At 41.7% G+C, this 57,671-nt stretch carries 55 protein-coding genes (1 of these 55 running past the window's edge); 30 read left to right on the plus strand and 25 right to left on the minus strand.

Annotated features, from left to right (window positions below; genetic code table 11):
* Window positions 1-754: 754 nt before the first annotated feature.
* Window positions 755-1,006: a YkgJ family cysteine cluster protein gene (locus tag IEY03_RS11105; protein WP_188841606.1), complete on the plus strand. Its 252-nt coding sequence runs from the start codon at window positions 755-757 to the stop codon at window positions 1,004-1,006.
* Between the two features lie 34 nt (window positions 1,007-1,040).
* Window positions 1,041-1,496 (plus strand): Rrf2 family transcriptional regulator, encoded by a 456-nt coding sequence (locus tag IEY03_RS11110; protein ID WP_188841608.1) that lies wholly within the window; start codon window positions 1,041-1,043, stop codon window positions 1,494-1,496.
* Here the strand turns inward: IEY03_RS11110 and IEY03_RS11115 are convergent.
* The 4 genes from IEY03_RS11115 to gpmM are packed head-to-tail and all read right to left on the minus strand — an operon-like array spanning window position 1,471 to window position 6,187.
* Window positions 1,471-2,223: a divergent polysaccharide deacetylase family protein gene (locus IEY03_RS11115; RefSeq protein WP_373290862.1), complete on the minus strand. Its 753-nt coding sequence runs from the start codon at window positions 2,221-2,223 to the stop codon at window positions 1,471-1,473. The genes IEY03_RS11110 and IEY03_RS11115 overlap by 26 nt on opposite strands.
* Window positions 2,224-2,257: 34 nt before the next feature.
* Window positions 2,258-3,463, minus strand: a complete 1,206-nt coding sequence (locus tag IEY03_RS11120; protein WP_188841612.1) for a S41 family peptidase — start codon at window positions 3,461-3,463, stop codon at window positions 2,258-2,260.
* A gap of 35 nt (window positions 3,464-3,498) precedes the next feature.
* On the minus strand, window positions 3,499-4,632 hold the full coding sequence (locus tag IEY03_RS11125; RefSeq protein WP_188841614.1) for a murein hydrolase activator EnvC family protein: 1,134 nt from the start codon (window positions 4,630-4,632) through the stop codon (window positions 3,499-3,501).
* Window positions 4,633-4,642: 10 nt separating this feature from the next.
* A complete protein-coding gene (gene gpmM, locus IEY03_RS11130; RefSeq protein WP_188841616.1) occupies window positions 4,643-6,187 on the minus strand; it encodes a 2,3-bisphosphoglycerate-independent phosphoglycerate mutase in 1,545 nt (514 codons plus the stop codon).
* Window positions 6,188-6,420: 233 nt separating this feature from the next.
* On the opposite strand from gpmM, the gene IEY03_RS11135 reads away from it, so the two are divergent.
* The 9 genes from IEY03_RS11135 (at window position 6,421) to IEY03_RS11175 (ending at window position 15,082) form a co-directional block, all read left to right on the plus strand.
* Window positions 6,421-6,855, plus strand: a complete 435-nt coding sequence (locus IEY03_RS11135) for a rhodanese-like domain-containing protein (RefSeq protein ID WP_188841618.1) — start codon at window positions 6,421-6,423, stop codon at window positions 6,853-6,855.
* A gap of 199 nt (window positions 6,856-7,054) precedes the next feature.
* Window positions 7,055-7,537 (plus strand): protein-export chaperone SecB, encoded by a 483-nt coding sequence (gene secB, locus IEY03_RS11140; protein ID WP_188841620.1) that lies wholly within the window; start codon window positions 7,055-7,057, stop codon window positions 7,535-7,537.
* Between the two features lie 3 nt (window positions 7,538-7,540).
* Window positions 7,541-8,557 (plus strand): NAD(P)H-dependent glycerol-3-phosphate dehydrogenase, encoded by a 1,017-nt coding sequence (gpsA, locus tag IEY03_RS11145; protein ID WP_188841622.1) that lies wholly within the window; start codon window positions 7,541-7,543, stop codon window positions 8,555-8,557.
* A gap of 128 nt (window positions 8,558-8,685) precedes the next feature.
* Complete coding sequence (locus IEY03_RS11150) at window positions 8,686-9,870, plus strand: BaiN/RdsA family NAD(P)/FAD-dependent oxidoreductase (protein ID WP_188841623.1); 1,185 nt, start codon at window positions 8,686-8,688, stop codon at window positions 9,868-9,870.
* Between the two features lie 177 nt (window positions 9,871-10,047).
* Complete coding sequence (locus IEY03_RS11155; RefSeq protein WP_188841626.1) at window positions 10,048-10,305, plus strand: hypothetical protein; 258 nt, start codon at window positions 10,048-10,050, stop codon at window positions 10,303-10,305.
* 130 nt (window positions 10,306-10,435) lie between these two features.
* Complete coding sequence (locus IEY03_RS11160) at window positions 10,436-11,752, plus strand: anaerobic C4-dicarboxylate transporter (protein WP_188841628.1); 1,317 nt, start codon at window positions 10,436-10,438, stop codon at window positions 11,750-11,752.
* Window positions 11,753-11,953: 201 nt separating this feature from the next.
* Window positions 11,954-12,529, plus strand: coding sequence for a C40 family peptidase (locus tag IEY03_RS11165; RefSeq protein WP_188842040.1), 576 nt, complete (start codon window positions 11,954-11,956; stop codon window positions 12,527-12,529).
* Window positions 12,530-12,821: 292 nt separating this feature from the next.
* Complete coding sequence (gene mog, locus IEY03_RS11170; RefSeq protein WP_188841630.1) at window positions 12,822-13,355, plus strand: molybdopterin adenylyltransferase; 534 nt, start codon at window positions 12,822-12,824, stop codon at window positions 13,353-13,355.
* Between the two features lie 155 nt (window positions 13,356-13,510).
* Window positions 13,511-15,082 (plus strand): sensor domain-containing diguanylate cyclase, encoded by a 1,572-nt coding sequence (locus IEY03_RS11175; RefSeq protein ID WP_188841632.1) that lies wholly within the window; start codon window positions 13,511-13,513, stop codon window positions 15,080-15,082.
* Between the two features lie 92 nt (window positions 15,083-15,174).
* Here IEY03_RS11175 and IEY03_RS11180 read toward each other — a convergent pair whose 3' ends face one another.
* From IEY03_RS11180 to IEY03_RS11195, 4 genes are all read right to left on the minus strand, one after another.
* The gene (locus tag IEY03_RS11180; protein ID WP_188841634.1) at window positions 15,175-15,399 is read right to left on the minus strand and encodes a hypothetical protein; all 225 of its coding nucleotides are present in this window, start codon (window positions 15,397-15,399) and stop codon (window positions 15,175-15,177) included.
* A gap of 100 nt (window positions 15,400-15,499) precedes the next feature.
* The gene (locus tag IEY03_RS11185; protein ID WP_188841635.1) at window positions 15,500-16,648 is read right to left on the minus strand and encodes an ABC transporter permease; all 1,149 of its coding nucleotides are present in this window, start codon (window positions 16,646-16,648) and stop codon (window positions 15,500-15,502) included.
* The gene (locus tag IEY03_RS11190) at window positions 16,648-17,382 is read right to left on the minus strand and encodes an ABC transporter ATP-binding protein (protein WP_188841637.1); all 735 of its coding nucleotides are present in this window, start codon (window positions 17,380-17,382) and stop codon (window positions 16,648-16,650) included. The genes IEY03_RS11185 and IEY03_RS11190 overlap by 1 nt, the downstream gene beginning before the upstream one ends.
* A 2-nt stretch (window positions 17,383-17,384) precedes the next feature.
* A complete protein-coding gene (locus IEY03_RS11195; RefSeq protein ID WP_188841639.1) occupies window positions 17,385-19,007 on the minus strand; it encodes an alpha/beta hydrolase in 1,623 nt (540 codons plus the stop codon).
* A 93-nt stretch (window positions 19,008-19,100) separates the two neighbouring features.
* Between IEY03_RS11195 and IEY03_RS11200 the strand changes: the two genes are divergently transcribed.
* The 5 genes from IEY03_RS11200 to IEY03_RS11220 all read left to right on the plus strand — a co-directional run bounded on the left by IEY03_RS11200 (window position 19,101) and on the right by IEY03_RS11220 (window position 24,857).
* Window positions 19,101-19,478, plus strand: coding sequence for a GntR family transcriptional regulator (locus IEY03_RS11200; RefSeq protein WP_188841641.1), 378 nt, complete (start codon window positions 19,101-19,103; stop codon window positions 19,476-19,478).
* Window positions 19,479-19,554: 76 nt separating this feature from the next.
* Window positions 19,555-20,433 (plus strand): ABC transporter ATP-binding protein, encoded by an 879-nt coding sequence (locus IEY03_RS11205; RefSeq protein ID WP_188841643.1) that lies wholly within the window; start codon window positions 19,555-19,557, stop codon window positions 20,431-20,433.
* A complete protein-coding gene (locus IEY03_RS11210) occupies window positions 20,430-21,761 on the plus strand; it encodes a hypothetical protein (protein ID WP_188841644.1) in 1,332 nt (443 codons plus the stop codon). Before IEY03_RS11205 ends, IEY03_RS11210 begins: the two co-directional genes overlap by 4 nt.
* A gap of 125 nt (window positions 21,762-21,886) precedes the next feature.
* Window positions 21,887-23,674: an AMP-dependent synthetase/ligase gene (locus tag IEY03_RS11215; RefSeq protein ID WP_188841646.1), complete on the plus strand. Its 1,788-nt coding sequence runs from the start codon at window positions 21,887-21,889 to the stop codon at window positions 23,672-23,674.
* A 781-nt stretch (window positions 23,675-24,455) separates the two neighbouring features.
* On the plus strand, window positions 24,456-24,857 hold the full coding sequence (locus IEY03_RS11220; RefSeq protein WP_188841649.1) for an acyl-CoA thioesterase: 402 nt from the start codon (window positions 24,456-24,458) through the stop codon (window positions 24,855-24,857).
* An 18-nt stretch (window positions 24,858-24,875) separates the two neighbouring features.
* Here IEY03_RS11220 and IEY03_RS11225 read toward each other — a convergent pair whose 3' ends face one another.
* On the minus strand, window positions 24,876-25,124 hold the full coding sequence (locus tag IEY03_RS11225) for a GNAT family N-acetyltransferase (RefSeq protein ID WP_188841650.1): 249 nt from the start codon (window positions 25,122-25,124) through the stop codon (window positions 24,876-24,878).
* A gap of 9 nt (window positions 25,125-25,133) precedes the next feature.
* Window positions 25,134-25,568 carry an acyl-CoA thioesterase gene (locus IEY03_RS11230; RefSeq protein ID WP_188841652.1) on the minus strand — a complete coding sequence of 145 codons (435 nt, stop codon included), beginning with the start codon at window positions 25,566-25,568 and terminating at the stop codon, window positions 25,134-25,136.
* Between the two features lie 283 nt (window positions 25,569-25,851).
* On the opposite strand from IEY03_RS11230, the gene IEY03_RS11235 reads away from it, so the two are divergent.
* A complete protein-coding gene (locus tag IEY03_RS11235) occupies window positions 25,852-26,763 on the plus strand; it encodes a hypothetical protein (RefSeq protein ID WP_188841654.1) in 912 nt (303 codons plus the stop codon).
* 170 nt (window positions 26,764-26,933) lie between these two features.
* Here the strand turns inward: IEY03_RS11235 and mtnC are convergent, their stop codons facing one another.
* Complete coding sequence (gene mtnC / locus IEY03_RS11240; RefSeq protein ID WP_188841656.1) at window positions 26,934-27,611, minus strand: acireductone synthase; 678 nt, start codon at window positions 27,609-27,611, stop codon at window positions 26,934-26,936.
* A gap of 178 nt (window positions 27,612-27,789) precedes the next feature.
* Here mtnC and IEY03_RS11245 point away from each other — a divergent pair, with 178 nt between their 5' ends.
* From IEY03_RS11245 to IEY03_RS11265, 5 genes are all read left to right on the plus strand, one after another.
* Window positions 27,790-28,950: an alpha/beta hydrolase-fold protein gene (locus tag IEY03_RS11245; protein WP_229778289.1), complete on the plus strand. Its 1,161-nt coding sequence runs from the start codon at window positions 27,790-27,792 to the stop codon at window positions 28,948-28,950.
* A gap of 84 nt (window positions 28,951-29,034) precedes the next feature.
* Window positions 29,035-29,484: a dCMP deaminase family protein gene (locus tag IEY03_RS11250; protein WP_188841658.1), complete on the plus strand. Its 450-nt coding sequence runs from the start codon at window positions 29,035-29,037 to the stop codon at window positions 29,482-29,484.
* Between the two features lie 352 nt (window positions 29,485-29,836).
* Entirely contained in the window at window positions 29,837-30,166 is a 330-nt protein-coding gene (locus IEY03_RS11255) for a c-type cytochrome (RefSeq protein ID WP_188841660.1), read from the plus strand.
* Window positions 30,167-30,328: 162 nt separating this feature from the next.
* Window positions 30,329-32,056 (plus strand): DUF3373 domain-containing protein, encoded by a 1,728-nt coding sequence (locus IEY03_RS11260; protein WP_188841662.1) that lies wholly within the window; start codon window positions 30,329-30,331, stop codon window positions 32,054-32,056.
* Window positions 32,057-32,102: 46 nt separating this feature from the next.
* Entirely contained in the window at window positions 32,103-33,485 is a 1,383-nt protein-coding gene (locus IEY03_RS11265) for a tetrathionate reductase family octaheme c-type cytochrome (RefSeq protein ID WP_373290863.1), read from the plus strand.
* Between the two features lie 138 nt (window positions 33,486-33,623).
* Here the strand turns inward: IEY03_RS11265 and hutI are convergent, their stop codons facing one another.
* Window positions 33,624-34,850, minus strand: coding sequence for an imidazolonepropionase (gene hutI, locus IEY03_RS11270; protein WP_188842044.1), 1,227 nt, complete (start codon window positions 34,848-34,850; stop codon window positions 33,624-33,626).
* A gap of 117 nt (window positions 34,851-34,967) precedes the next feature.
* Here hutI and hutC point away from each other — a divergent pair, with 117 nt between their 5' ends.
* From hutC to hutH, 3 genes are all read left to right on the plus strand, one after another.
* Entirely contained in the window at window positions 34,968-35,675 is a 708-nt protein-coding gene (hutC, locus tag IEY03_RS11275) for a histidine utilization transcriptional repressor HutC (protein ID WP_188841665.1), read from the plus strand.
* Between the two features lie 66 nt (window positions 35,676-35,741).
* Window positions 35,742-37,430 (plus strand): urocanate hydratase, encoded by a 1,689-nt coding sequence (gene hutU, locus IEY03_RS11280; RefSeq protein WP_188841667.1) that lies wholly within the window; start codon window positions 35,742-35,744, stop codon window positions 37,428-37,430.
* Window positions 37,430-38,968 carry a histidine ammonia-lyase gene (gene hutH, locus IEY03_RS11285; RefSeq protein ID WP_188841669.1) on the plus strand — a complete coding sequence of 513 codons (1,539 nt, stop codon included), beginning with the start codon at window positions 37,430-37,432 and terminating at the stop codon, window positions 38,966-38,968. The genes hutU and hutH overlap by 1 nt, the downstream gene beginning before the upstream one ends.
* Window positions 38,969-39,025: 57 nt before the next feature.
* Here hutH and IEY03_RS11290 read toward each other — a convergent pair whose 3' ends face one another.
* Complete coding sequence (locus IEY03_RS11290; protein ID WP_229778290.1) at window positions 39,026-39,559, minus strand: TonB-dependent receptor; 534 nt, start codon at window positions 39,557-39,559, stop codon at window positions 39,026-39,028.
* Window positions 39,560-39,765: 206 nt separating this feature from the next.
* Here IEY03_RS11290 and IEY03_RS11295 point away from each other — a divergent pair, with 206 nt between their 5' ends.
* Entirely contained in the window at window positions 39,766-41,031 is a 1,266-nt protein-coding gene (locus IEY03_RS11295; RefSeq protein WP_188841670.1) for a mechanosensitive ion channel family protein, read from the plus strand.
* A gap of 52 nt (window positions 41,032-41,083) precedes the next feature.
* Here IEY03_RS11295 and IEY03_RS11300 read toward each other — a convergent pair whose 3' ends face one another.
* The 5 genes from IEY03_RS11300 to IEY03_RS11320 form a co-directional block, all read right to left on the minus strand.
* Window positions 41,084-41,641, minus strand: coding sequence for a lysophospholipid acyltransferase family protein (locus tag IEY03_RS11300; RefSeq protein ID WP_188841672.1), 558 nt, complete (start codon window positions 41,639-41,641; stop codon window positions 41,084-41,086).
* Window positions 41,642-41,905: 264 nt separating this feature from the next.
* Window positions 41,906-42,373 (minus strand): DUF2489 domain-containing protein, encoded by a 468-nt coding sequence (locus tag IEY03_RS11305; RefSeq protein WP_188841674.1) that lies wholly within the window; start codon window positions 42,371-42,373, stop codon window positions 41,906-41,908.
* A gap of 67 nt (window positions 42,374-42,440) precedes the next feature.
* Window positions 42,441-42,995: a Der GTPase-activating protein YihI gene (gene yihI / locus IEY03_RS11310; RefSeq protein ID WP_188841676.1), complete on the minus strand. Its 555-nt coding sequence runs from the start codon at window positions 42,993-42,995 to the stop codon at window positions 42,441-42,443.
* Between the two features lie 54 nt (window positions 42,996-43,049).
* Window positions 43,050-43,712, minus strand: a complete 663-nt coding sequence (locus IEY03_RS11315) for a methyltransferase domain-containing protein (RefSeq protein WP_188841678.1) — start codon at window positions 43,710-43,712, stop codon at window positions 43,050-43,052.
* Window positions 43,713-44,546: 834 nt separating this feature from the next.
* Window positions 44,547-45,167: a c-type cytochrome gene (locus IEY03_RS11320; protein ID WP_188841680.1), complete on the minus strand. Its 621-nt coding sequence runs from the start codon at window positions 45,165-45,167 to the stop codon at window positions 44,547-44,549.
* A gap of 252 nt (window positions 45,168-45,419) precedes the next feature.
* On the opposite strand from IEY03_RS11320, the gene yihA reads away from it, so the two are divergent.
* Complete coding sequence (yihA, locus tag IEY03_RS11325) at window positions 45,420-46,076, plus strand: ribosome biogenesis GTP-binding protein YihA/YsxC (RefSeq protein ID WP_188841682.1); 657 nt, start codon at window positions 45,420-45,422, stop codon at window positions 46,074-46,076.
* A 729-nt stretch (window positions 46,077-46,805) separates the two neighbouring features.
* Window positions 46,806-46,949 carry a hypothetical protein gene (locus IEY03_RS11330; protein ID WP_188841684.1) on the plus strand — a complete coding sequence of 48 codons (144 nt, stop codon included), beginning with the start codon at window positions 46,806-46,808 and terminating at the stop codon, window positions 46,947-46,949.
* Between the two features lie 256 nt (window positions 46,950-47,205).
* Here IEY03_RS11330 and polA read toward each other — a convergent pair whose 3' ends face one another.
* Complete coding sequence (gene polA / locus IEY03_RS11335; RefSeq protein WP_188841686.1) at window positions 47,206-49,971, minus strand: DNA polymerase I; 2,766 nt, start codon at window positions 49,969-49,971, stop codon at window positions 47,206-47,208.
* 523 nt (window positions 49,972-50,494) lie between these two features.
* Here polA and elbB point away from each other — a divergent pair.
* Window positions 50,495-51,148 (plus strand): isoprenoid biosynthesis glyoxalase ElbB, encoded by a 654-nt coding sequence (elbB, locus tag IEY03_RS11340; RefSeq protein WP_188841688.1) that lies wholly within the window; start codon window positions 50,495-50,497, stop codon window positions 51,146-51,148.
* 74 nt (window positions 51,149-51,222) lie between these two features.
* On the opposite strand, the gene glpG is transcribed toward elbB, so the two are convergent.
* The 5 genes from glpG to IEY03_RS11365 form a co-directional block, all read right to left on the minus strand.
* Window positions 51,223-52,065: a rhomboid family intramembrane serine protease GlpG gene (gene glpG / locus IEY03_RS11345; protein WP_188841690.1), complete on the minus strand. Its 843-nt coding sequence runs from the start codon at window positions 52,063-52,065 to the stop codon at window positions 51,223-51,225.
* Window positions 52,062-52,370 carry a thiosulfate sulfurtransferase GlpE gene (glpE, locus tag IEY03_RS11350; protein WP_188841692.1) on the minus strand — a complete coding sequence of 103 codons (309 nt, stop codon included), beginning with the start codon at window positions 52,368-52,370 and terminating at the stop codon, window positions 52,062-52,064. Before glpE ends, glpG begins: the two co-directional genes overlap by 4 nt.
* Window positions 52,371-52,478: 108 nt before the next feature.
* Window positions 52,479-53,504, minus strand: coding sequence for an L-threonine 3-dehydrogenase (tdh, locus tag IEY03_RS11355; RefSeq protein WP_188841694.1), 1,026 nt, complete (start codon window positions 53,502-53,504; stop codon window positions 52,479-52,481).
* 45 nt (window positions 53,505-53,549) lie between these two features.
* Window positions 53,550-54,743 (minus strand): glycine C-acetyltransferase, encoded by a 1,194-nt coding sequence (locus tag IEY03_RS11360; protein WP_188841696.1) that lies wholly within the window; start codon window positions 54,741-54,743, stop codon window positions 53,550-53,552.
* Between the two features lie 280 nt (window positions 54,744-55,023).
* Complete coding sequence (locus IEY03_RS11365; RefSeq protein WP_188841698.1) at window positions 55,024-55,680, minus strand: TetR/AcrR family transcriptional regulator; 657 nt, start codon at window positions 55,678-55,680, stop codon at window positions 55,024-55,026.
* A gap of 133 nt (window positions 55,681-55,813) precedes the next feature.
* On the opposite strand from IEY03_RS11365, the gene waaA reads away from it, so the two are divergent.
* Window positions 55,814-57,079, plus strand: coding sequence for a lipid IV(A) 3-deoxy-D-manno-octulosonic acid transferase (gene waaA / locus IEY03_RS11370; RefSeq protein WP_188841700.1), 1,266 nt, complete (start codon window positions 55,814-55,816; stop codon window positions 57,077-57,079).
* A 5-nt stretch (window positions 57,080-57,084) separates the two neighbouring features.
* Here waaA and IEY03_RS11375 read toward each other — a convergent pair whose 3' ends face one another.
* Window positions 57,085-57,671, minus strand: partial view of a 3-deoxy-D-manno-octulosonic acid kinase gene (locus IEY03_RS11375; protein ID WP_188841702.1) — the 3' portion only. The gene runs 148 nt beyond the window's last position; the window shows 587 of its 735 coding nt (coding positions 149-735); its start codon lies beyond the right edge, outside the window; it ends in the stop codon at window positions 57,085-57,087.

Consider the following 57,671-nt stretch of genomic DNA (forward strand, 5'->3'; position numbering starts at 1 on the left):
GGAGCACGACTTAGTATTAGAATGAAGCGCTTAAATAGTGTAGAGCAACTCAAAGCAATCAGCTTTCCGAATTAATATTTAATGTCGAATGACGTTAGATAAACCAAATTTGTCTGGAAACCATAGAGCTTCATTTCCAGGCGCCTAATACGCTTTAAATAGCAACAGCAAGGCCACTCTTATCGAGTGGCCTTTTTGTTTTTGCGAAATAATCTCTCGCGGCTAATCTGAAATCGTGTGGATGATATGCCGCTGTGAGAGTCGGTATTTCAAATATTCAATCAAATACCAAAGCCACTCTTACTGAGCGACCTTAGTATTTTTGCGAAACCTATCTTCTCGTGTCTAATCTGAAACCGTGTGGACGATATGCTCAGTGAAAGGTGGTTATTTCAAAAGCCCAAGAACACACCAAGGCCACTCTTATCGAGTGGTCTTTTTTTGTGAAACAAATCATCTCGTTTCTAACCTATAATCGTGTGACTGATATACCCATGTTAAAGGTGGTTTTTTCCTTATCCCAAGTAAAGCACCTAAGTCACTCTGTTTGAGAACCCTTTTTATTTTGTGTAAACGTATAAGGCTACATAATATGAATTAATGTCGGGTGCTTTTAGATTGATTACCTAGTCAGTTTTTCATTCATTATCTCGTAAGCAGTTTTTATGTGCAGATAATTCCTGTGAATTAAAAAAGTGATTACCTATTCGATTTGATTGATATAATCTGCTGTGGCTTTTTCACGAGGTTTTTTATGGATTGTCGTCTTGGATGTGGTGCCTGTTGTATCGCACCATCAATAACTACTCCGATACCAGGGATGCCTCAGGGGAAGCCCGCTGGTGTGCGTTGCATACAACTCAGCGAAGATAACTTATGTTTGATATTTGGATCTTCACAAAGACCAGCTGTTTGTAGCGGTTTTTCCGCTAGTGTTGATGTTTGTGGTAACACAAATGAACAAGCTTTATGGTTGATCACTGAATTAGAGCATGTGACATGCTAAAGTCTTCTTTTCTTTTATTGATTCTGGTTTATTAATGCAATTAACTCGTTATACAGATTATGGTATCCGAATACTTATGTACCTAGCCGTGCAACCAGAACGCGAATCCTTGTTCCGAATTGCAGAGGTAACTAAGGTTTTCGATTTATCCTCAAATCACGTCGCTAAAATTATTCACCAACTTGGTAAGTTAGGCTATTTGCAGACAATTCGAGGGAAAAGTGGTGGTTTTAAGTTAGCTATGAGCGCTAAAGAGATAAATATCGGTGCTTTAGTTAGACAATTAGAACACTCTTTAATCCCGGTGAATTGTGAAGAGCCTTTATGCCGATTTACGCCTGTTTGCAATTTGAAAGGTGTACTAGGGAAAGCGGTCACGGCGTATTTAGCCGTTTTGGATGGTTATACTTTAGCCGATATCGTGAGTAACAAGTTAGATTTGGTTGCTACTTTTGCTGATTTATCTATCTCAGTGTTTGATGTGAGCTAGTTGGGTAAGTCTTGGCAATGTCCACCGCCAGTAATTCTGATGTGTTGACTAAATTAATGCCATTAGCTCGAAGCCTAGGTAAGTTAGCGTTTAAGTAAGCTATGGTCTCAGGATAAGGGTGTGCGATAGCAACTAAACTTCCTTGTTGTTTCGCTTGAGTGATTATTTGTTTAAATTGTTTTTCCAGTGCGTATAGTCGTACATCGTTGTCTAAAAAAACTTGTCGTTGTAACAATGGCACCCCAACATCTTTTGCTTGCATACTCGCTTTGCTAAATCGCGTTGTCATGCTGTCAACAAAGTAAGCTTGTTTGTTCTTTAAGCTTTGCATAACCCATAGCATAGGGTTTTCGAGTTGGGTGAGTAAACTGCCCATATGGTTGTTTGCGCCTCGAGCAAATGGAATGTTGTTGAAAGCGGCGCATATCTCAGATTTTATTTGTTGTTCATTCATATCGCTGGTTAATGCACCAGGGCCTAATCGATTACCACTTAATGCCTGCATTGGTATGTGGATCATAATTTCATGACCTTTTTTATGGCCTTCTAATGCTAATCGCTTTCCTAGAGGTGTGTGTGGTAGTACGGATAAAGTAATGTTAGCAGGCAAGGACAAAACCGCCTCATCACTTTGACGATATCCAATATCGTCAATGATGATAGCTAAGTTGGCCGCATAAAGCGGTGGTAAACAGGTAAGTAATAATAAAACTATTAAAAAGCGCACAATGAATAAATTTTCTTTTTTGTTTTTATTTGATTTATCTGCCATCTATCCAAGCTATTGCAGAAGCGACTTGTTGATCGTAGTTGGGTTCTATTAGGTTTTGTGGAACGATTATAGGCATATTAGTATGATCAGTGACAGCAGAAATTTTTATTTCTATGTCTGGGGTAATTCCTTTATGGTGAATATTATTGCCATTTGGGGTGCTGTAATTTGCTATGGTTAATTTAACCGCATTGCTATGCCCTAACATGGGAATAATACTTTGTACCGTGCCTTTGCCAAAACTGGTTTCACCAAATATGAGTGCGCGGTTATTCTCTTGTAGTGCTGCGGCTAAAACTTCTGATGCAGATGCCGACCCTTTATTGATTAATACGGCCATTGGTATGTTATTGAAAATACTTTGCCCAGATGCATAATAATCTTCATTAGCATCAAAGAAGCGGCCATTGGTTGATACAATTTTTCCTTGTTCGAGAAATAAATCCGCAATGCTAATTGCCTGTTCAAGTAACCCGCCTGGATTGTTTCTGACATCTAAAATGATGCCTTTAAGATCATTGTCTTGCCATTTTTTTGCTTGTTCAACTATGGCTTGAGTGGCATCTTCTTGGAAACTGGTCAAGTGGATATAACCTATATCATCTTCGAGTATGTAGCTCTCAAGCGATTGAATATATACAAAATCAGGTAGAAGGGTTAAAGCGTATTCCTGATGGCTGCTTGCTTTTTTAAGGGTTAACTTGATGGCATAGTTATGGGTGCTGTGAAACCTGATTTCAGTTAATACGGATTGATAGTTTGTCTCATCCACCGGCGTATCGTTGAATTTTATGATTTTGTCACCCGCCTCAATACCCGCGCGTTCGGCGGGAGAGTGTTTAAATGGGGTGACAATCGTAATTTGTCCATCATCTGTGGCAACTTCGAAACCAAAGCCAAAATATTCACCACGATTAGCATCATTCAGGGCTTGATAGCCTTCTTTATTCAAAAATCCTGAATAGGGATCTAATTTATCAAAAATACCTTTGATAGCTGCATTAATTAGGGTTTCACGATCAACTTTATCAACATAGTAAGTTTCAATGGTGTCAATAATATCGACCAAAAGTGGAAAGTTAGCGTCATGGTAGATTGATTTTTGATAGGCTTGCTCTGAGCTTGAAATACTCAGAGATAACGCCACACAAGCGCCAAGTACAAAACAACAGAGATAACGGGTAAATTGCTGCATAGCTGCCCCTCGCTAACGGGCAGCTTAAGTTGATATTAGCGACAGTACCTTGCCGGATCGACCGCTTGCCCTTTATGTCTTATTTCAAAGTATAGGCTAGGTTCGGTCTGTCCACCTGAACGTCCGACTAAAGCAATAGATTCGCCGCTGTTAACATTGTCACCAGCACTTTTGAATAGGGTTTGTGCATGGCCATATAAGCTCATATAGCCCTTACCATGATCCACGACCATCACCATACCAAATCCACGTAACCAATCAGCATAAATTACTTTACCCGCAGCTATCGCTTTGATGTTCTGGCCTTCTGGTGCAGTTAGCACAGCCCCTTTCCATTTGATTTGCCCTGAACGACTGCTACCAAAACGTTCACTTACTCGGCCTTTTGTTGGCCATTTCAGTTTGCCTTTTTGATTGTCTAAGCCATTCATTGATGGGTTAGATTTGGCCGTGGCTACCGCTTGTTCAACAATACGCTTTAAACTCGCTTCTTCTATCTGCAACTGTTCGAGTTGTGCGCCCTTATCTGACAATGTACGTTGTATTTGGGTTAGGGTTAGTTGGCGCTGATTTTGCTCATTCGCTAATTGTTTCGCTTGTTGCCTTTGGTCAACAATCACGGAGTTGAGTTGTTGTTGTTTCTTTATCTGTTCATTTTGTACTTTAACCAGCTGCTCACTAGTTGCTTTAAGTTCATTAATTGCTTTAATACGAGCGTTATTTAAATACTGGTAATACACCAACATACGCTCAACAGTAGAGGGGTTTTGCTGATTCAACATCATTTTGCTGTAATCATGATTGCCCGCCAGATAGGCACTGGATAATTGTTTCGATAAAGTTTTTTGTTGGCCTATTTTGCTTTTATGTAAACTTGTTTGTTGTTTTTCAAGTTCGGTTAACTGGGTTGTAATGCTTTTTAGTGATAGCTGGGTTTCATTAACCCGCTGTGCTGCACGAGCAATAGCTTGCTCATCCTTTTTAAGTAAGGTGATCAGTTTTTCTCGTTGTTTTGACGTATTTTTTAAATCATTTTGCTGCGCACTAATCTGCGTTTGAATAGACTTTAGCTCAGATTGACGTTTACTGAGGTCGGCGCCAGTGGCGTTTGCTGAAAGTATTATAAAGCCAGCAACAATGCTGGCTTTAACAAATAAACGAGTTATCACAGGTAATTAATTACTCTTTTAGGTCAATGATACAGCGGCCAGTCATTTCGCTTGGCACACTTTGCCCCATTAACGTTAACATCGTAGGTGCGATGTCACATAAGCGGCCGTTATCTTTGATAGTAGCATCACGACCGACATAGATGAAAGGAACTAATTCACTAGTGTGTGCAGTATGTGCTTGGCCCGTAGTGGGATCTGTCATTTGCTCTGCATTACCGTGGTCTGCAGTGATAATGCATTCGCCACCGACTTTAGCAAGTGCTTCAACCACTCTACCAACGCAGGCATCAACCGCTTCACAAGCTTTTACTGCAGCATCAAACTTACCAGTATGGCCAACCATATCACCATTTGGATAGTTACAAATTATGACATCATATTTAGCTGATTCTATTGCACCTACTAGCTTGTCGGTTAATTCTGCTGAATTCATTTCAGGCTGCAAGTCATAGGTTGCGACTTTTGGTGATTCAATCAAAATACGATCTTCACCATCAAAAGGCGTTTCTTTACCGCCATTGAAGAAGAAAGTGACGTGGGCATATTTTTCAGTTTCTGAGATACGCAGCTGAGTTTTACCTTGCTTTTGAAGCGTCTCACCCAATGTATTGACTAAATTGTCAGAAGGGAAGGCTACAGGTACTTTAATGTCTGCAGCATATTCTGTCAGCATCACAAAGTTAATTACAGGGGTTTTATGACGAACAAAGCCATCAAAATCAGCATTTACAAAGCTGCGAGTGATCTGACGTGCACGGTCGGCACGGAAGTTCATGAATATTAATGCGTCATTATCATTTAATGCCGCCGTTTGCCCCGCTGCATCTGTAATGGCCGATGCCGAAACAAACTCATCATTTTCATCGCGTTCATAAGCGGATGTTAGCGCAGTGACCGCATCGGTATATTCAAACTTGCCTTTGCCTTCAGTGATTAACTCATAAGCTTGAGATACTCGATCCCAACGGTTATCACGGTCTAATGCGAAATAACGGCCAATTAATGATGCAACTCTACCAGTGCCAAGTTCACTAAATAATGTATTGAAATGCTCGATACTGCCTTTTGCACTGCGCGGTGGGGTATCACGTCCATCTAAAAAGGCATGCAAGTACACAGCTTTCGCACCGCGAGCAACTGCCATTCGGCACATTGCTTCAATATGTTCTTCATGGCTATGTACACCACCGGGTGACAATAACCCCATAATGTGAACCGCGCCATCAGCAGCTATAGCGTTATCAACTGCCGCAACTAGAGCGGGGTTTTGCTCAAACTCGTGGTCAGCAATTGCTTTACTGATGCGAGTTAGCTCTTGATAAACGATACGGCCAGATCCTATGTTGATATGACCAACTTCAGAATTGCCCATTTGGCCGTCAGGTAAACCGACATCTAAACCTGAACCCGAAATTAAACTATTTGCATATGTTGCTGTTAACTTATCTAAAACGGGGGTGTTAGCATGAAAAATCGCATTATCCTGCGGATTTTCACGATAGCCCCAGCCATCTAAAATAAGTAATGCCAGCGGACGTTTTGTCGTCGTCATGGGTATACCCTCAAAGTGAAAAAATAGAAATTAAAAATGAAATTGGACAAATATTACTACTTATCAGCAGTGGGAAACAGACTTAGGTTAGATATCGGGGCTGCTGATGATTAAATTTCATTGATGTGTGCGTTTATCTGCAGTTAAGCACGTTAGACAGGTGAAAACTGTTGCTTAAATCGATATACTCTTGGCCAAATTAATCTTAGCTCAATCCTTTATAGGCAGTGATCATGCAAGAATATATCGAATTTTTAAGAGCAAACCCAATGTTGTCATTAGCTTGGGCAGGCTTATTTGTTGCTTTGATTGTAACAACATTCAAATCCAGCACATCAAAAGTAAAAAATGTAAATAATCACGAACTGACTTTGATGATGAATAAGCAAGATGCAAAAGTCATTGATGTGCGTGGCAAAGAAGAGTTTAAAAAGGGTCATATCGTTGACGCGATTAATGTGCCATTGTCTGAAATTAAAAATAATCAAGCTACTAGTCTTGAAAAGTTTAAAAGCAGCCCCATTATATTAGTATGTAACGCTGGTATGACATCATCTCAAGCAGCTCAACTTCTTGTTAAGCAAGGCTTTGAAAACGTTCATAACCTTAAAGGTGGTATGGGCGACTGGCAATCTGCAAATATGCCAGTAGTGAAAAGTAAGAGATAGTCGTAAGGTTTATCATATTGAAGTAAAACAAAGTGCTGGTAACATCATCAGCACTTTTGATCCTACTTGCCAAAAGAGCTTTGTCAGTTTTTAGCAGTGCGATCGACTTGAGGTAAAAGCGAAATTATTTTCGTTGCAAACCCAACATCATATTCGCTCCATAGAGAAAGCGAAAAATAACATAGATAGGTAGGAAATCATGGCTGAAGCAGTAGCAAACAACGAAGCAAGTGCACCACAATTTAACATTCAGCGCGTATATACAAAGGATTTGTCTTTTGAAACGCCAAATAGCCCAGCTGTTTTCCAAAAAGAATGGAACCCAGAAGTGAAGTTAGACTTAGACACGCGTAGTGCAAAGTTATCTGACGACACATATGAAGTGGTACTTTCTTTAACCGTAACTGCTAAGAATGGCGACGAAACGGCATTTTTATGTGAAGTACAACAAGCTGGTATCTTCTCAATTGTAGGCTTAACAGAGCCACAACTTGCTCATTCTTTAGGTGCGTACTGCCCGAATGTACTTTTCCCATATGCGCGTGAAACCGTATCAGGTCTAGTTGCTCGTGGCACTTTCCCACAACTTAACCTAGCGCCAGTGAATTTTGATGCATTATTTGCTCAATACGTTCAACAGCGTCAAGCCGCTGCAGCAGCACCAGCTGAAGCAAACGCATAAGTGATGAGTAACGCTGCCGAAATAACGGTATTAGGGGCGGGGTCTTATGGCACCGCCCTTGCTATTTCTTTAGCAAGCAACGGTCATAAAACCTTGTTATGGGGTCATGACCCTAAGCGTATGCAAGCGTTAGCTGACTCTCGTAGCAATGAAGCTTATTTGCCAGGCATTCAATTTCCTGATTGTTTACAAATTGAGCCAGATTTAGCCAAAGCATTAGCCGCCAGTCAGAATATTTTGGTCGTGGTACCAAGTCATGTCTTTGGTGATGTTCTTAAGCAAGCTAAACCGTTATTGCGCAATGATGCACGTATTGTATGGGCAACCAAGGGCCTAGAGCCTGAAACTGGTCGTTTACTACAAGATGTCGCAAGAGAGCAACTTGGTGAGCAATATCCACTTGCAGTGTTATCAGGCCCTACATTTGCTAAAGAACTGGCGGCAGGATTACCTACCGCGATATCAGTAGCAGGTACTTGCCCGCAATTTACCCATGAACTTGTTGAGTTACTCCATAGCCCTAAGCGTTTAAGGGTGTATGCCAATGATGACTTTACCGGCATTCAACTGGGTGGCGCGGTTAAAAACGTCATTGCAATTGGCGCAGGTATGTCTGATGGTATCGGATTCGGTGCCAATGCTCGCACCGCGTTAATCACTCGAGGTTTAGTTGAGTTATCGCGTTTAGGTGAAGCCCTAGGTGCAGATGCCTCAACCTTTATCGGTATGGCAGGTTTAGGTGATTTAGTACTGACATGTACCGATAACCAATCGCGAAATCGTCGTTTTGGTTTAGCGCTGGGTCAAGGTAAAGATGTGCACAGCGCACAGGCTGATATAGGTCAGGTGGTTGAAGGTTATCGCAATACCAAAGAGGTCTACACTCTGGCTAAGCGTTTGGGAGTAGAAATGCCTATCACTGAGCAAATTTATCAGGTGTTATATCAAGGTAAAGCCCCCGTTGATGCGGCAAAAGAGTTATTAAGCCGAGACAAAAAATCGGAAACGATAAAGAAGTAGTCTACGCGAAACTCTCACTCTTCAAATCATACTAAGGATGCTAAAATAGCATCCTTTTTTGTGTCTGAATGTTTTTTCTCAGTAAAACCAGAATGCAAAACAACTAACAGCTTATGTGAGGCAATTAAGTGAAACATCATGATGTAATTATTATCGGCGCGGGTGCTGCAGGGTTAATGTGTGCGGCAACGGCAGGTTATCGTGGTCGTGATGTGCTTGTGCTCGATAATGCTAAGCAAGCTGGGCGTAAAATTCTGATTAGTGGTGGTGGCCGATGTAACTTCACAAACCAAAAGGTTGAACCCGCTAACTTTATCTGTGGTAACCCTCATTTTGTTAAGTCTGCATTGGCCCGTTATCGCTCAAGTGACTTTATCGAATTGGTTGAGCGTCATGGTATTGAATATCATGAACGCGAACATGGGCAATTATTCTGTAATGACTCCGCAAAAGACATCGTCACTATGTTGATGACCGAATGTGAATGGGCTGGTAATAAGATCCAACTGCGCACTGAAATTACTGCAGTGGCTCAGCAAGAAAATGGCCATTTTACACTCATCACCTCAAATGGTGATTTTAGCTGCGAGTCTCTGGTTATCGCCACAGGTGGTTTATCTATGCCCAAACTAGGTGCATCGCCTTATGGCTATAAAATAGCACAACAATTTGGTTTAAAAGTACTGCCCACTCAGGCTGGGCTAGTTCCATTTACCTGGCATGCAGAGCAAAAAATAAGATTTGAGCCTTTGTCTGGCATTGCTGTGCCATCAACCATCACCGCAGCTGATGGTACCCAATTTACTGAAGCTTTATTATTTACACACCGTGGATTATCAGGCCCTGCCGTGTTGCAAATTTCTAATTATTGGCAACCGGGAGAAGCGATTTCAATCAATTTATTACCGGGCGAAAACGCTTTAGAAAAAATTGAACTAGCACTAAAAAATCACCCTAAACAGAGTTTACGTAATACCCTTAGCCATTGGTTGCCTAAACGGCTAGTAGAAGCATTATTTGAAGAAGTTCAATTAGATAAAGCCTTAAATCAGCTTGGTCATGGTGAGCGCGAAACTCTGGCTGATGCGTTAAATAACTGGTCAATCATGATGAATGGTACCGAAGGTTATCGCACAGCTGAAGTCACGTTGGGCGGGGTTGATACTAATGAGTTGTCATCCAAAACCATGCAGGCAAATAACGTAACCGGCTTATTCTTTATTGGTGAAGTGATGGATGTCAGTGGTTGGCTAGGAGGGTTCAATTTTCAATGGGCATGGGCCTCTGGTGTGGCAGCAGGTTTAGCGGTTTAATTGAAATGATGAAATTAAAACGAAGACTATTTGAACTCAACGAAGACAATCTTTTTGTGCAAATTGCTTAATTTGATACCTATTTGGTTAATTTTCTTAGTAAAAAATATGTCTTAAGTTTTCTCACTTAGCCTACGGTTCTCGTGAGTTAAGGTGAGTTGTTAAAAAGGACTGTGTATGGAAAATATAGCAAAGTCGTTAATGATTGTAGCAATCTTGGCTGCTGTAAGTGGTTGTTCTACAGTTGTTTGTGATGCCAGAACAGATACCTACACCAATGATTTAGATAAAAACCTCAGTAAACAAGAGTGCGTGAAACAAGTTGATGACAGTATTAACGCGCATTTTGATAAACAGGAAAAAGCTGAGCGAGAAGCTTCAGATAAATTATTGCGAGATTCTCTGAATAAGGCTTTAGCCCCAAAAACTCAATAACACACTAGTCATCTGCTTCACAGTTTTAACAATTGGCTCTAATATCATTCGATTGCTTGAGTTGGGTCACTAACGACAAAATACATTGTGATATATCTTCCCTAAGCATGATAAATGGGGGAAGAAAGCCATGTTTTATATACATATGCTGCTGTTACTGGCAGTGATTTTTGTTGGAATTCGCCACGGCGGAATAGCCTTTGGCTTGCTAGGTGGTTTAGGTGTATCTGTGTTGGCGTTTGTATTTGGCATTGCGCCTGGCACGCCACCTGTAAGCGTTATGCTGATTATTTTGGCTGTTGTGGCGGCATCTGCAACGTTAGAGGCCACTGGTGGTTTAAAGCTATTGGTTAAATTTGCCGAAAAACTGCTACGTAAACACCCTGAACATATTGTCTTTCTTGGCCCTCTTTGTACTTACTCACTGACTGTGTTGGTGGGTACTGGTCACTCGGTTTACCCTTTATTACCTGTTATTTATGATGTGTCTTATAAGAAAGGCATTCGACCTGAGCGCCCATTAGCTATTGCTACTGTGGCATCACAAATGGGTATTACAGCTAGTCCAATTGCTGCAGCGGCGGCAGTTGTGCTGGCTACCACCGTTGATAATAATCTTGATATTAGCTTAGTCGATGTGTTGATGGTGACCATTCCGTCTACATTGATGGGTTTGCTGGTGGCATGTGTCTGGAGCTTAACTCGAGGCAAAGATTTGGATAAAGACGAGGAGTTTCAAGCTCGTTTACAAGATCCAGAGTTTCGTGACAGCTTAGTTGATCCTCAAGCTGAAGAAACACAAACGTTAGCCTCAGAATCAACGGCGAAAAAAGGCTTAACGGTTTTCTTGCTGGGCATTTTTGCGGTGATCATGATTGCAATGTTCAGCAAGCAAGTGTTACCTGCTGGGGTTAATATGTCGGTGGCGATTCAGTTTATGATGCTGTCAGTTGGTGGCGTGATATTGCTGGCGACACATGTTTCTCCTAAAAAGATTGTCACCAGTAATGTATTTACAGCGGGCATGACGGCGGTGATTATTATTTTTGGTATCGCTTGGATGAGTGACACAATTATTGGCCACCACAAAGCGTATTTGGTCAGTGCTGTCAGTGATATTGTGAGTGTCTACCCTTGGACGTTTGCCATTGCGATGTTTGTGGTCTCAGTTTTCTTGAAAAGTCAGGCGGCAGTATTAACGATTATGTTGCCCTTAGGGTTTTCATTGGGGATCCCAGCTCCTGTGCTTATTGGGGTATTGCCGGCCTGTTATGCATATTTCTTCTTTCCATTTTATCCTAGTGATTTAGCGGCAATTAGTTTTGATAGAACAGGTACAACTCATATTGGTAAATATGTTTTGAACCATAGTTTTATTGTGCCAGGATTTATCGGTGTCGTGACTGCCACTATTTTGGGATATTTTATCTCAATGGCGATAAATTAGGCGTAAGTACAAGTTATTTGAATATTTGGCAGCCACTAGGCTGCCATTTTCTTTTACGGATAAAGTTTTCTTTTGAGATTTTTTTTAACTGGTGTAAATTATCTTGTTTATTACTTGAACAACATAATTGTAAGTTAGTCTTTTTAAACAATGTTTCTCATACTAACTTGAAGTATTTCGGCTTAGAGGTAAGTCAAATTGATAAAAAAGTTGTCTGTTATTAGCTTAGCAATTTTATTAAGTGCCTGTGCATCACAAGCACCTAAAGTAGTGGTTCAACCTCCTAAACCTGTGATTGTGGTTAAGGAAGAGCCAAAATTACCTAAGTGGAGCGAGCCTAACTTATTGGCGTACCATGATGATTGGTCAGGTACGCCATATCGTTTAGGCGGTATGAGTAAAAATGGCGTAGATTGTTCAGGGTTTGTGTATTTAGCTTACTTGGATATTGTTGGTCAAAAGCTGCCTCGCACCGTCAATGCTCAACGTATTTTAGGGAAAGAAGTGCCGCGTAATGAGCTAGAAATTGGCGATTTAGTGTTTTTCAAAACCACTAAAACGGCTCGTCATGTCGGTATTTATATGGGCGATTCAAAATTCTTACATGCTTCCACTAAAAAAGGCGTCAAAATTTCTAGTCTGGACAATGTTTATTGGAAACCACGCTATTGGTTCGCTAAACGACTTAAGTCCCCACAACAATCGGTTGAGTCGTCTATTGCGGCGTTGATTGAGTATGCAGAAGTTGAACAGCAAGGAATGCTTGCTGCTAACTAGTTTAATGTATTTTTATCTCAGGCTTAAGTTAACCACTTAAGCCTTTTTTTATGGTTTTTCAACACTCTGACATAGCATTTGTCGCACTTTATAGTTTGAGGTTTTGGTGTTCTGGCTTGGCTTGTGTGCGAGTTTCATCCTTGTATTTGTTTTAAATCAGTGCACAAATACCTAGTCTGACTCGAAATATTTCTATTATTGATTGAAATTAACGAGAGATGAATCAATTCATCATGTTTCGCTTTATGCTACTTTATCGATATTGAATGTAAGGCAACGGAATAAAAAATATATGACTAAAGCAAAAATAGGTATTGTGACCGTAAGTGATCGCGCAAGTGCAGGCATTTATGAAGATTTGTCTGGCAAAGCCATTATTGATGTACTGAACCAATACCTTACTTCACCATGGGAAGCTGTGTATCAAGTTATTCCAGATGAGCAGGATGTGATTGAAGCGACGCTTATTGATATGGCTGACAATCAAGGCTGTAGTTTAATTGTAACCACGGGTGGAACAGGCCCTGCAAAGCGTGACGTTACCCCTGAAGCAACAGAGGCTGTTTGTGACCGTATGATGCCTGGCTTTGGTGAGCTTATGCGCGCTGAGTCGCTAAAGTTTGTACCAACAGCAATTCTGTCTCGTCAAACCGCAGGGTTACGTGCTGACTCATTAATTGTAAATTTACCCGGTAAACCTAAGTCGATTCGTGAGTGTTTAGATGCGGTATTCCCGGCCATTCCGTATTGTATTGATTTAATGGACGGACCATTTCTAGAGTGCAATGAAGATGTGATTAAGCCTTTTAGACCGAAAGCCAAATAGGTTTTAATGGTTACCCTGATTAAGCCCTGCATTGTTTGGGCTTTTTTGGGTTTTAAAAACATGAAATGTATCGGTTATTTTTAAACATATAAATTAACTGAACGAGCAAATTCCAGCTACACTCAATAGTATTATTTGAATTTGAGCTGATGTGCATGACGTTAAAACGCTTTTCATTATTGCTGTTGTCATCGCTATTGATCAGCGTTGCCTGTTTAGTGATGGCTATTTATTACTTTTTTTATCTTCCAGGTATTAACGCTGAAGTTGTAGACCAACAGCAACAAGAATATATTTTACTTAAAGCGGCATTTTCAGCATCGGCTAAAAATTTAACCACCTTAAGTTTTGATTATGCCGTTTGGGATAGTTTGGTTGAGTTTGTTGCTCAGCCTTCAGATGAATTTATTGAAAATAATTTATTACCTAATGCGTTTGAAGTCGCTAATGTTGATGCGGTGTTTATCCATAAAGCGGATCAGCAATTGGTTTGGCAATATCTAGATAGCTCGATTACTGAAAGTGCCTCAGTGTTAAGAGGATTTGTGGAGGGAAAAACCAAAACAAATACAGACACATTGTTGCCTTCATTAGCCGAAATTTCGGCACAAATCGCCTCTACTCGACATGGCTATTATGTCATTGCCGGGCAGTTATTTTATGTGACTAACACAACTATTTTACCGTCAGAGGGCAAAGGGGAAATTGCTGGCAGTATTACTATGGCCAGATTGGTGGATAAGGAAATGATAGACGAAATTACCGGCTATTCTATGGTGAAGTTTGCTATTGATAACATGAGTAATTCCACTGCAGATCCCCTGCCTAGCAATGATTTTTTTAGCCAGGATCAATTAAAAGTGGTAAACGCATCGCACAGTTGGCTGATCCGCAATAAGTTTGATGATCAAGCCGTTGTTATTACAGTTCATCATCGAAAAACATCCAGCCCCAAATTAGATGCGGTTTCAGTCGTTTTGTTATTGCTAATTATCACCATGATTGTGACATTTTCAATGATGATGTTGTCGCGATTTTTAATTTCACCTTTGATTCATTTCAACAATAATATTAATGACTCTTCAAATGATAATCTGATGACTAAAGTTCCTAGTCAGCACTTTATCGATGAAATAGATAATGTGTCTAATTCATTTAACCAGTTGCTCATTCGTTTTGCGGAGCAACAAAACTATTTAGAAACCTTAACCGTACAAGACGCGTTAACCGAAATCACTAACCGCCGAGGATTAGAGGCTTTTGCTGATAATGCGATAACAGCATGGCACCAGCAAGAGTCTGGGTTTAGTGTCATGATGATAGATATTGATCACTTCAAGCTTTATAACGACCGACATGATCATCTGGCAGGTGACAAGGCCTTAGTCGATGTTGCCTGTTGTTTAATGGAAACCATGGCTTGTTATAATGCGCTTGTTGCCCGATATGGCGGCGAGGAATTTTGTGTCATTGTGCAAGATGATAAAATGGAATCAATCACTCATGTCGCGGAGCGATTAAGAAATGCTGTGGAAAGTTTGCATATTAAGCATGATGTAGATGGCACGCTTTGGCTGACCGTCAGTATTGGTGGTGTGGTGGTGCCCAAGCTGTTTGAACATGCTGAGCAGTACCTTTTTCATGATGTATTAAAACAAGCGGATAAGCAGCTCTATATAGCGAAAAAAACCGGACGGAATAAAGTGGTGTTGAATGTGTTTAAGTAAGTTTTTGTTGTCAGTCAGTGCTAATGCCAGTTACTTTACAACCCCACTTAGGTGGGGTTGTTGTATTAAAGATACGATTAATAAAGACTAAATTATAATTGATTAAATTTGCGCTTCAAATCATAACCGTCATCGGTTACCAGTTGCTCTAATACTTGGATTCTTTCTATTAACGCCTTATTTTGTGCCAATAAATCATCTACACAATGGCTATTATGTTTCTGCTTGGTTTTGCTGTAATACTTAAACATTTCAACGGCGCTGGTGCCAATAACGATAATGGCCACTAAGGTTATTATTGCTAAATCGCTTTCCATCGTGTCACTCCTTAAGTCATTTACTTCTAACTAGATAAACTGCGGCGAGAGAGGGTGAGTTACCACATAGGCTCACACCGCGGCTATAAGTTGAGGTTATCTATAGTCCAAATACCACTTTTTCACTTTTAAGCATTTTTTCCATGCCCAGCATTAAGCCAATTGAGATCGCTATGGTCATAGTTGATGACACAGCTAGCTGCAACATAGGGATGTCTTTACCTTTAATAAAGTCCATTAAGGCTTGTTGTTGACCCGATACAGGGATCCACTGCAGCATATCTGGGGCTATGTTGTAGCTCGCCGCCATAGATAAGGCGATGGGGACAAATAACACCATGGTTAGATAGGATTGTGCTTCTTTAAATGATTTTGCCATAAAAGACACAAATAGCTGTAAGGTTGATGCGAGTAGAGCTACAGGAATGCCAATGACAAACATCAGTTTCATAAAGTCGGTTGAAATGTTGATGCTAAAGCCCAGTTCCTGCCAAGGCACAAAGGTGTAAGCAATTTTAGAGATGAGCAATATCAGCACCAAACCCAATAATGCAAACAGGGTTACGGCAATGACTTTGCCAAGCACCAGTTGGCGAGTGCTAATGGGATGGCTTAGCATTAATGCCAGCGAATTACGTTCGCGCTCACCGGCACTGGTATCAATGGCGAGGTTCATCGCTGAAATAAACACTGAGTAAATCATGGTGAAAATCGCAATGCCTAAGATCATACCGCCTTTTGAATCAGGGGTTGATTGGTCTTGCATGTCCACTTTTAATGATTGCATCACCTGTGGGTTAATGCCGCGAGCAATTAAGCGTAAACTGCCCATTTCTGAACTGTAAGTTTGTAGTTCTTGCTGAAGACGTCGAATGGATTTTTGTAATTTCTCATCAGAGTTATCCGCTAGAATAATCACTTCAGCAGGTTTAGCGTTGGCCATGTTGGCGGCATAGTCTTCTGTAATAGTCAGAGTGATAGCTTTTACATCAGCATCAGGTTTAGCCGTTAAATCGGCCTGATTAATCCCTTTTCGACTTAAATAACGGACTAAATCTGGAGCATTTTCGGCTTTGTTAATCGTGATGTTTAAGTCTTCAGGACTGGTTAATTGATTAATGAGCACCATAAACATGCCACACATAATCAAAGGTGTACCTATGGCGTAGTATAAACCAGCCATCACCGAGCGTTTGTCGCGTGCGGCATCAATGAGTTCTTTGCGCACCATTGCGATGAGTTTATTCATTATGCTGCAATCCCTTCGTCAGTTCCGATAAGTTTAATGAAAGCTTCTTCCAGTGAAGACTCTCCCGTTTGTTGGCAAAGCTCATCAGGGCTGCCAGTGGCGACAACTGAGCCATTGGCCATCACAATCACATGATCACAGAGCGCTGCGACTTCTTGCATCACATGACTAGAAAATAATACGCAATGACCACGCGCTTTTAGATCGATTAAGATATCGCGTAATAAACGTGTGCTCATTACATCTAAGCCGCGAGTGGGCTCATCTAAAATGATGTTGGTTGGCTGGTGGACAATGGCTTGCGCCAGTGCAGTTTTCATTCGTTGTCCCTGCGAAAACCCTTTACAACGACGATTGCTGATATCGCTTAAATTTAGCTGTTCAATCACCTTCTCAGTGGCCGCTTTTGCTTCTTTGCGCGACATTCCACTCAGCTCGGCAAAGTAGGTAATGTATTCACGTGGCGTGAGGCGTTCATATAAACCAAATGGATCAGGGAATAAGCCTAACTGCTGTTTGGCTTGGATCGGTTTTTCTGCCACATTGATGCCATCAACTTCGGCATAACCTTCATCGGGTGTTAATAGGCCGAATAGGGTACGTAAACAGGTGGTTTTACCTGCGCCGTTAGGGCCAAGTAAACCTGTGATATGGCCATCTTGGGCGCTAAAGCTAAGTTTGTTTAACGCCTGCACATCACCGATTTTTTTCGATAAATTTGTCACTGAAATCATGATTATTCCTTATCTGCGCCAGTGGCATTGTCTGTTGAAGTTGCCTCATCGGCGATAGCCGGAGTGTCTGCATCCGTTGAGATAACCGGTTCTACCGAGTTAGCATTGAGGTAAAAGCTACGGCGTATATCTTTTTCAAGACAGCTGGCATCAATTTTTTTAACGCTGGCGCTATCGACTAAATCAGCAATCAAATCGTTAGCACAGGTTTGCGCTGCTACACCATGGGTCGCAAAAGGTGAAATTAAGTGCTTGGCGTTGGTTAATTGCTTTGTCGCTAACGCGCCCCAATGGGGAGGCGTAGCAGGATCTAATTCGCCAGATAGCAGTAAAGTGGGTAAATCACTGCTAATCGGCTCACTAAAGCTATCTGCAACGGCTGGCACTTTCCAAATTTCACAGGTTTTCTCTAACCCCTCCATCATGGTCGAGCTAATGTAAGACTCTTTGGCATCTTTGCGCATTTGGTCTGATATTCTGTGGATGTCTTCGCCGCAGACAACAGAGGCATGCATTCCCATAGCTAAACCTATACCATCAGCCGATAGGGCATATATGCCAAGTATTGGTTGATAATCTTCTTTGGCGGCTTGGTGAATCGCATGGGGTAATAGTGCACGGATAGCTGGACTATATAAGCCCATTCTAATTGCGCCATTGAACTTGCCGCGAGTCAGTAATAACGTGCTTGGCTCATTGGTCAGAGGGTCATGAACGCTTTGTTCAATCGGTTTGTTAGTCAGGCGTTCATCTACGGTTTTAAAGTCGGCCAGTAAGTTAGGATATTGTGCATGACAAGCCAGATTGCTGGCACAATCTCGCATTAATAATTCAAATCCACGTTCAATAGCGCTACCAATGGCCACCACGCTTTGTTGCATCGGCACTACGCCATCTAAGGTCACTGTGCTTAATGCCTCTGGGTAATGACGCATATACAGTTGAGCCATACGTGTGCCATAAGATACACCGTATAAGTGCAGCTTTTGGTAGCCTAAATATGTGCGTACAGCTTCAAAATCCGTTAATGCGGTTTCACTACCATATTGAGTAATGTCTGCATCCGTTTGCGTTAAACATTGTTCAGTATCAGCAATAATATCAACATCTTCATCGTTAAATGACAGCATAGATGTGGCTTCAGAGTCTTCGCAGTTAAGAATATTTGATAAGCCTGTTCCGCGTTGATCGATAAGTAAAATATCGCGTTGTTGACGTACTTTGTTTAGTAATCGGTCAAATCCAGCGGCATGCTCTATTGCGGATTGTCCCGGGCCTCCGGCAATGGCAAGAAGTGCTTCGTTTGGGTGAGTGTCTTTAATGGCTGGCAATATCGCAAAATGGATGTCGATATGCTTGCCATCTGGTTTTTGTGGGTTTTCAGGAACACTAATCTTACCGCACTGTAATTGCTCTGACATGCCATCTAAGTGACAAGAATGTGTTTTAGTATCAGCAGTATTGAGTGCTTGAGGCTGGCCTGCATCATTGGCATAACTGGAACTGGCAAATAACGCGCTAATGATTACAGCAGCTAAACGGCTAGTGCGTGTTGCCGATGGGGGCAAAGCGTAATGGCGCAACCTTGAGGTTAGCGATTTACTGACAAACTTCCTGTTGATCATCGGAACGTTTCCTTTTTGCTTTTTGAGATGATTGTGTTAACTTACACTAAGTGTATGGGTGTATCAATGTATTAATACAGTTTGTAAAGGCTAATGTTAGAACTATTAAATGTCAACCCCAGTAGTGGTGAACCTATCTATCGTCAATTGCATGATCAAATCGTGCGATTGATTGTGGGCGGGCAATTGCAAGCTGAAGATGTATTGCCTTCGGTTAGGCAAATGGCCGAATTTCTTGCCGTGAACCCTATGACGGTGTCACGTGCTGTGCAGCAATTGGTGGATCAAGGTTGGATAGAGCGTCGCCGAGGTCAGCCATCTATCGTTGCTGCTCGAAATTGCACAGATAACACCTCTGGTGGGAGTTTGATGCAACCCAAAGTAGACGATTTAGTGACTCAAGCTCAACAACTCGGTGTTGAGTTAGCGGAGTTGCAAGCATTGATAGCTAAAAAGTGGGCCGCTAAATAATAGTTGATAAATCAACAACTCATCGTCGCTAAAAGAGTCAGTAATACCATAAGATTGAGCTAAAGGAATGCCGATAATGCAACAAAATGAAGTCCCGATCCTAGCATTTAATAATGTCACTAAAGTCTTTCCTCTGAAAGGAAACAAAACCACACACACAGCTTTGGATCAATTGTCGATGCAATTATACCCAGGCATGGTGGTTGGGTTACTTGGTCAGAATGGTGCAGGGAAATCGACTTTAATGCGGTGCGCTTTAGGTATTTTAACTGTCGACTCTGGAGACATTAAAACCCTTAACGAGTCACCAGCAGTTTTGTCTGATACGGCGAAATCTCGCATTGGTTATGTTCCTCAGCAACCCTTTGGATATGAAGGTTTTACCGTTGATCGTGCGTTAGATTTACATCGCAGTTTTTATGTTGATTGGGATAAACAATTAGAACAAGAATGGCTTAAGCGTTTTGAATTAGATGTGACACAATCGGTACAAAAATTATCCGTTGGCCAACGTCAATCATTGGCGTTAATCATGGCAATGGCTTACCGACCGACATTATTGATATTAGATGAGCCCGTTGCCAGTTTAGATCCTATTGCGCGGCGTAAATTCATGACCGATTTATTTGATTTAGCCTTAGAATCGGGTTCTGCTGTGCTTTTTTCATCGCATATTACCTCTGATTTAGAGCGGGTAGCGAGCCATGTTGCCTTGATTAAAAAAGGTAAATTAGTGCTGTTTAAAGAAATTGACACCTTAAGAGAGCAGGTGAAATTACTCAAAGTCAGCGTCGATTCTGAATTACCTCAGCATTTAGACATTTTACACCAAACAAACACGGCCGATTCAATGCTAATCCTTGCTGATAACTGCCAGTCACAGGAACAATTCAACGGCCTTATTAGTGAACAATCATTGAACTTAGAGCAGCTATTTATGGAGTTGCATCGATGAACACTATGTTGGCCAATTTAGTGAAGTCATCAAATCGGCTTACACCAAATGGAATTAAACTAAGCGATTTTATAAACCGCGATAGTTACCGTGGTTTGTTTCGATTGTGGTTTTTTGATGTCGGTAGCGTGAGCTTTTTATTCACGAGTCTACTGGGCTTTGGCATCGCGGCCTTAAGTTTATATATTGATAAAACCTCTTCTATCGGCTTGGTGTTATCTATGTCGGTGATATCCAGCAGCATGTCTGTTTTATGGCAATTAAACCGTTTGGTTGGTGCTGAAACCAGCGGTTTAATTCCCGGTTATCAGCGTAATGTTGTCGTGCAATCAATCGTCATTTATTTTAGTGTGATGTTGTTTTCATTAGGGTTTGCGGTGATATTTGCCCCCCAAACTGTGACTTCGGTTCTGTTAGCCGTATTGATTAGTCTGGGATTTTTATGGGGATGTTTACATTGGAATAAAGGCTTTCAGTTTTCCATATTGCTGTTTATCGCTATGCCTTTTTTTGATCAGATGACGCTAAATGTACCTTGGTGGTGTTTGGTGATCCCCTTAGGCATCTTGCTTGAATTGGTAAAAGTGAAACTGGGGCAGTTAACTTGGCATCAAGATGCCCGAGCAACCTATTTAAGTGGCATGGAAATGGGCTGGTTTTGGTTACCCAGCATGAAACAGCATAACCTGCTGGATAAACTCAATCGATATTTACACCCTGCGAGCTTTTTTGTTGGGCCACTTTTAGCTATGGCCTTGGTAATGGTGACCCTATTTGGTTTGATATTATTGATGCCATCGACGCTTTTTGAATGGCACCTGCCTGTTCAATTGATCATTGGCCAACTGCTATTAATGATGTGTTGTTTAGTTCATTGGAGCCGAGTTCAGCGTTGGCGAGGTGCTGAAACCTTGTTTATGTTACCTGGATTCACAGGCTTAACTGGGTTACAGCAGTCATTCTATAAGGCCAGTGTTAGGTTGATTACATTATTAGTGTTGAGCATGCTATTGATTTGTATAGCGGGCTATCTAATGGGGCAGCAACTGTCTTTGCCATTCATTATCCACCTATTACTGTCAGTGTTATGGAGTGGTCTGTTTGCTTTAGGGCTTGGAGCATTAAGCCGTAACATCAGCCAAATGTCAGCTACTATGCTGGTGATTATTAGCCACTCGCTTTTTGTGTCATTTAGTTTTAAGGCATTACAAGTACAACAAGATATGGATATTTGGCTGATTGCCGATGTTGCGCTGACAGCGGCAGGTGTGTGTTTGTTTATTTGGAGTAAAAATCGGTTGTGGAAAAACAGTGTGATTGATCTATAACTGTGAAGTTACCTATTAAAAAGTGATTTAACCCTTAAGGGTAGAGCAAAAACTCTTATTGTTTAAGGTTGCTTCAGGTAGAATGTAATAAAACAGTACACCTGTAAGCTAAAAGGTATCTCACTATGTTGTTAGAAAACTATCATATCGTTCGACTGCTGCAGCAGCAAAGCCAGACATTGGGTGAAAATATCGCACTTGAAGGTTTTGAAATGGCAGCGCCTTGGAACACAGTTTCCTGGCATCAGTTTGATACCATCACCAGTAAAATTGCCCAGTTATTGATTGATTTTGGTCTGCATGTGCATGATAAAGTGGTGATTTTGGCGCAAAATACTCCACAGTGGACCTGTGCCGACATCGGTGCCCTAAAAGCACGCAATGTTGTGGTACCTGTTTATCCGACCAGCACTATGGAACAAGCGGTATTCATAGTGAATGATTCTCGTGCAAAGGTTATTTTTGCCGGTGATGAAGGCCAGTATCACACCGCGTGTAAAATTCAAGCTCAGTGTCCAAGTGTTCAGCATGTTGTGGTGTTTGATAGTACCGTTAAGCTGGCTTCTGATGCCCATTTTCATTTAGATGCATTGCTCAATACCACCCCTTCACAACAAAGCCATGACGAGTTAACTCAGCGTTTATCTCAAACCTCGCTGGATGATTTGCTCACGCTTATTTATACCTCGGGTACCACGGGTGAACCTAAAGGTGTGATGTTAGATTATCGCAATATCGCATCCATGGTTGAACAGCACGATACTGAAATTGCGTTTAAAGCTGGTGATGTGTCATTGGCATTTTTACCATTAAGTCATGTATTTGAGCGTGGCTGGACATTTTATGTATTATGTCGCGGTGGCCGAAATGTGTATTTAAACGATACCCATAGAGTCAAACAAGCAATAGCCGCAGTGAAACCGCATACTTTATGTGTTGTGCCACGTTTTCTTGAAAAAGTGTACAGCGCAGTTCATGACAAAGTAAATTCCGCACCCGCAATACGTCAACAGCTATTTCATTGGGCAATTGGCGTCGGTGCTCGCCAATTCGAAGTAAGTCAGGGTAGAAAGCGTCCGAGTAAGTTGTTATCTGCACAATGGAAATTGGCAAATAAATTAGTCTTCAGTAAATTACAAAATGTGTTGGGTGGCCGCTTAACCTTTATGCCGGTTGGTGGCGCGGCGCTTGATGTAAATGTTGGCGCATTTTTTCATAGTATTGGGGTACCTATTCTCTGTGGTTACGGGATGACCGAGACCTGTGCAACAGTGACCTGTAATACCTTAAATAATCGAGTGCCGGGGTCTAACGGCAAGCCTTTGCATGCCATGGAAATTAAAATTGGCGCTAATAATGAAATTCTAGTGCGTGGCGAAACCGTGATGCGCGGCTATTTTAATCGACCAGAAGATACCGCAGAAGCCTTTGACAACGGTTGGTTAAAAACCGGTGATGCGGGCATGATTGATGCCGAAGGTAATCTATATATTACTGATCGTATTAAAGAATTAATGAAAACATCCAACGGTAAATACATAGCTCCGCAGCGTGTTGAAGGGAAAGTCAGTTGTTGTCCGTTTGTTGAACAGGTGGCAATTATTGCTGATGCTCGCAACTATGTTTCAGCTTTGATTGTGCCAGCATTTGAAGCATTAGAAGTGTGGGCCAAAGAGAAAGGGATTAGCGTTGAAAACCCAATAGATTTGCTGCGTAACAGTCAAGTGGTGGAGCATTTTGAACAGCGATTGAAAGAGTTGCAATATGAGTTGGCAGGGTTTGAGCAAATTAAAAGGTTTACCTTGTTACCTGAGGCTTTTTCAATGGAAGCCGGTTTAATCACCCCGACCATGAAATTACGCCGTAAAAATATTTATAGCAAATACGCGACCGAAATCGATGCCATGTATTAATGGCATCATTCGTTATCATTAAGGGGGCGCTTAGGCGTCCTTTTTTATGTCGCTCTCGTTACGTGCCATGTCAAAGGCGACAGCTGGAACCCTGTCATTGAGTATAGATTTGCACAAAAATATTTTCTATTGTGCTATAAAGCCACTTAATAGCCACCCGTTAACTTCAGTTTTGGAATAGGTAATTTATCATCCGCGCCAAAGGTATTATGTGTTGTTAACTTGTCATCATTCTTCAATAAAGTTAATGCATTTAACGTTAGGCCTTACGATGCGAAAACCCAGCAATGCTAACAATATGAACGCTTTTGCTTGTTATGTACGGCGACTTATTGGGCAGGTTTTTGTCTGAAAAGTGAGGCTTTGCTGCAGCGGGGTTAAGCTATTGCCAAACATTGGTGGCATATCGAGCGAGTATACGAGCTCATTCAGTTCTCCGGCTTTTATAGCTTATTATCAGCGGGTTAGCATCACTGTTTGCATACCATTACATGCATCAGTATCTCCGTGACAAAGACTTCTTTGATGATTATTAGTCACTGAACTAGAATGGCGCACTGAATAATCTCAGCTCGGGATAATAAATGCATTTCAAACAGCTCTTTGAACCGCTAACTGCGTTGAGTTTACTTGAAATCGCTCGCTATTGAGGCGCAAGTTTGCTTTGTTATCTGCGCAACGTTCAAGTTTGATTGTAAGTGGCAGAATATTATCATTATCAATCTTCTTCATTCATCTTTTAACCCGAGTTAAGTTTAATAACAATAATAAGGAATATGCCGTGTCTGTTACTCAGTTTTCTATGGATTTAACCCCTCGCTTTTGTGAAACCGATGCTTTGGGGCACATTAATAACACAGTGATCCCTGTGTGGTTTGAAGCTGCAAGAGATCCTATTTTTGAAATCGTAAATCCAGGGCAAGATTTAACTAAGTGGAACATGATTATTGCAGGGTTTACCATCGCATTTAATGCGCCGACGTTTTATGGTAAAACCATCACAGTGAAAACCCATATTAGTCGCATTGGAAATAGCAGTTTTGAAATTGCACAAAGTTGCTGGCAAGACGGTAAGCAAACCGCCGAAGCGAAAACAACCATGGTGCATTACAACTACCAGACGGAAAAAAGCCAACCATTAGCAGATGCGGTAAAAGCGCAATTGGCAGGCTTAACGGGTTAATCAACTAGGCCTAGTTGATTAACCTAGAAACTTTTGTACATAACTGCAGCTGGCCTCAATGGTCAGTTGCTGCTGTTTAGCCCAGCTTAACCCTGTTCTGACCAAGCTTTCGGCGACACCTTTACCACGCATTGCTGGTGGTACAAAGGTGTGGTGAAAGTTCACGTTATGGCCAGTTAATCGGTATTCTAAAATTGCTTGCTGTTGATTAATTTCGACGAGAAAGCGGTGCATTTCAGCTTGATGGATAACAGATACCGTAGTCATATAAACTCCTTAGTCTTTTGTTTTAGCGTGTTGTTTCAATGCAACAAGTAGCGGCTCTGATAATTCAGCTTTTTTACCTGTTTTAAAATTAAACATAACAACCTTTGCCCAACCGATAGTCGTAACCGCCTGTTGTACTTCACTGTAAGCTGTGTAATGCATGGTAAAACGATCCGCGGCTATATCGCTAATGGTAACACCAACAACTAAGGTGTCTGGAAAAGTAACCGGTCGTTTATAGCGGGCGTTGGTTTCACTGAGTACTGGGCCTACACCGGTTTTATGCAAGTCTTCCAGAAAATTAAGTTGGTTGAAAAAGTCTAATCTGGCGGTTTCAAAGTATCTGAAATACACCGCGTTATTAACATGCTGCAAGGCGTCCATCTCGCCCCAGGCAACGGGGATTTTTGTGTGTATTGGGTGCGCTGCGATAAAGTCTTCCATGGTCTGTCCTTGTTTTGACGGTAAACGCTAATTTAAAACAATTGTTTAACTTGCGACCAATTTAGCAACCAATGATACTGACAACAAGTATTATGCTATTGTTTTGTTATCAAATGGATGAGTAGCCTAATGAATCCCCCTTCTCATGGTGGCTGCGATGATAAAAATGAGTCAGGTAGCCATGTTTGCAAGAATAAAATCGTTTAAATTACCTAAACCCATATCAATGCCTAAGCTTCTGTTGCAACAGCTTTTAAGTAAGGTTGTTACGATAAGAGACCAGTTGTCACTTGGGCAAAAATTTTATTTACTCGCTATAGGGCTTTTGCTGCTTAATCAACCTTTAACCTGGGTTGCGGCCATAAGCTTATTGGCAATTTTATTAGAGTTTTGGCCTGTTTTTGAGAAGGTTTGGAATAGTCTAGCAGGCAAGGCGGTATTACTGTTGTTTTATGCCATTATTGCCAATTTTGCTTTAGCCAATGCCAGTGCTGTGGTTAATGAAGTGGTGGGCGTTCCTGCGCAGCATTTTAATTACACCCATAATTTTGCGATTCTGCTGTATATTCCGGCCTGGTTTATCATTATAAGTGGCATAGTGATGTTTATGGTGCAGATCATGTCGCCAATGTATTTTGTGTTGATGTGGTTGTTAAAGCCACTCGGTATTTATTCTCCTAAACTGGTTGCTTATCAGGCTTTTCATCGTATTACCTTTATCATTCGAATTATTTTATCTGTGATTGTGCTTTATCATTTGTGGATGTTAATCGGATTAGATTTTGAAGATGACATAGATGATCCAAACAGCCAATTTTCTCAAGTATTAATGGGGCCGGATGAGCAAATCAAAGAGAAAATAAAATCTCAGCTTGAGCAAGCACAATTAGTTAAGGATCAGAAGGCTTTAGCCAATGATGATGAAGTCCTTCGCATGGATGTTAATATGGATAAGGAGATTGATTTTAAGCAGGTTCATCAAGATTATTATCGGGGTGTTCGCAAGGCGATTGCGTTTTTTGCCTTTACGTTTGAAGCCGACACTTTTTCCCGTTGTGACAAAGCCCCAGATTCTCATGTTGTTGAGCTGAATGATTATGAGATTTTAGAAATTGTGCCTGATAAGCAGAGCCAATATGGTTATCTATTTTCGATAAAACAATGTTATTCGGCGGCATTTCCATTGAATAAATAATGTCTATCCGAACTCTGGCAAATAAATCTATTTTCAGCGCAAACCGCGTTGTATTTAAAGCTATAGCCGTGCTAATTCACCTGTTAGCACGTTGCGAAAAGTAACAATTTTTGCCCAATAAAAAAACGACCATTAAGGTCGTTTTTTTATTGGTTAACTTTTACCTTAAATTAGCATTCTAACTCATCAAATGTGGTGATGATTTTGAATTTGGCAGTACGAGCATTAGGCTCTCTGACCATTTGGCAGGTTAGCATTCCTGCTGCGTCAGCCGCTTTTAATTCCTCAACCATATCTGAGATAAACAGCATTTGTTTGGGTTTCAAACTGATGGTATTGCAAATATTACTGTAGGCTTGTTTGTCTAACTTATTACCAGTACGGGTATCAAAATGGCCACTAAAATGTGTGGTTAAATCGCCGGCATCTGTGTGGCTGAACAGCAGTTTTTGCGCATCAACTGACCCTGATGAAAAACTGTAAATACGAATGTTTGCCGCAATAATGCGCTCAATATTGTCAATAAAGTCAGGATATATGTGGCCTTTGAATTCAGAACGATTATAGCCTTGCTTCCAAATTAGCCCTTGCAAGGTTTTTAATGGCGTGAATTTACGGTCTTCTTCAATCCATTGATTAAGAATTTCAGTTACACGTTCAAGGGTTGCATCTGGTTCTAAAGCAATATCTTTTACATCGCTAATGCAATAATCCACTAAGGCATTATCTTGATTTTTAGTTAAAAAATCAGCCATGGCTTTTTTAGAATATGGAAATAACACATCCTGAATAAAGTTAAGATCTGTGGTTGTGCCCGCTGTATCAACGATGATAGCTCTAATACTCATAATGCTTTGCGACTCCAAGGTGATGCTAATAATGAGATCCTATGCTTTATTGTGCAGCAAGGCTAGTCAAAACCCCTTAGATTTTCATATTTGTTAACTTATTCATAAGCTGCTAGTTTGTAAGCAAATAAGCTATTAAATAATAGCCAGTGCTAGATAAGTCATTCAAGGAACGAACATGATTAATATGTTGAAGCTAACTTCAACCCAGTATTTATGGGCTCTCATTGTCTTGTTATTACTGTCTCTGTCACCTCAATCTGCAGCACAACAAACACTTGATACCTTGAAGGTTACTTCGACAAGTTATCAAGGAAGTGCAGATTTCTTGGTCACATTACCCAATAAATATGCTGAAAATACGGATAAAAAATACATCGTATTGGTCGACTTCCATCCAGCAAGCCAGCCTTATTTAGCAGGGCTGCATCATTGGATGAGCCACAATGGCGGTTGGCCGTGGTTAGAAACGATTATTGTGACCGCGCCAGACGGGCATAAGGGCTTGGGCAAGCTAAAGACTTTTGATAATGGTGAGCAGGGCCAAGCATTTTTGAACTTTCTTGAACAGGATTTATTGGCTGCGATTGATAATAAGTATCGCACCAATGGATTTAAAATACTCAGTGGCTTTACCGGTAATGCCACATTAGGTTTGTTTACTTTAATACAAAGGCCGAAGCTATTTAATGCCTATATAGCCGCTAGTCCGATTTTAAGTGAAAATTATCTTTCAGTCATGAATGACACGCCAAACTTGGTCCCCACTCTTGCTGCACTAGCGCAACCGAGAATGCTATTTTTGTCGCGTGCCGATAGTGATTTTGAGCAAAGACAAATAGCCGATTTTGATAAGCTGGTAACGACATTAAAGCAAAAAGCCCCAAGCAACTTATTATGGCGCAGTAAGGTGTTTGACGGTTCTTACTATATGTCACAACCTGCATTGGCAACGATATATGCCATTGAGCAAATATTTAACGATGTACATACCATAATTAAACCCGATTCAGCTATTGGTAAAGCTGGGCCAGAAGCGATATATGCGCATTTTCAGCAAGTATCAAATAAGTATGGTTTTGCAGTCAGCGCAGCAGATTCATTGTTCGAATTGGCAAAATCTAAATCGGAGCCAAAAGATGCTTTAGTTGTTTATCAGTTTGCCGTGGATAAATACCCTCAAAATGCGCATACCCATCATGGCTTAGCGACAGGATTAGCTGCTGCAGGTGAAATGCCGCAAGCGATAGCTGAGTTAAAATTAGCCATTACGATGACAAAGCATCCGTTTTACCTGCATCATTGGGGAAAATTGCTTGAAGAATATCAAGCTAAATAACCCTGATAAGCTAAATTTCGTTTAGCTTATCAGGTATCATATATCAGCAGCTTAGCTTAATAATTTACCTATAAGGCAGTCATTATGATTTCAAAGTGGGCAAAACGTTTTTTTCAAATGGCTGAGCTTGTCGGCTCGTGGAGTAAGGATCCTTCCACGCAAGTGGGCGCGGTGATCACCAAACATAATCGTATAGTATCGGTGGGGTTTAATGGTTATCCACATGGTATTTCGGATAGTGCAGAAACCGACGACCGTGAGATGAAGTTACTGAAAACATTGCATGCTGAAGAAAATGCAATCCTGTTCGCAAAGCGTGATCTTGATGGTTGTGATATTTGGGTGACTCATTTTCCTTGTCCTAATTGTGCGGCGAAAATTATCCAAACTGGTATTACAGGGGTATTTTGCCCAGAGCAAAGCGATGACTTTTTATCTCGTTGGGGAGATAAGATTAAAATCAGCCAAGAGATGTTTTTACAGGCGGGTGTCAAAGTGAATTGGCTGCCCATCGATGAATTGAACAAAAAGTAAGCTTTACTTTCACGATAAAAAATCGCCAGCATCGGCGATTTTTTCATTTAACGGCTATTGTTATTTTGCAATTCAATGGGTTGAGCCATTTCTATCTTATTGCATTCGATGCAACATTTCTCCCTAGCGTACCTTTTTGTTTAATGCCAAGACCTGTTTGTTCTTAAACGCAGCAATGCTATAACCTGTTCAATTAGATTTTTATCAATAATATTTTTATCAATTAGATTTTTTGCATGAATATGATCAACATCAAATAATCATCTATCACTTTTGGGTAACATCATTAACAAGGCAGATAAATGAAGGTTTATTTGGCTTCAGTATAAAAATAGCCACTTTAGAGGTACAGATGATGAAACCAATGCAACAATTAGGCGTAGTAATTGCGGTGATATTAACCCTAGGCAGTACAGCAATGGCTGCAGATGGCGGTAACCCTAAAAAGGGAAAACATCTCTATAAAAAAGAATGTAAAGCATGCCATAGCGTAAATAGTGAAGGACCAGAGTTAACGCCAATGGCAAAAACAATGGGCCAATGGGATAGATTTTTCCAGCGCGATCAACATAAATCAAAGCCTGAAGTGTTTAAGGCGCTATCAGAACAAGAGCTAAAGGATATCCAGCAGTTTTTGTATGACCATGCAGCAGATTCAGATCAGCCTCAAACCTGCGGCTAACGCTTATATCGCTGATGTTATGGGCAGATTTTAGATAACACGTCATCAGCAAACCCAAATAAAGGTAGAAAAAGCGAGGATTAACCTCACGGATTTCTGCACCCTAAATTTAGCTAACTCGATTGATTTATCAAGGTTAGCGTAAAACAAGGAAGCACTATTATGCGAACCTTAATATCAATTTTAGTGGCAAACGCATTAGCAATAAGCAGCATGGCTGTTGCCGCAGACACGGTACAAGTAAACGATGATGCGCAAAAAATTGCCGAACTACAGCGCCAACTTGCTGACATAACTGATGAGCTTGACGATATTAATAGTCGAGTTGATAAAACCGAAAGACATAGCGCATTAGATAGAATTAGCATCACCGGAGACTTTAGAACCAAAGTCCATTCTTTGCATTACCAAAATGTCACCTGGAACCCTGCCATGAATGTCGATTTTTCAGACTTTGGCGCTAAGGCAATGTCAGGGGCATTTGGAGCACCTACGGATGCCAATTCGCCTCTAGGGCAAATGATGATGGCTAATCCTGAGTTGGCCCAAGCGTTTCAAAGTGGCCAATTACAAGGTGTGATGCCCTATGTTCTTGCGCCTAAAACCATGCAAGACATAGACAATGATTTGTTTTATACCACGCGTTTACGCTTAGATTTAAAAGCCAAGGTGTGGGATAACGTTAGTTTTTCTGGTCGCTTAGCTATGTATAAAAATTGGGGCGACTCAACCGGTACACAGGTTTTTGACTCTTGGCGATCATTCACTATGGACGGAACCAGCAGTGGCAATACTAGCGGTGACTGGTTAAGGGTCGAGCGTGCTTATTTTGACTGGCGTAATATTGGTGGTAGTGAAACCTACTTGTCGATTGGCCGTCGCCCCTCTACCTACGGCCCACCAAGTCATTACCGAGAAAATGAAATGCGCGGTGGGACACCATCTGGGCACTTAGTTAACTTCAACTTCGATGGTGCGACCTTAGGTTACAATCTTGGTGAAATAACCGGTATTGATGGTCAGGTGGTACGTTTTTGTTATGGTCAGGGATTTGAGTCTCAGTGGGGCAATGGTGAAATGTTTGGTGACATAGTGACCAAGGATACCCACTTAGGCGGCTTTAATATTGATGCCATCAATGATGGTAATCACTTCCTACAACTTACCCTTTTTGGCGCAAAAGATGTTAATGATGGTTTTAAGGGCACGATGGCATTTCCTACACAGTTAGCGGGTATTTTTGCCCCTACCATGTATCAAGATATGCAAAAGTTCGACAACTTTAACTTTGTCACCCGTGTGCAACCAAGTGGCGTCATTGGCGACATGTATTTAGGTGGTATCGGTTATGCCTACGAAAGTGATGACGACATTAAAGTGTTCGGATCGCTTGGATGGACTCGTGCTGAGCCTAATGGTAATAGCGGGTTATTTGGTGGCATGTTAAGTGATGCGGTATTTGAAGCTGAGCTAAATAGTACAGGGACAGAGATTATTATGGTGCCTAAATATGCCGATGATAGCTCATCTAAAGATGGTTATGGCATTTATGTGGGCATGCAAATACCTGCGCCATTTGGCAAATTTGGCTTGGAATATAACTATGGCTCTGAATATTGGACGCCATTCACTCAGGCGCAAGATGACCCAGTCGGCAGCAAGCTCGCCACGCGCGGACATGTGGCCGAGGCTTATTACATTTTTGACATTAATCCCCGTATGTTCATCAAGCTAGCTGGGCTTTATTACGACTATGAATACACTGGCAGCGGCACGCCCGTTGGCGCACCGCAGAAAATTGATGACGTAATGGAAGGCACTGCATTCTCGATGTTGCCTGTGGTAGATACGGCTTTTGATGTTAATGCCTCATTAACTGTTAATTTCTAATCATGGTGCCCCAGCTTGCTGGGGCAAGGAGTATACGATGAAAACCATGACATTATTTATGGTGCTGGCATTAAGTAGTCCACTTGCTTATGCAAAATTTGACCACAAAGAAGCGATAACAGGTCCCTTTACTCAAGGGAGTGACGTGACATCCCAATGTATTGAGTGTCACGAGGATCATGCCAAAGAGTTTATGAAATCATCGCATTGGACTTGGGAATTAAAGCAAGAACTCCCCGGAAGAACCGTAATGCGCGGTAAGAAAAATAGCATTAACAACTTTTGTGTTTCGATAAGCGGTAACGAACCTCGCTGCACCAGTTGTCATGCGGGATATGGCTGGAAAGACAATAGCTTTGATTTTTCTGATATGACCAAAGTAGATTGTTTAGTGTGTCATGACACCACAGGAACCTATGTCAAAGAACCTGCTGGGGCAGGCGAGCCTATGGCTAAAGTTGACCTCACACGGGTAGCACAAAATGTGGGTCAACCTGTAAGGGATAACTGCGGTACATGTCACTTTTATGGTGGTGGAGGTGACGCCGTTAAGCATGGCGATTTAGATTCATCCATGTCTTATCCAGATAAAGCAACCGATGTGCATATGGACACCGACGGTAACGATTTTCAGTGCCAAACCTGCCATACAACTGAAAGTCATCAAATTACCGGTAATGCGATGGGTGTATCGCCAGGTGGCGAAACCCCTATAGGTTGCGAGAATTGCCATGACAGTGCCCCACATCAAAATAAAAAGCTCAATACTCACACTGCCGCGGTGGCGTGTCAGACATGCCATATTCCATTTTTTGCTAAAAATGAGCCAACTAAGATGCGCTGGGACTGGTCTACAGCAGGAGATAAACTGCCAGAAACCAAAGATGAATATGGTAAAAGCACTTTTATGAATAAAAAGGGCACGTTTGTTTGGCAGAAAAATGTCCCGCCACAATATGCCTGGTTTAACGGTAACGCGGATGCCTATATGGCGGGTGATAAAATTGATCCTAAAGGTGTGGTAAAACTAACCTACCCATTGGGCAATATCGGTGATGCAAAGGCTAAGATTTACCCATTTAAAGTACATACGGGTAAACAAATTTACGACACTAAACATAATATTATTATTACCCCTAAAACCTATGGCGAAGGTGGATACTGGGATAAATATGATTGGGATCTTGCCGCAGACTTAGGCATGAAAGCCAATGCCACTATGATTGAAAAAGGCTTAAGTTATAGTGGGCAGCATGATTTTGTTGAAACTGAAATGTGGTGGAGAATTAACCACATGGTGTCGCCCAAAGATCAAGCTCTACAGTGCAGTGACTGCCATAACAAAGGTCAGCGCTTGGACTGGAAAGCATTGGGATATGATGGTGACCCAATGAAAAACAAGCAAGGTAAACGTCATACAGTGAAGTAACCTCACTAGTATTGATTATCCTCGCTTGGTATGCCCTGTATTAATCTTTCAAGAGCTTAAATCAATAGTCGATTTAAGCTCTTTTTTTGCCCAACTAACTGGATACATGTACCACCAAATGGCCTGGGTAAATGCTTGTTATTGTTGAATAATTTTGCCGGCTTTAATCACTTGCTCACACGGATTGACGCCAAAAGTATAAGCCAGCTCTGCGGGAGAGTTTATATCCCACAAACAGAAATCAGCTTGTTTGCCAGCGACTAAACTGCCGACATTTTTATCAATCCCCAATGCTTTCGCTGCATTGATTGTCAGGCCTTTCAGGGCTTCTTCCGGGGTTAGACGGAAAAAGGTGCACGCCATATTCAGCATTAACTTGGTTGAGCAAATAGGCGATGAACCAGGATTAAAATCGCTCGCAATCACCATTGGCACCTTGTATTGACGCAGTAACTCAATGGGAGGCAATTTTGTTTCTCGTAAAAAGTAATAGGCTCCTGGCAGTAATACGGCACACGTACCGCTTTCACTCAGCGCTTTTACTCCAGCCTCATCTAAATGTTCAATATGATCGACAGACAATGCGTTTAACCGTGCGGCAAGTTCACTGCCGCCAATATTTGATAATTGCTCGGCATGCAGTTTGATTGATAAGCCGGCATTTTGGGCTGCAATGAGTACGCGCTCTGTTTGTTGCAGATTAAACGCAATACCTTCACAAAAGACATCCACAGCATCGGCAAGTTGATGTTCAATTACCTGCGGTAGCATCTCATTAATGACTAAATCGACATAAGCATCAGGTTGGTTTTTATATTCGGCAGGAATAGCATGGGCGCCTAAAAATGTGGTCTTAACATCAATATGATGATGTTGGCCTAATTCTTTTGCGACTCGAAGTAGCTTGAGTTCAGTTTCAGTATCTAGGCCATAGCCTGATTTGATTTCAACCGTTGTGACACCTTCTTTAGCCAAAGCATTCAAGCGTTTACGCCCAAGATCAAACAGGGTCGCTTCATCAGCTTCTCGGCAAGCCTTAACGGTGGAAATAATACCGCCGCCAGCGCGGGCAATGTCTTCATAACTAGCACCCTGTAGGCGTAGTTCAAATTCATTGGCTCGACTGCCGGCAAAAACTAAATGAGTATGAGCATCAATAAGACCTGGAGTGATCCATTTACCTTTTCCGCGGTAAATTGGCGTGGCTAACGCATCAAACTCAGGAAGATCAGCGCGAGGACCTATCCAAGCCACTTTGCCGTCTTTTACGGCAATAGCAGCATTTTCAATTGCGCCATACGGCACTGATGATGCCGTATCCATAGTGGCAACATTGACATCAATCCATACTTGGTCCCAGTTCATAGCCATTCTCTTGATAAATTCTTTTTTGATTGTTAATCAAACAATACTTGATCTTGCTTGTATATACAAGCTAGGATGAGTGCAATAAATCTCCATTATTTGACGTTGGAACACCGCATGGCGTTGGCAAAATTTGCTGAAATAAAACAATTTATCCTTGCCCGTATTGAAGCGGGCGAATGGGAAGAGAACGCCCGTGTGCCATCAGAAAATCAACTCACCGAGATGTTTAATTGTAGCCGAATGACCGCTAGGCGAGCATTAACTGAACTGGTTGACGCTGGCATATTAGAGCGTACACAGGGGCTAGGGACATTTGTTGCAGGATTAAAATCGCAATCATCGTTACTGAATATCCGTAATATTGCTGATGAAATTAAAGAGCGTGGCCACGGCTACAGTGTTAAACAACTGGAACTTACCCAGATAGAAGCCATTGCGCCTATTGCGATTGCGCTGGGATTAGAGGTGGGAAGTCCAGTATTTTACTCAGTGTTGATTCATTGTGAGCAAGGCTTACCCTTGCAGTTAGAAGAGCGCTTTGTTAATCCGCATTTAATTCCCGACTATTTATCGCAAAATTTTACCCAGCAAACGCCGCACGAATATTTATCACAAGTGGCACCGTTAACGGAGGCGCGTCATACCGTTGAAGCCATCATTGCCAATGAGCAAATTCAGCAGCGTCTTGAGATTTTAGCCACCGAGCCATGTTTGCAAATTATTCGGCGTACTTGGTCACGTAAAGGGGTCGTCAGTTTTGCCCGCTTAGTACATCCCGGTAGTAAATTTAGATTAGGCGGCCATTTAACATTTAAACGTTAATGGCGTTTACATAACACAGATAAAAACCAAAAAATAAAACAAACCGAATAGGTTGAAGAGGAAAAAATGGATAAACGACACGACCCAAGCCGACGCATTATTGCCCCTCATGGCACGACTCTAAGCTGTAAAAGCTGGTTAACTGAAGCGCCGATGCGGATGTTAATGAATAATTTACACCCAGATGTAGCCGAAAGACCTGAAGATTTAGTGGTTTATGGTGGCATTGGCAGAGCTGCCCGTGACTGGCAAAGTTATGACAAAATCATCGAAGTATTGCAGCGCCTAGAAGATGACGAAACCTTATTAGTGCAATCTGGTAAGCCAGTGGGAGTATTCCGTACCCATGCAGATGCCCCTCGGGTATTAATTGCCAACTCAAACTTAGTTCCGCATTGGGCTAATTGGGAACACTTTAACGAGTTAGATAAAAAAGGCCTGGCCATGTATGGCCAAATGACGGCGGGTTCTTGGATTTATATTGGCACCCAAGGCATTGTACAAGGCACGTACGAAACTTTCGTTTCTGTGGCAAAACAGCACTTTGATGGTGTTGCTCAAGGTAAGTGGGTGTTAACTGGTGGCTTAGGTGGCATGGGCGGTGCACAGCCATTAGCAGGAACCATGGCTGGATTCTCGGTGTTGGCGTGTGAAGTTGATGAAACACGTATCGATTTTCGCCTGCGTACTCGTTATGTTGATAAGAAAGCCAAGAGCTTAGATGAAGCTTTGGCTATGTTAGACGAGGCTAAAAAAGCGGGTAAACCTGTGTCTGTTGGTTTGCTTGGTAATGCTGCAGATGTCTTTAGTGAACTTGTTGAGCGTGGTATTACCCCTGATGTGGTGACAGATCAAACATCGGCACATGATCCATTAAATGGCTACTTACCTCAGGGCTGGACCTTAGAACATGCCGCTCAAATGCGTAAAACCGATGAGGCTGCGGTGGTAAAAGCGGCGAAAGAGTCGATGGCGGTACAGGTTAAGGCGATGCTGACCTTACAAGATAAAGGCGCAGCGACATTAGATTACGGTAACAACATTCGCCAAATGGCATTTGATGTCGGGGTCAAAAATGCGTTTGATTTCCCTGGTTTTGTGCCCGCTTATATTCGCCCATTATTCTGTGAAGGTATTGGCCCATTCCGTTGGGTCGCTTTATCTGGTGATCCCGAAGATATTTATAAAACCGATGCCAAAGTGAAAGAGCTGATACCTGATGATAAGCATCTGCATAACTGGCTGGATATGGCACGTGAACGGATTGCATTTCAGGGGCTGCCAGCGCGAATTTGTTGGGTTGGTTTAAAAGATCGCGCCCGTTTAGCGGCAGCATTTAACGAAATGGTTAAAACCGGTGAGCTATCTGCACCTGTGGTCATAGGTCGTGATCATCTTGATTCTGGCTCGGTGGCAAGTCCAAATCGCGAAACCGAGTCGATGATAGATGGCTCTGATGCGGTATCAGACTGGCCTTTATTAAATGCCTTGCTAAACACAGCTAGTGGCGCAACTTGGGTGTCACTGCACCATGGTGGCGGAGTTGGAATGGGTTTTAGCCAGCACTCTGGTGTGGTGATTGTTTGTGATGGTACAGATGCTGCGGCTAAACGTGTTGAACGTGTGTTGTGGAATGATCCAGCTACAGGTGTTATGCGTCACGCTGATGCGGGATACGATATTGCTAAAGACTGCGCTAAAGAGCAGGGTTTAGATTTACCAATGGTTTTCGCAAGTAAGACAGGGGCACAATAATGGCTAAGCATGTATTCACACTCACACCTGGTACGTTAACCCTAGCAGAGTTGCGTCAGATCAGCCGTAACTCAGTTGAGCTTAAACTTGCCGATAGTGCCATTGCTGAGATTAATCAAAGTGCAGAAATTGTCCAACAAGTATTGCGTGAAGGGCGCACGGTTTATGGCATTAATACTGGTTTTGGTTTATTAGCCAACACTAAAATTGCGCCTGATGATTTGCAACTGCTACAGCGTTCTATCGTATTGTCGCATGCTGCAGGTATGGGGCAATATATGCAAGATGCGACCGTGCGTTTAATGATGGTCTTAAAAATTAACTCCCTAAGTCGTGGTTTTTCGGGTATTCGACTAGAAGTGATTAACTTCCTCATTCAGTTAGTTAATGCTGGAGTTTATCCTTGCGTGCCAGAAAAAGGCTCTGTTGGCGCTTCGGGCGATTTAGCACCATTGGCTCATATGTGTTTACCATTACTCGGCGAAGGGGAAATGAGCTTCCAGGGTGAACTTATCAGCGCCAAAGAAGGCTTAGAAATTGCTGGATTAGTACCACTAGAACTAGCAGCAAAAGAGGGGTTGGCGTTATTAAATGGTACACAAGCATCAACAGCTTTAGCGTTAGAAGGCTTATTTAATGCTGAAGATTTGTTTGCTGCAAGTTCAGTGATTGGGGCAATGAGTGTAGAAGCGGCTATGGGGAGCCGTAGTCCATTTGATGCCCGTATCCATGCTGCGCGTGGTCAAAAGGGGCAAATTGATTCAGCTGCTATTTTCCGTCATTTATTAAGTGAACATTCAGAAATTAGCCAAAGTCATGCTAACTGTGAAAAAGTCCAAGACCCTTATTCTTTGCGTTGCCAGCCACAGGTATTGGGAGCTTGCTTGACTCAGATCCGTCACGCCGCAGAAGTCCTTAGCGTTGAAGCAAACGGTGTGACGGATAATCCGTTAGTTTTCCAGGACACCGGCGATATTATTTCTGGTGGTAACTTCCATGCAGAACCCGTGGCAATGGCTGCGGATAACTTAGCTATAGCCATTGCAGAATTGGGTTCTATTGCTGAGCGTCGCATGGCATTGTTGATTGACTCTAGTCTTTCAAAATTACCGCCGTTTTTAGTAAATAATGGCGGGGTGAATTCAGGCTTCATGATCGCACAGGTGACTGCTGCGGCTTTGGCTTCTGAAAACAAAACCTATGCTCATCCCGCATCGGTAGACAGTTTACCGACATCAGCTAACCAAGAAGATCACGTATCTATGGCAACCTTTGCTGCACGTCGTTTACGCGACATGAGTGAAAACACCCGTGGTGTGCTGGCCATTGAGATGTTAGCGGCCGCACAGGGGCTTGATTTTAGAGCACCGTTACAACCGAGTGACGCAGTGGCTAAAGCCAAAGCAGAACTAAGGGAAGTGGTGAGTTTTTATGATCAGGACCGTTTTTTTGCACCTGATATTGAAAACGCCATTGAATTATTATTGCAAGCAAACTTCAATACTTACTTGCCACTTGGGATGATCCCGAGTCGATAAATATCGCCTTACAATACAAAGGGCAGCAATGCCTTTTGTATTGTGAGTAACAGCCGTTTACATAGAAAAACCAATGCTAAAGATTGCCGCTTGAGTATAGGTATCATAACCCGCACCAATGATAATACCTTTAGATAAATCGTATCTTAGTCCTAGTTCTGCGCCCCAATTTCTGTCTCGGCTGCGCTCCCAAGTGGGTTGGCCGCCAACATTTCTTGGTGAAATGTTGTTGGTGTAATTGGTTTCATAAGTATATGCCGTTGCGCCACCGTAAAGACTGAAGTCTTGCGAAAAGCTGTAACTTACACCAAAGCGCCACATATATTCTTTCAGGTATGACTCAGCAGGTTTGGGCACTTCTATTTTAGTCTCATCACCTTTGCTATAGCCGATATAGTAACCCCAGTCACTGTATTCTGGGTCAAAATGCCTTGGTGCTATCGTCAGCCCCCACATCCCAGTTGTTGTATCTACATAGTCAACAAGTAGTGCGATTTCAGGTTTTAATCTGTCATGCTCAGCACTGGCGGCGACATTAGGCAAGCATCCCCCTAGAAAGGCAGGTAACATTAGTAGATAAAAACGTGTCATGGCATTCTCCAATTAAGCAATGCGAATATTGTTTAATCTTTCATGTAAGTGGTCAAATGATGATGTTAAAATCACTGATAAAATAGCTGCTTGTAGCCTATTTGCTGCCAATATTTGGTCGGTAAATACACTATGGGTTAATGGGTTGTAGTCATATTGTTTGACATCAAGGCCACATTATCACAATCAAACGAACAGGAATTAACGTGAATACGAATTGGCGAATTGAAGTAGCTTCTTGGCTAACTGGTATGGGCATTAATAGTCAGCCTACCGATGGCATATCAACGTCTGTCCTATTGGTTGCATGTCTGGTTATGGCAAGTATTGGCTATTTTATTGCGAGTCATTTTTTCGTCGGTGGGATAAATCGCATCATCAGACGTTCTAGTGTGACGTGGGATGATATTTTTATTCGTTTTAAAATGTTTGAACGCTTGGCCATGCTAGTACCGTTACTGATTTTAGATTTTTTATTGCCAATCGTGCTCACCGAGCATCAAGTATTAAGCCTGTTTATTGATAGAACCTTGAGCGCGTTATTAGTATTCCTGATTATTAGGGCAATATACGCGGGCTTAAATGCCGTCAATGAAATTGCTGATGTCAAAATGATAAATCGTCGTTTACCGGTAAAAAGTTTTGTTCAGTTAACTAAGTTATTTTTATTTTTTATCGGTCTGATTGTTATCATCGCGGTGTTGACGTCTCAATCACCTGTGTATTTCTTTAGTGGCCTTGGGGTTGCGACTGGTTTTGTGATGTTAGTGTTTCGCGACACTATTTTAGGGTTTGTGGCGGGTATTCAATTGGCCGCTAATCGCATGGTGAGTAAAGGTGATTGGATTCAAATGGATAAATACGGCGCCGATGGTGCCGTTGAAGATGTTACACTCACTACAGTGAAAGTGCGCAATTGGGATAACACTATTACCATGATCCCAGCGTATGCACTTGTTTCAGATGCGTTTAAAAACTGGCGTGGTATGTCTGAATCTGGCGGTCGCCGGATCAAGCGTTCAATTAACATTGATGTTAACAGTATTAAGTTTTTGAGTGATGATGAAAAAAATCGCTTATCCAAAGTGAATTATCTAAAAGCGTATTTGCCGCAAAAATTGTCTGAGATCACCGCCGCTAACCAATTGATTAGCGATCTTGAGATGCCGGTTAACGGCAGGCGACTGACCAATATAGGCACCTTCCGGATTTATCTGCAGGAATTTCTGCGCCAACATCCTAAAATTCATAAAGAAATGACTTTGATGGTGCGACAGCTTGCGCCTACAACGGAAGGTTTACCCATAGAGTTGTACATTTTCACCAACGATACCCGTTGGGCTTATTACGAAGAAATTCAAGCTGATATTTTTGACCATATCTTTGCAGTATTACCTGAGTTTGAGTTGCAAGCATTTCAAAATCCAACGGGTATTGATATGCGCGCAATCAATCGCCAATCTCATTATTAATTGGATTCATACCATAAGGGCTGCACAATGCAGCCCTTGTTTTTAGGTTGATTTACTGAGATTTTTGATAAACAGGAATGTGCTTAGCATGACGTCCTTGGATGGTGCGATAAAAATCCATTAGTTGATTCATTTCTGCTTCAATATCACCAGTAGGTTTGATAGCTGAGGTGATAATGATCTGCTTCTTTTGAAAGTCTAATCCGACAGGTACTATCTCTACTCCAGCTTGTAAGGCGATATGGTAAAATCCACTTTTCCAGCGAGTCACAGGACTACGAGTTCCTTCAGGTGCCAATGCAAGCTTGTATGTAGGATCTTGCTTAAACAACTGCACTGCAGCATCAACAAGATTGTTGTGCTTTCGGCGGTCGACAGGACTGCCGCCTAATGCACGAAAAATCCATCCCCAAGGAGGAATAAATAGTTGGTGTTTACCTAAAAAGTGGATTGGTGTGTTTAATGCTCCACGAGCTAAAATACCAATGACAAAATCCCAGTTACTGGTATGGGGTCCTACGCTGATAATACAGGAGGTATTAGGGCTAATGTGGCCGTCAAACTGCCAACCTAATCTCGCTAACAGCCAGCTACAGAATCGATTAAACATAAGTATCCTTCTATTGGCCCGTGTGGAGCCTTATTATTATCAGGTTTAAGGTAGCAAATTGGTTTCAGTTGGCAAGTAATTAAGTTTGGACTAATGCTTTACTGTAAATGGGATGGGGCTAACTGAAATAGTCAAAACAAAGTAAAAGCTTGTGTATTACAGCAAAGTGAAATTGAGCCAATTTATATCATCAGGTGTGAATTATCTAAGATATTGGCTCGGATAGAATGGTTTTCAATGAGAAAAATACAGCAGCTTATATGCTTAATGAGTAGGCACTTGTTCAAACTCGGCAATTATTTTCGCTTCCTCTAAAATCGCCTCACCTAAGTCAGCCTCAGAGCGCATTCTGGCAAAATCCAGTTTCATACGTTGCTGTTTCGGCAAGGCTTTACGTGCCTCCATTATCGGGTGTGATTCGATTAACTGGTAGTGAACAAATAGCTGGGGAAACAAAGGTGTCACTTGTTCTGTCATGGATAAAGCGTCAAATAACTTACCAATACGTACAACCCCTTCAGAAAGCTCACAGCGGTCTTCTAGCATGGCGGCAGCAATATAACGAATGTCGGTGAGCACTTTTTGGCGGTGCTCATTAGCTACGGCCTGACGCTCTGCAAGAATGCGTTGATTATTGGTTGTTTGACGCTTTAGTTTCAGCAATAACGTGGTGGCATAAGCACTCAGGGCGATGATAACAATAATGGCGATAATAATGAGGGCGGTAGACACTTAAGCTCCTTACTGAATGAGGAAATAAAACACTGGCGCATTACGCGCCAGAGAATAGTGTAAGCAATTAGTCTTTGGAGAAGTAATCGTTTAGAAGATTTTCACCTGACTCAAAACGTGCTAATAAATCATCATCGGAATCAGATTTAGCAGGTTTTTTGGTGTTTTTAGCGGGTGCAGTTTCATTTAACCCCAAACGATCCATTAAGCGCTCGATTTGGTCTAATTGTGAATCCAACCATTTTTGATCTTCGGCAGATAAATCGCGGCCTTCTTCTAACATATCAAGTAAGTTATTTAGGCGCGGATCGTCTTCTAACTTAAGCAGTTTCTGCTCATCAGTCATTTTAGGTTGCTTCGGCTTGTCTTTTTCTGCCACTTTAGGCGCTTTTACCACAGGAGTTAACACCACTGGTTTTTTACTACCATGGCGAGGATCTGTCGATTTGCCTGCATTTGAAGGGGCATTTTGCTTTAGCAATGTTTCGTTATGACGACTTCCAGATTTCTTACCTGTTTCGCCACGTTTACCTTCAGGGTTTTTACGATCGGCTTTTTTGACTCTAGGAGCAAATTTAGGGCCGTTCTCTCCGCCCTTGCGAGTTTTTTTACTGCGCGCCATGATTATCTCAGTTACTTTTTAAAACAGATCACGTCGGCGAAAAACCCACGTGCATTAAAATAGGATGCGCTTTATATCAGATCCTGATGATTTTTGCATCAAAATGAGCGCCTGCGATGCAAATAATAGCGTAAATTCGCTATTTTCGGCTAAATATTCGAAAGTTTGTTGTTGATAGAAGCTAACATGGGTGGGATTGTTTTTGTAATGCCATTTATCAAAGTGGTTTAAATCCGTTAACAGCGGTGTGCTAATCGCTAACCACCCTCCAGGTTTCACTAGTCTTGTTAGAAGCTGCCACTCTTTACTTGGGTTACGAAAATGCTCGAACACTTTATAGCTACAAACAAAATCATAGCTCTTTTGCAACACGCGGTGATCCGCAGCAAAAAAAGGATCGTATTGATTTACACTGTGACCAGATTGTTCAATTTTTTGTAAGCATTGCAGATCTAACAGCCTGCCAAAATTAAGTCCAGACAGTGCCCCAGCTTGTTGTTGGTTAATCTGCTCTAATAAAGGCATGATAAATTGTGAAAGTTGCCGCTGCTTAGCACTCTTAGGAGCACGACCATAACGTTGTTTTTCGATATTAGGCATCAAGTGCGATTTAGGGTCTGCGATGACTATGCCGCACTCTGGGCAAGTATAAAACGCGCGCTTTTTATCTTGGATAAAAAACCGAACCTGATGAGTACACAAAGGGCAGGGTATCATTAACTATTATAAGTCCCTAAAAGTAATGTGTAATTGCAGTATATAGTGATTTATTACTATTGAAAATATTCGAAATTGTTTGATTTGTTGAAAAACAGGCAAGAAAAAAGGTGGCAGTAAACTGCCACCTTAGAAAGAGTGCCTAAAGCACCTTATTCTGATTCCAAGTTTCCATACTTGCTATGCGACTTCCCGGTCGGATCCTTCTTATTTTTTCAGCTTTCCATGCAGATTAATTGTTATTGGTCATCAATGACACTTTTTTAATATCCTGTTGCCTTCCTGACTTCAGCTTCCGTAGATGGTCTTCTATGACGCATCATATTCCTAATCGTCATCAATGACGTGAGTACACAATCCATGTATCAAGTACCTTCCAGTGATATCTAGCTTCCAGCATGTGCATCCTAAGCGTTAGCTTCCTTTGCCATAATTTGAATCATTCAAATCATTTCCTGTTGGCTGTTATCTCTGTTGCGTAAGGTAGTGCTATATAGCGTATCGACCAAATGGTCTGTTCCTTACAATTTCTGACCTGGATTTCAAATGAAAATCGCGACTCTTGTTATTATTAATATCGAGCGGTCTTAAGCATATTATTATTATTAATTAACTTTATTCTTATATCTTAAATGACAATGTCCGAAATCTGTTTTTACATTATTATTTTTAGCAATAAACAGTTGGGTTCATCTCGGTACGGGGGGTATTTAACCCTAAAAGCGTGATGGCTGTCAAGTATTGTCAGTGAAAGCTTACGTAAACGTAAACTTGAGGTGAAAAATAATGGGCTAATCAAGCCCATTATTTGATGCGCATGTAAATAGTATAAAACTACTTAATGCTTGAAATGTATTTAGATAATGCTTCGATATCTGCGTCAGATAACTTTTTAGCCACATCTTGCATCATGCCGTTTAAATCGTTGTGACGATTTGTATCGCGAAACTTAGTCAGCTGGATTTTGATATAATTTGCGTGTTGACCACCTAACGCAGGGAAACCCGCAGCTTCCATACCTTTGGCATCTGGACCGTGACAGGCGACACATGATGTAATACCACGCGCCATATCACCACCTTTATAAAGTGTTTCGCCAGCAGCTGGTACTTCAGCAACATCGGCAACAACTAGGGCTTGTGATGAGTAAAATGCAGCAAGATCAGCAATATCTTGATCGCTTAAACCGATAGCCATGCTACCCATGATTGGGTCCATACGGCCTTCTTTACCACCCGTTTGCATCGCTGAGCGGAATTCTTTTAATTGCTTCTCTAAGTATGATGGGTGTTGACCCGCTAATTTAGGGTACATGTCAATCATACTGTTGCCGTCAACACCGTGACAGGCAGAACATACGAGTGCTTTAGTTTTGCCTGCTTCAGCATTACCTTCAGCCATAGCAGGTGATGACATAGCGGCTACTACAGACAGCGCAAGAGCTAACTTTTTCATGGCGTTCCAACTTCTTGTTAATTTATTGTCCTGAGCTTACTAGGATGACCCGCAAGCGTGGTAAAATAGTTTTCCAAGCTACAATTTGGCCACAAATGAGAGTTTTTACTCCTTTTGGGGCATTTTTAATCACAATGTTAAGCTTTGCTTGGGGTTATAATGTGATCTGGCTGATATTTTACACGAAAACGTGAAAAAGGCAGCACTTGAAACATAAATATGATGTTACGTAAACATTTTCTGGAGTAAACCGTGTCTGAATCTCAAATCGACTTCCGTCAAACTAAGTTTTTAATCAGTGCCCCAGATATTGCACACTTAGATGAATATCTCCCTGGCGATGTCGGTGTTGAGATTGCATTTGCTGGTCGCTCTAATGCAGGTAAATCCAGTGCATTAAATGCGTTAACTGAACAAAAAAGTTTAGCCAGAACCAGTAAAACCCCAGGTCGAACCCAGCTTATCAATGTTTTTTCATTAGATGCAGACCGTCGACTTGTTGATTTGCCTGGTTATGGTTTTGCTAAAGTACCATTAGCGTTAAAAAATAAATGGCAGCTTGCGTTGGGCGAGTATTTGCAAAAACGTGCTTGTTTAAGTGGTGTTGTGGTATTGATGGACATTCGTCATCCGCTTAAAGATCTAGATATGCAAATGATTGAATGGGCAGTGTTTAGTGAAATCCCCGTGCTAGCTTTATTGACTAAGTCTGACAAGCTTGCACAAAATGTGAAGATGAAAACAGTCAACGCCGTGCGTAAAGATTTGGCTAAATTCGGCGATTGGGTGCAAGTTGAGCCTTTTTCGTCAACTAAAGGAACAGGTAAGCCAAAAGTGTTGAGTATTTTAAATAAGTGGTGCCATCCACAATGGCTGCTTGAACAGCAAGCTCAGGATGAACAAGAGTAACCTTTAGGTTTTATTGACACTCAATTTGCATGGTTTTTTAAGCGTAATATTATGAAATATTACGCTTTTTTATTGTAGATGATTTATTTTTTCGAAAGTAACAAGCCGTATGTAATTACCGCCTGCTTTATCTGGTGGCAAATAAGCAAAAAAAAACCGATAACCATAAGATTATCGGTATAAAATTCTTTAGCTCTTTTGGGGAGAAGCTAAATTCAACAAGACTCAAGCGCCATCAACTCAATTTAATGACTCTCAATGAAGGCATCATAGCGCGATTTTATATTAAGTTAAAGTATTTACTCTAAAAATTTAGTTCCATTGTTAAATGGCTTACTATTTGACTCATATCTTCTAAAAATCCCAAAAAAAATCCAAAAAAAAGCCCCAGCAATAAATGTTGCTGAGGCGCCGAATTTGGCTAGTCACTATCGCTAGTGAAAGAAAGGTTTGAAAGATTGAACATCTTAACCTCTGTACCCTACGACAAGGATAATACCTCATTAGCCTTAAATTGAAAAACTGTTTTTCATAAAAAACGACAATTATGTGATATTAAGCACAAGATGATAGCCAGTTGGGGCAAATGACTTAAGGATATTGAGCCATTAATAATCATTTTACGCATTTGAGTACTTTGAATCCCATTCCAAAAGCAATTGAAACGTGTGACACAATAATTGGGCCTTAAATTATTGAGATAAAACTCAGACCAGTAGATGTTGTTTTTTGTTTTTTGTTGTTTGCCATAATCTGCTGATGCTGATGCTGATGCTGATGCTGATGCTGATGCTGATGCTGATGCTGATGCTGATGCTGATGCTGATGCTGATGCTGATGCTGATGCTGAGGGTTTCATGTGCTGTGATATGAAAAAGCAGCCATAAAGGCTGCTTTTATCTCAATCTGCTTTGGGTGCAGATCAAACCATGGGCTGCAAAGCACAACTTTGCAATAAATACTTGAGGATTAACTGTTTCAATATCGCTTATTAATCTTTTGGCCTATTCCTGCTTAGTGAATACTTGATAATAGTGGTATTAAACCTTGATAGGGTTAGCTATAGCAAGGCTTGTGCACCAAAGGTTCTTGACTCGAACACAATTCAACCAGCAAAGAGCCGCAGGCCCTAGTGCGCTTGATCCCAATTGTCGCCAATGCCCGCTTCTGCCAGTAAGGGGACATCTATGGTTGCGGCCTCAGCCATGAGCTGACAGATTTTTAACTTCATTGCGTCAGCTTTATCAGCATCAACTTCAAACACCAATTCATCATGCACTTGCATGATCATGGCGATCTCACCTTGAGTCTCTTGATTAATCCATGTTGCGACAGCGATCATTGCTTTTTTGATGATGTCAGCGGCCGTACCTTGCATCGGAGCGTTAATTGCCGCTCGCTCAGCAGCTTGACGACGCATTGCATTACGATCTTTTATTTCGGGCAAATATAAACGGCGACCATATAGCGTTGAAACATAACCTTGTTCGGCAGCATCAGCGCGGGTGTCTTCCATATACTTTAATACCCCAGGATAGCGAGCAAAGTAAGTGTCGATATAGGTTTGGGCTTCATTACGTGGAATGTCTAACTGCTTGGCTAAACCAAACGCCGACATGCCATAAATTAAACCAAAGTTAACGGCTTTAGCACGTCGACGTTGCTCGGTGGTCACTTCTTCAAAGTGAACGCCAAATACTTCTGCTGCCGTTGCTCTGTGAATATCCTTTCCCTCAGCAAAAGCCGTTAATAACCCTTTATCCTGTGAAAGGTGTGCCATGATGCGTAATTCAATTTGCGAGTAATCGGCTGCAAGTATTTTTCGTCCTTCAGGGGCGATAAAGGCCTGGCGAATTCTACGTCCTTCTTCTGTGCGGATTGGAATATTTTGTAAGTTTGGATCACTTGATGATAAACGACCAGTAGCTGCATTGGCCTGGTGATAGCTGGTATGAACACGTCCGGTTGTTGAGTTCACCATCAAAGGCAGTTTATCGGTATAGGTGCTTTTTAATTTTGCCAAACTACGGTGCTGGAGAATGATTTTAGGTAATGGGTAATCTAGCGCCAATTCCACTAACACATCTTCTGCTGTAGAAGGCGCCCCTTTTGGGGTTTTCTTTTTTACGGGATACTTTAATTTTTCGAAAAATATTGTTTGTAACTGCTTCGGCGATGCAAGATTGAATTTTTCTTCTGCAATCACGTAGGCGTCTTGTTCAAGCTTATCGAGCTTTTGAGCTAATTCATCACTTTGTTGGCTTAACAACATAGAGTCGATATAAACACCTTGGCGCTCGATATCTGATAACACTTGAATTAACGGTAACTCTAGCTCGTTAAATACACTTGCTAGTTGCGTTTCCTTTTCCACTCTTGGCCATAAGTGTTGGTGCAATCTTAGGGTGATATCTGCATCTTCTGCGGCATACGGCGCGGCTATTTCTACAGGTATTTGGTTAAAGGTAATTTGTTTAGCACCTTTGCCGGCAATGTCTTCAAAGCTGATATTCTTGTGGCCTAAATATTTAAGGGCTAAACCATCCATATCATGGCGCGATGCTACCGAGTTAAACACATATGACTCTAGCATTGTGTCGTAACGCACGCCTTGAAGCTTGATGCCAGCGTTGGCAAGAATGCTGATATCATATTTAAGATTTTGGCCTACCTTTTGCGGTTTTGTACCTTCAAGAATTGGTCGCAGCTTTTCTAGTGCAGCGGCTTTATCAAGTTGCTGCGGTACGCCAACGTAATCATGGCTTAACGGCAAATAGGCTGCTTTACCAGCTTCGATAGCAAATGAAATCCCAACTAACTCAGCATCCATATAATTTAAACTGGTGGTTTCAGTGTCTACCGAGATTAATTCTGCTTGAGATAATGCGTTAATCCATTGGTCAAGTTGTGCATGGGTTAAAATGGTTTGATAGTCTGTTTCAATCACTTCATTTTTTACGGTTTCTTCATCGGTTTCGATGGTGTCTGAAGTTGAAGAACTGCCTTGTGATTTGTTATCTAAAATTTCAGCTAACCAACGCTTGAATTCCATTTCACCGTAACAGCTAATTAATTCATCACGGTTTTGCGGTTTAATATCGAGTTGATGCCAATCCTGTTCAAGCTCAACATCGGTTTTGATTGTGGCGAGCTCATAAGATAGCTTTAGCATATCGGCATTTTCGATGATCTTGGCTGGCATGGTTTTTGAGCCTCTAAAGCCAACGTCAACAACAGAGTGAGGATCGGCAAGTAACTTCTCAACGCTGCCTACGCCAGTTAGCATCGCCAATGCCGTTTTTTCACCCACACCGGGTAAACCTGGAATGTTATCGGCTTTGTCGCCCATTAGAGCTAAGAAGTCGATAATTAATTCAGGACCGACTCCAAATTTAGTTTTTACCTCTTCGGGACCCATGATTGTGTCTGTCATGGTATTGATTAGCGTGACATGTTCGTCCACTAACTGGGCCATATCTTTATCACCAGTACTGATTAATGTTGCCCGACCTTCTTTACTGGCTTGACGAGAAATAGTGCCAATCACATCATCCGCTTCCACACCTTCAATGCTGATTAGTGGTAAACCTAGTGCGCGAATAATGCGGTGCAATGGCTCGATTTGGCTGCGTAAATCGTCAGGCATCGGTGGACGCTGGGCTTTATATTCGCTGTACATATCATTACGAAATGTTTTGCCCTTGGCATCAAATACCACAGCAATATGAGTGGGCTCATATCGGGTCAGTAAACTGCGCAGCATATTCACTACGCCGTAAACCGCTCCTGTCGCTTCTCCCTTTGAATTGGTTAAGTGGGGAGGCGCATAGTAAGCGCGATAAAGATAAGATGAACCATCGACCAAAATAAGCGGATTATGAGCAACTGTAGGCATAATATGAGTTCGTTTCTGCTGTGTTGAAAAGAATATACTGGATGTGAATATAGCACGAAATAGGCTGAGAATGTTTGAACGTTGTGAGTAACTTATCGCAAGCTTAGCGGCTTTAAAAAATTCCCAATACAAATAGTCACAGCCTGTGGATAAGTCTGTGAGTCATTTTATTCAAATAACAGGATAGTTTTAAATACGACTAGAATTGAAAAACTTAACTTGTTGATTTATAGGTTGTATTTTAATTTTTGTGAGCAAGATATAAGTTTGATAAATTACTCATATTATGTGGACTTTTTTATTTAACTGAGTTAGTCCCTTTAACGGCTAGCCGTTCAGTCAAGATATTTTTGAAGTTTTTATCGCTATCAGATACATTCATTTGGCAGTTACAATTATCTTGAAACTTCGCACTGTATTTTTTTCAGTTAGCTAAGTTAGCACGTTTTTTAATCAGATCAAGTGTTTTGTTGAGTATTTGTTATAAAATACTTTAATCAATTTTAAATGGAAGAAACTGACTATGAAAAGCATCGCAGTATTACTGAGCGGTTGTGGGGTATTTGATGGTACTGAAGTGCATGAAGCCGTTTTAACCCTACTGGCTTTAGCGCGCGCAGGTGTTAAATATCAGTGCTTCGCCCCTAACATTGAACAAATGCATGTGGTTAATCATTTAACGGGTGAGGTGGCTAACGATGAAAAACGAAACGTCTTAGTTGAGTCCGCTAGAATTGCCCGTGGTGAAGTGTTAAATGCCGTCAGTTTAGACATTACCCAGTTTGATGCCTTGATTGTGCCTGGGGGGTTTGGGGCCGCGAAAAATTTATCAAACTTTGCTACCAATGGCAGTGACTGTAGTATTTCGCCGATTGTTGAAACCTTTTTACGTGAATTTGCGCTGGCAAATAAACCTGTTGGCTATATGTGTATTGCGCCAATGATGTTACCGCTTATTTATCCAAATGCTAAAGGCACTATAGGTACGGACAGCGAGACAGGCCATATATTCAATGAGATGGGCGGTAAGCACTTTAGTGCCAGTGTTGTCGATATTGTGGTAGATGAGAACAACAAAGTGGTTACCACTCCAGCTTATATGTTGGCAAATAATATTGCCGAGGCTAATGAAGGTATTGAAAAGCTGGTTAATAAAGTGATTGAGATGATTGATTAACCTAAAACGAACCCGTTTAATAAGCTTAAAAATGAAAAAACTACCTAAAGGTGGTTTTTTCACCAAGGCGTTTTTTAAGTTGGGGATGGTTTGCGGCTATCAAATAAAGCTTGAGCTAAACCTACCAGTAAACCACCAACATGTGCTCCATTCGCAATCGGCATTCCGAGCAAATCAGTGAACCCAAGAACTAACCACACCATCATAAAGCCCATATAAGATGGTGGTAAACCAATGCCACACTTGGGGTTGCGCACTCCCATTAGCCAGGTGTACCCAACAACGGCATAAACAACGCCAGACAGGCCACCAAAATTAGGACCAGTTATCAAAAATTGTACGATATTGGGCAATGTTCCCGCCATCAAGAGTAAAAACAGTAATGGTCGCGAGCCTAAACGGGTTTCAATTTTTCCACCTAAATACCACCACCACAGCAAATTAAATATAATATGCATGGCAGAAAAGTGCATTAATGAGGGAGTAAATACGCGCCAAACGTCACAGACATTACTACTTGGCACCGCACCAGCAAAAGATAACGCGCTAAAAAGGGTATTAGCCATGCCTAAATTCATTAAGGCGTACACAAGGACACAGATAAAAAAGGTGACTAATGTTAACGGGCCCGCAGCGGTAATAAATTGCTGAACGAGTCCTAGAGTGCCCGAGCCATAATCAAATTTTGTCTGTGTATTACCATTATCCCACGAGGCTTGAAGATACTTTTCATCGTGAGGATGCTGCACAAATTGAGCGAATTCATTACGGGCTTTAGCTTCATGCTGTGGCTCAACTAACATAATGGCCACACCATGAGGGTGAGGCTCAATATAACTCTCAATACCTAATCCTGTTAGGTAATCCACAAAAGCTTGTGCGGTGCGAGCATATGGTAGCAGGCCAATTTCTATCATGCGTGAGCAAGGCTCCATGCCGAAAAACCGCCGTCTAGACTGTAAACATCGTCAAATCCTTGTTCGATAAGATAGTTTGCGGCGCCTTGGCTGCTCACACCGTGGTAGCACACTACAACGAGTGGTTTATCCATGTCGGCAGCAGCGATAAACTGGGCGATATTTTCATTGGTTAAATTGGTTGAACCTTGAATGTGTGCAGTGCTAAACGAGGCGCCATCACGGATATCAACTATCTGTACATCATTTGAATCTGTAGTCATATGGATAAGTTCGTTGATAGATAAATGCTTGAAAGTTGACATATGGCACCTTAAAGAAATAGAGAATAGGTAAAGAGTTAGGCTGATTATGTAATAAGGGGTTGTATTGATACAACCCCTTATTGGTATGGTTATTAGCTTAGGTGTTGCTTAGTCCCAATTTAAAATAACTTTACCTGATTGGCCTGAGAGCATGGCATCAAAACCTTGTTGGAAGTCATCGACACTGAAGTGGTGAGTGATGATTGGTGATAAGTCCAATCCTGACTGAATTAAGCTGGCCATTTTGTACCAGGTTTCAAACATCTCACGGCCATAAATACCTTTGATGATTAATCCTTTGAAAATGACTTTGCTCCAATCGATAGCCATATCTCCACCTGGAATACCTAGCATGGCAATTTTACCGCCGTGATTCATGGTATCTAGCATAGAGTGGAATGCAGATGGCACGCCTGACATTTCTAATCCGACATCAAAACCTTCGGTCATGCCTAACTCTTTCATGACATCTTTTAAATTTTCTTTGGCAACGTTTACAGCACGAGATACGCCCATTTTGCGAGCCAAATCTAAACGGTATTCGTTAACGTCGGTAATCACTACATGGCGAGCACCCACATGTTTACATACAGCCGCTGCCATAATGCCGATTGGACCAGCGCCTGTAATTAATACATCTTCACCAACTAAATCAAATGATAATGCGGTATGCACTGCGTTACCAAAGGGATCAAAAATAGCGGCTAATTCATCAGGGATGTCAGCAGGAATTTTAAACGCATTAAATGCCGGCAGTACTAGATATTCTGCGAATGCACCATCACGGTTTACACCCACGCCAGATGTGTTACGGCATAAATGGGTGCGACCGCCGCGACAATTACGGCAGTAACCACAGGTAATATGCCCTTCGCCAGAAACGCGATCACCAATGCTAAAACCACGCACTTCTTGTCCAATACCGACAACTTCACCAACGTATTCATGTCCTGCAATCATAGGAACAGGAATGGTTTTTTGTGCCCATTCATCCCAGTTGTAGATATGTACGTCAGTGCCACAAATTGCCGTTTTACGAATTTTGATTAATAAATCGTTGTGACCCACTTCCGGTTTTGGTGCATCCACCATCCAGATGCCTTCTTCAGGCTTTAACTTACTTAATGCTTTCATCTTAATAACCTATTGTTCCCGAACCTAGGTTTACTTGATCTGAGATCAAATAATACCCATTTCTTTACCTATGCGGGTAAAGGCACCGATAGCATGATCGAGTTGTTCACGGGTATGTGCCGCTGACATTTGCGTACGAATACGCGCTTGTCCTTTAGGTACTACCGGGAATGAGAAACCAATCACGTAAATATTTTCTGCTAATAACTTGTTGGCAAAATCACTGGCAAGCTTCGCATCACCAAGCATTACCGGAATAATTGCGTGATCAGCACCACCTAATGTAAACCCTGCTTCGGTCATTTTTTCACGGAAGTATCGGCTATTTTCCCATACGGCTTCGCGAAGAGCCTGGCCTGTTTTAAGCATTTCAAGAACACGAATCGACGCGCTAACAATTGAAGGAGCTAATGAGTTTGAAAATAAATAAGGACGTGAACGCTGACGTAACCATTCAACCACTTCTTTTTTCGCTGCAGTAAATCCACCGGATGCGCCACCTAATGCTTTGCCTAAGGTACCTGTGATAATGTCTACTCTATCCATCACTTCGCAATATTCGTGGGTACCACGGCCATTTTGACCAATAAAACCGACAGCATGTGAATCATCAACCATCACCAAAGCACCGTATTTATCGGCTAAATCACATACGCCTTTAAGGTTGGCAATGACACCATCCATAGAGAAAACGCCATCGGTAGCAATCAAAATATTGCGTGCACCTGCGTCTTTAGCGGCTTGTAACTGAACTTCTAAATCGGCCATGTCGTTATTAGCATAACGGAAGCGTTTAGCTTTACATAAACGCACCCCATCAATAATTGAGGCATGGTTTAGCGCGTCAGAAACGATCGCGTCTTCAGCATCTAATAACGTTTCGAATAAACCCGCGTTGGCATCAAAACAAGAAGAATACAAAATAGTATCTTCCATGCCTAAAAACTCGCTAAGACTTGCTTCGAGTTGTTTATGAATATCTTGAGTACCACAGATAAAACGCACTGAGGCCATACCAAAACCATGGCTATTTAAGCCTTCTTGTGCAGCCATAATTAACTCAGGGTGGTTAGCTAGCCCAAGATAGTTGTTGGCGCAAAAGTTGATAACTTTAGCGTGGTTAACTTCAATGGCAGTTTGTTGCGCAGAGGCAATAATACGTTCACTTTTATATAAACCGTCTGCTTTAACGTCGACGATTTGTTGATTGATGCGGTCGTAGAAAGAGGTTGAGGCCACCTGTTTTCTCCTAGATATTGGTTATTATGCTAATCCAATCCGCACAGTAACAGTTATCTACGCGGGGACTGGTAGTTGGAGTTGATGGCATTCTAACCTGTATTTTTGTTGTCCCACAGTGTTTTTTATAGTCACAAATGCAACATGAACAAGATTAGGGCAATCGACGCTTTCAAGTTAGAAAATCTAATGAGTATTATGAAATAATTGTGAACAATAACACCATTAACCCGCTTACAAGTGTAGCGGGTTAGCGTAAAAAAGGTGAGTGAGTATTTATTTATGCAGCGACGTTGCGTTCCTGGCTCGCCATATTCCGATAGTGTTGCTCTAATCGCTCAAAAGTAGCAATTGACGATGGCGTTGAATACGCTTTAAAAATCATCATTACGCGCAACAAACCGTCGTAAAGAGTGGCTTTGGTAATAGTGCTGATGCTGGTTTGAGTTAACTGATAACTGATCCAAAAACTGACCATCATTTTAATTGTGTCAGCTAAGTCGACTATGCGTGCATCATCAACCTCTAAAATACCGTCTTTTTTCAGCTTGCGTAACACATCACTAGACCGATTTAAGACTTGTTGTTGCGCATGAAGGTAGCGCTTTTTAAGGGCTTCATCTCGGCTAAGAATATCGGCTAAATTGGCGTACATAAAGCGGAACTGCCATAAGGTGTAAAACATGGCATCGAAGTAGCCAATCAGTAGGTCGACGTTAATAGGCACATCATCATAGGGCTTAAATCCAGACTCTAAATGACTTTCATATAAGCTAAATATGGAGTTAATAATGTCTTCTTTATTGCGAAAGTGATAATACAAGTTACCCGGGCTGATACCTAAGTGAGCTGCAATATGATTGGTTGTGGTGGCTCGTTCGCCATGTTCATTAAACAGCTCAAGGCTTGCAAAAACAATTTTATCGCGGGTTTTCATGCGGTTTCCAAATTCAACAAAAGTCATTTACGCGTTCAGCGACATGATAATCGAGCGTCCATATCCCTATGAATTATGATTATGTTAACATTGTGTTTATCTGACAAGTAAAAATCTCAAAAGTAGTCAATTAATGTCCCGAATTCTGTATTCCATTTTTTTATATCTCCTATTTCCATTGGTTGTGATTTATTTTGGTGTGCGTGCCTACAAGAGCCAAGATTATCGCAGTCGTTGGAATGAACGCTTTGGATTGTGCAAATGGAGTCAAACCGATGTTATCTTTCATTGTGTCTCCATGGGCGAAACCCTAGCCGCAGTGCCTTTAATTAAAAAGTTGATGGCCACTTACCCGGATTATCGATTTACCATTACCACCACAAGCCCAACAGGTTCTAATGAGGTGATTAAAGCTTTTGGTGATAGCGTGCAGCATTGCTATTTGCCTTTAGATTTTTCTTACGCCGTGAAACGTTTTTTACGTCAAACCCAGCCCAAAATGCTTATCATCATGGAAACCGAATTGTGGCCAAACTTATTGTATTTTGCCGATAAACAACGGGTGCAATTGGTGCTAGCCAATGCACGCCTTTCGGCAAAATCAGCGCAAAAATATCAAGATAAAGCATGGTTAACTCAGCCGATGCTTAAACGATTAACTGTCCTTGCTGTGCAAACGCAAACAGAGGCTGACCGTTTTGCAGCATTAGGTATTGCACCAGAAAAAATACAGGTTTGTGGTAGTGTAAAGTTTGATTTGAGCGTTGATCCGCTAAAACAGCAGCAAGCGCTATCACTCAGGCAACAATGGCAGCGCGCAGATGCGCCTGTTTGGGTTGCAGGCAGTGTTCATCCGGGCGAGTTTGATGCCATGCTGAATGTGCATAAGCAAATTTTAGCAATATATCCTAATGCATTATTGATTATGGCTCCGCGCCATCCTGAGCAGTTTAACTTGGCGGCGATTACTGTTACTCAATCGGGATTACAGCTAGCGCGTCGCAGCATGAATGACGAAGTGAATCAACACACTCAGGTTTTACTCGGCGATACTATGGGAGAGCTAGTTATGCTGTATGGCGCAGCAGATCAAGCTTTTGTTGGAGGCACCTTAATTGATAATGGTGGTCATAACCCTTTAGAACCCGCGGCGATGGGGCTAACTGTGACTGTAGGGCCTAGTCACTGGGATTTTGCTGAAATTACCGCATTGCTTGAACATGCGGGAGGGCTAAAAGTGGTTGCTAATGCAGATGCATTAGCGACTACCTTATTGCATTATTTTGATGATAGCGCAGCCTACCGACTGGCGGTTAAAGCTGCAACCAATGTCGTCGAGCAGAACCGCGGTGCCTTAGAAAAGCAGTACCAACTTATTGCGCAGCGTTTAAAAGAGTAACCCTATTACAGGTTAATGGGGTTAAGTGTTTGATACCCATTGAGTAATTGCTGCCAGTTTTGACTATTGAATTGTAAAGCTGCAAGCTTTGTTTGTTCTTTATTAAATGAGCGCAGCAACCTTTGCAAGTTAGCCTGTTGCCACTTGGCGTGCGGTGATTTTATTTCACCGCGGTCAAAATCAATCAAATAAAATTGCTCATCAGTGATCAGAATGTTTTTTGCGTTAAGATCGGCATGGTACACACCTCTGAGATGAAATTTAGCAATGGTCTCGCCTAACTTATACCAAAGCGTGTTATCCATAGTGTGGTGCGCTAAATGTGCCACCAGATCTTTGGCACCACTAACCCGCTCAATAATGATATCGGCTCGATACCATAAACCAAAGCGTTCAATTTTGGCCGCGATAGGATTAGGTACCGCAAAGCCTTCTTGGTAAAGCTGGGCTAATAAAGCCAATTCAGCATAAGCGCGAGTCCGGCTTAATCCTGTATAAAGATAGGCATCGCGGCTAAACTTCTCCATCAACCCACCACGCCAATAATGGCGTAAAACCCATTGTTGATGTCGGTGCTCAGCGCTAGTTTGCA

The organism is Shewanella aestuarii, assembly GCF_014647215.1.
In the GTDB taxonomy this organism is placed as follows: Bacteria; Pseudomonadota; Gammaproteobacteria; order Enterobacterales; family Shewanellaceae; genus Shewanella; species Shewanella aestuarii.

Coding starts and splice junctions, on each gene's coding strand:
- IEY03_RS11200 (WP_188841641.1), top strand. CDS start 19,101: ATGTTAGAACTATTAAATGTCAACCCCAGTAGTGGTGAACCTATCTAT.
- IEY03_RS11205 (WP_188841643.1), top strand. CDS start 19,555: ATGCAACAAAATGAAGTCCCGATCCTAGCATTTAATAATGTCACTAAA.
- hutU (WP_188841667.1), top strand. CDS start 35,742: ATGGATAAACGACACGACCCAAGCCGACGCATTATTGCCCCTCATGGC.
- IEY03_RS11195 (WP_188841639.1), bottom strand. CDS start 19,007: ATGATCAACAGGAAGTTTGTCAGTAAATCGCTAACCTCAAGGTTGCGC.
- hutI (WP_188842044.1), bottom strand. CDS start 34,850: ATGAACTGGGACCAAGTATGGATTGATGTCAATGTTGCCACTATGGAT.
- IEY03_RS11245 (WP_229778289.1), top strand. CDS start 27,790: ATGATTAATATGTTGAAGCTAACTTCAACCCAGTATTTATGGGCTCTC.
- IEY03_RS11135 (WP_188841618.1), top strand. CDS start 6,421: ATGCAAGAATATATCGAATTTTTAAGAGCAAACCCAATGTTGTCATTA.
- IEY03_RS11320 (WP_188841680.1), bottom strand. CDS start 45,167: ATGAAAAAGTTAGCTCTTGCGCTGTCTGTAGTAGCCGCTATGTCATCA.
- IEY03_RS11110 (WP_188841608.1), top strand. CDS start 1,041: ATGCAATTAACTCGTTATACAGATTATGGTATCCGAATACTTATGTAC.
- IEY03_RS11230 (WP_188841652.1), bottom strand. CDS start 25,568: ATGGAAGACTTTATCGCAGCGCACCCAATACACACAAAAATCCCCGTT.
- tdh (WP_188841694.1), bottom strand. CDS start 53,504: ATGAAAGCATTAAGTAAGTTAAAGCCTGAAGAAGGCATCTGGATGGTG.
- IEY03_RS11255 (WP_188841660.1), top strand. CDS start 29,837: ATGATGAAACCAATGCAACAATTAGGCGTAGTAATTGCGGTGATATTA.
- IEY03_RS11300 (WP_188841672.1), bottom strand. CDS start 41,641: ATGTTTAATCGATTCTGTAGCTGGCTGTTAGCGAGATTAGGTTGGCAG.
- IEY03_RS11365 (WP_188841698.1), bottom strand. CDS start 55,680: ATGAAAACCCGCGATAAAATTGTTTTTGCAAGCCTTGAGCTGTTTAAT.
- glpG (WP_188841690.1), bottom strand. CDS start 52,065: ATGATAGAAATTGGCCTGCTACCATATGCTCGCACCGCACAAGCTTTT.
- IEY03_RS11105 (WP_188841606.1), top strand. CDS start 755: ATGGATTGTCGTCTTGGATGTGGTGCCTGTTGTATCGCACCATCAATA.
- IEY03_RS11190 (WP_188841637.1), bottom strand. CDS start 17,382: ATGATTTCAGTGACAAATTTATCGAAAAAAATCGGTGATGTGCAGGCG.
- secB (WP_188841620.1), top strand. CDS start 7,055: ATGGCTGAAGCAGTAGCAAACAACGAAGCAAGTGCACCACAATTTAAC.
- IEY03_RS11290 (WP_229778290.1), bottom strand. CDS start 39,559: ATGACACGTTTTTATCTACTAATGTTACCTGCCTTTCTAGGGGGATGC.
- elbB (WP_188841688.1), top strand. CDS start 50,495: ATGAAAAGCATCGCAGTATTACTGAGCGGTTGTGGGGTATTTGATGGT.
- hutC (WP_188841665.1), top strand. CDS start 34,968: ATGGCGTTGGCAAAATTTGCTGAAATAAAACAATTTATCCTTGCCCGT.
- IEY03_RS11210 (WP_188841644.1), top strand. CDS start 20,430: ATGAACACTATGTTGGCCAATTTAGTGAAGTCATCAAATCGGCTTACA.
- mog (WP_188841630.1), top strand. CDS start 12,822: ATGACTAAAGCAAAAATAGGTATTGTGACCGTAAGTGATCGCGCAAGT.
- mtnC (WP_188841656.1), bottom strand. CDS start 27,611: ATGAGTATTAGAGCTATCATCGTTGATACAGCGGGCACAACCACAGAT.
- polA (WP_188841686.1), bottom strand. CDS start 49,971: ATGCCTACAGTTGCTCATAATCCGCTTATTTTGGTCGATGGTTCATCT.
- waaA (WP_188841700.1), top strand. CDS start 55,814: ATGTCCCGAATTCTGTATTCCATTTTTTTATATCTCCTATTTCCATTG.
- gpsA (WP_188841622.1), top strand. CDS start 7,541: ATGAGTAACGCTGCCGAAATAACGGTATTAGGGGCGGGGTCTTATGGC.
- IEY03_RS11175 (WP_188841632.1), top strand. CDS start 13,511: ATGACGTTAAAACGCTTTTCATTATTGCTGTTGTCATCGCTATTGATC.
- glpE (WP_188841692.1), bottom strand. CDS start 52,370: ATGTCAACTTTCAAGCATTTATCTATCAACGAACTTATCCATATGACT.
- IEY03_RS11180 (WP_188841634.1), bottom strand. CDS start 15,399: ATGGAAAGCGATTTAGCAATAATAACCTTAGTGGCCATTATCGTTATT.
- gpmM (WP_188841616.1), bottom strand. CDS start 6,187: ATGACGACGACAAAACGTCCGCTGGCATTACTTATTTTAGATGGCTGG.
- IEY03_RS11315 (WP_188841678.1), bottom strand. CDS start 43,712: ATGATACCCTGCCCTTTGTGTACTCATCAGGTTCGGTTTTTTATCCAA.
- IEY03_RS11265 (WP_373290863.1), top strand. CDS start 32,103: ATGACATTATTTATGGTGCTGGCATTAAGTAGTCCACTTGCTTATGCA.
- IEY03_RS11260 (WP_188841662.1), top strand. CDS start 30,329: ATGCGAACCTTAATATCAATTTTAGTGGCAAACGCATTAGCAATAAGC.
- IEY03_RS11250 (WP_188841658.1), top strand. CDS start 29,035: ATGATTTCAAAGTGGGCAAAACGTTTTTTTCAAATGGCTGAGCTTGTC.
- IEY03_RS11155 (WP_188841626.1), top strand. CDS start 10,048: ATGGAAAATATAGCAAAGTCGTTAATGATTGTAGCAATCTTGGCTGCT.
- yihI (WP_188841676.1), bottom strand. CDS start 42,995: ATGGCGCGCAGTAAAAAAACTCGCAAGGGCGGAGAGAACGGCCCTAAA.
- IEY03_RS11160 (WP_188841628.1), top strand. CDS start 10,436: ATGTTTTATATACATATGCTGCTGTTACTGGCAGTGATTTTTGTTGGA.
- IEY03_RS11185 (WP_188841635.1), bottom strand. CDS start 16,648: ATGAATAAACTCATCGCAATGGTGCGCAAAGAACTCATTGATGCCGCA.
- IEY03_RS11225 (WP_188841650.1), bottom strand. CDS start 25,124: ATGACTACGGTATCTGTTATCCATCAAGCTGAAATGCACCGCTTTCTC.
- IEY03_RS11215 (WP_188841646.1), top strand. CDS start 21,887: ATGTTGTTAGAAAACTATCATATCGTTCGACTGCTGCAGCAGCAAAGC.
- IEY03_RS11120 (WP_188841612.1), bottom strand. CDS start 3,463: ATGCAGCAATTTACCCGTTATCTCTGTTGTTTTGTACTTGGCGCTTGT.
- hutH (WP_188841669.1), top strand. CDS start 37,430: ATGGCTAAGCATGTATTCACACTCACACCTGGTACGTTAACCCTAGCA.